The sequence below is a fragment of the Luteimicrobium sp. NPDC057192 genome (assembly GCF_042670205.1).
Classification (GTDB): domain Bacteria; phylum Actinomycetota; class Actinomycetes; order Actinomycetales; family Cellulomonadaceae; genus Luteimicrobium.
This window is the reverse complement of record NZ_JBHUWD010000031.1, coordinates 1-57033: the sequence shown is the minus strand read 5'-3', so window position 1 is coordinate 57033 and position 57033 is coordinate 1. Positions and strand designations below refer to the sequence as shown.

General features: G+C 73.6%; 53 protein-coding genes (1 of these 53 only partly in view). 15 read left to right on the top strand and 38 right to left on the bottom strand.

What is annotated here, in order from left to right; genetic code table 11:
• Both ACFT5B_RS14600 and ACFT5B_RS14595 read left to right on the top strand, forming a co-directional pair.
• Positions 1-1047, top strand: partial view of an ABC transporter ATP-binding protein gene (locus ACFT5B_RS14600; RefSeq protein WP_386799430.1) — the 3' portion only. Its footprint begins 84 nt before the window's first position; 1047 of the gene's 1131 nt are visible here — the last part of the coding sequence; the start codon falls outside the window, past its left edge; it ends in the stop codon at positions 1045-1047.
• A gap of 121 nt (positions 1048-1168) precedes the next feature.
• On the top strand, positions 1169-2389 hold the full coding sequence (locus ACFT5B_RS14595; RefSeq protein ID WP_386799428.1) for a DUF4032 domain-containing protein: 1221 nt from the start codon (positions 1169-1171) through the stop codon (positions 2387-2389).
• Positions 2390-2501: 112 nt separating this feature from the next.
• Here the strand turns inward: ACFT5B_RS14595 and rlmB are convergent, their stop codons facing one another.
• The 7 genes from rlmB to ACFT5B_RS14560 all read right to left on the bottom strand — a co-directional run bounded on the left by rlmB (position 2502) and on the right by ACFT5B_RS14560 (position 7953).
• Positions 2502-3512: a 23S rRNA (guanosine(2251)-2'-O)-methyltransferase RlmB gene (gene rlmB, locus ACFT5B_RS14590; RefSeq protein WP_386799426.1), complete on the bottom strand. Its 1011-nt coding sequence runs from the start codon at positions 3510-3512 to the stop codon at positions 2502-2504.
• Between the two features lie 52 nt (positions 3513-3564).
• Positions 3565-5052, bottom strand: a complete 1488-nt coding sequence (cysS, locus tag ACFT5B_RS14585) for a cysteine--tRNA ligase (RefSeq protein WP_386799424.1) — start codon at positions 5050-5052, stop codon at positions 3565-3567.
• A 43-nt stretch (positions 5053-5095) separates the two neighbouring features.
• Positions 5096-5509 carry a PPOX class F420-dependent oxidoreductase gene (locus tag ACFT5B_RS14580; RefSeq protein WP_386799422.1) on the bottom strand — a complete coding sequence of 138 codons (414 nt, stop codon included), beginning with the start codon at positions 5507-5509 and terminating at the stop codon, positions 5096-5098.
• 71 nt (positions 5510-5580) lie between these two features.
• Complete coding sequence (locus ACFT5B_RS14575) at positions 5581-6183, bottom strand: TetR/AcrR family transcriptional regulator (RefSeq protein ID WP_386799420.1); 603 nt, start codon at positions 6181-6183, stop codon at positions 5581-5583.
• A complete protein-coding gene (gene ispF / locus ACFT5B_RS14570; protein WP_386799418.1) occupies positions 6180-6692 on the bottom strand; it encodes a 2-C-methyl-D-erythritol 2,4-cyclodiphosphate synthase in 513 nt (170 codons plus the stop codon). Before ispF ends, ACFT5B_RS14575 begins: the two co-directional genes overlap by 4 nt.
• A complete protein-coding gene (locus ACFT5B_RS14565; protein ID WP_386799416.1) occupies positions 6689-7351 on the bottom strand; it encodes a 2-C-methyl-D-erythritol 4-phosphate cytidylyltransferase in 663 nt (220 codons plus the stop codon). The genes ispF and ACFT5B_RS14565 overlap by 4 nt, the downstream gene beginning before the upstream one ends.
• A gap of 119 nt (positions 7352-7470) precedes the next feature.
• Positions 7471-7953, bottom strand: coding sequence for a CarD family transcriptional regulator (locus ACFT5B_RS14560; protein WP_386799414.1), 483 nt, complete (start codon positions 7951-7953; stop codon positions 7471-7473).
• Positions 7954-8154: 201 nt separating this feature from the next.
• On the opposite strand from ACFT5B_RS14560, the gene ACFT5B_RS14555 reads away from it, so the two are divergent.
• Together ACFT5B_RS14555 and ACFT5B_RS14550 are read left to right on the top strand one after the other, a co-directional pair.
• Positions 8155-8637 carry a hypothetical protein gene (locus ACFT5B_RS14555; RefSeq protein WP_386799412.1) on the top strand — a complete coding sequence of 161 codons (483 nt, stop codon included), beginning with the start codon at positions 8155-8157 and terminating at the stop codon, positions 8635-8637.
• 34 nt (positions 8638-8671) lie between these two features.
• The gene (locus ACFT5B_RS14550; RefSeq protein WP_386799410.1) at positions 8672-9271 is read left to right on the top strand and encodes a septum formation family protein; all 600 of its coding nucleotides are present in this window, start codon (positions 8672-8674) and stop codon (positions 9269-9271) included.
• Between the two features lie 415 nt (positions 9272-9686).
• Here ACFT5B_RS14550 and pstB read toward each other — a convergent pair whose 3' ends face one another.
• The 4 genes from pstB to pstS form a co-directional block, all read right to left on the bottom strand.
• Positions 9687-10466 carry a phosphate ABC transporter ATP-binding protein PstB gene (pstB, locus tag ACFT5B_RS14545; protein ID WP_386799450.1) on the bottom strand — a complete coding sequence of 260 codons (780 nt, stop codon included), beginning with the start codon at positions 10464-10466 and terminating at the stop codon, positions 9687-9689.
• A 110-nt stretch (positions 10467-10576) separates the two neighbouring features.
• A complete protein-coding gene (gene pstA, locus ACFT5B_RS14540; RefSeq protein WP_386799448.1) occupies positions 10577-11542 on the bottom strand; it encodes a phosphate ABC transporter permease PstA in 966 nt (321 codons plus the stop codon).
• A gap of 10 nt (positions 11543-11552) precedes the next feature.
• A complete protein-coding gene (gene pstC / locus ACFT5B_RS14535; RefSeq protein ID WP_386799408.1) occupies positions 11553-12572 on the bottom strand; it encodes a phosphate ABC transporter permease subunit PstC in 1020 nt (339 codons plus the stop codon).
• 118 nt (positions 12573-12690) lie between these two features.
• Complete coding sequence (pstS, locus tag ACFT5B_RS14530) at positions 12691-13815, bottom strand: phosphate ABC transporter substrate-binding protein PstS (RefSeq protein WP_386799406.1); 1125 nt, start codon at positions 13813-13815, stop codon at positions 12691-12693.
• Positions 13816-14018: 203 nt separating this feature from the next.
• Here pstS and ACFT5B_RS14525 point away from each other — a divergent pair, with 203 nt between their 5' ends.
• Both ACFT5B_RS14525 and ACFT5B_RS14520 read left to right on the top strand, forming a co-directional pair.
• Positions 14019-14513: an RNA polymerase sigma factor gene (locus ACFT5B_RS14525; protein WP_386799404.1), complete on the top strand. Its 495-nt coding sequence runs from the start codon at positions 14019-14021 to the stop codon at positions 14511-14513.
• Positions 14500-15141, top strand: a complete 642-nt coding sequence (locus tag ACFT5B_RS14520; protein WP_386799402.1) for a hypothetical protein — start codon at positions 14500-14502, stop codon at positions 15139-15141. Before ACFT5B_RS14525 ends, ACFT5B_RS14520 begins: the two co-directional genes overlap by 14 nt.
• Here ACFT5B_RS14520 and ACFT5B_RS14515 read toward each other — a convergent pair.
• Entirely contained in the window at positions 15114-15854 is a 741-nt protein-coding gene (locus ACFT5B_RS14515) for a response regulator transcription factor (RefSeq protein ID WP_386799400.1), read from the bottom strand. The genes ACFT5B_RS14520 and ACFT5B_RS14515 overlap by 28 nt on opposite strands.
• On the bottom strand, positions 15851-17095 hold the full coding sequence (locus ACFT5B_RS14510) for a sensor histidine kinase (RefSeq protein ID WP_386799398.1): 1245 nt from the start codon (positions 17093-17095) through the stop codon (positions 15851-15853). Before ACFT5B_RS14510 ends, ACFT5B_RS14515 begins: the two co-directional genes overlap by 4 nt.
• 143 nt (positions 17096-17238) lie before the next feature.
• On the opposite strand from ACFT5B_RS14510, the gene phoU reads away from it, so the two are divergent.
• Positions 17239-17889, top strand: coding sequence for a phosphate signaling complex protein PhoU (gene phoU / locus ACFT5B_RS14505; RefSeq protein ID WP_386799396.1), 651 nt, complete (start codon positions 17239-17241; stop codon positions 17887-17889).
• Positions 17890-18093: 204 nt separating this feature from the next.
• Here the strand turns inward: phoU and ACFT5B_RS14500 are convergent, their stop codons facing one another.
• Positions 18094-18831, bottom strand: a complete 738-nt coding sequence (locus tag ACFT5B_RS14500; protein ID WP_386799394.1) for a phosphoglyceromutase — start codon at positions 18829-18831, stop codon at positions 18094-18096.
• A 55-nt stretch (positions 18832-18886) separates the two neighbouring features.
• On the opposite strand from ACFT5B_RS14500, the gene ACFT5B_RS14495 reads away from it, so the two are divergent.
• On the top strand, positions 18887-19321 hold the full coding sequence (locus ACFT5B_RS14495) for a nitroreductase family deazaflavin-dependent oxidoreductase (protein WP_386799392.1): 435 nt from the start codon (positions 18887-18889) through the stop codon (positions 19319-19321).
• Here the strand turns inward: ACFT5B_RS14495 and mshA are convergent.
• The 21 genes from mshA to dacB form a co-directional block, all read right to left on the bottom strand.
• Positions 19290-20576, bottom strand: a complete 1287-nt coding sequence (gene mshA / locus ACFT5B_RS14490) for a D-inositol-3-phosphate glycosyltransferase (RefSeq protein WP_386799444.1) — start codon at positions 20574-20576, stop codon at positions 19290-19292. The genes ACFT5B_RS14495 and mshA overlap by 32 nt on opposite strands.
• A 29-nt stretch (positions 20577-20605) precedes the next feature.
• Positions 20606-21739: a lactonase family protein gene (locus tag ACFT5B_RS14485; RefSeq protein WP_386799390.1), complete on the bottom strand. Its 1134-nt coding sequence runs from the start codon at positions 21737-21739 to the stop codon at positions 20606-20608.
• Between the two features lie 63 nt (positions 21740-21802).
• Entirely contained in the window at positions 21803-22132 is a 330-nt protein-coding gene (locus tag ACFT5B_RS14480; protein ID WP_386799388.1) for an Lsr2 family protein, read from the bottom strand.
• 126 nt (positions 22133-22258) lie between these two features.
• Positions 22259-22468: a hypothetical protein gene (locus ACFT5B_RS14475; protein WP_386799442.1), complete on the bottom strand. Its 210-nt coding sequence runs from the start codon at positions 22466-22468 to the stop codon at positions 22259-22261.
• Positions 22469-22511: 43 nt separating this feature from the next.
• A complete protein-coding gene (gene lysS / locus ACFT5B_RS14470; protein WP_386799386.1) occupies positions 22512-24065 on the bottom strand; it encodes a lysine--tRNA ligase in 1554 nt (517 codons plus the stop codon).
• 60 nt (positions 24066-24125) lie between these two features.
• A complete protein-coding gene (gene nadC / locus ACFT5B_RS14465; protein ID WP_386799440.1) occupies positions 24126-25016 on the bottom strand; it encodes a carboxylating nicotinate-nucleotide diphosphorylase in 891 nt (296 codons plus the stop codon).
• A 371-nt stretch (positions 25017-25387) separates the two neighbouring features.
• Positions 25388-27070: an L-aspartate oxidase gene (locus ACFT5B_RS14460; protein ID WP_386799438.1), complete on the bottom strand. Its 1683-nt coding sequence runs from the start codon at positions 27068-27070 to the stop codon at positions 25388-25390.
• Positions 27064-27549 (bottom strand): aspartate 1-decarboxylase, encoded by a 486-nt coding sequence (gene panD, locus ACFT5B_RS14455; protein ID WP_386799436.1) that lies wholly within the window; start codon positions 27547-27549, stop codon positions 27064-27066. The genes ACFT5B_RS14460 and panD overlap by 7 nt, the downstream gene beginning before the upstream one ends.
• A 98-nt stretch (positions 27550-27647) precedes the next feature.
• Positions 27648-28550 carry a pantoate--beta-alanine ligase gene (gene panC, locus ACFT5B_RS14450; RefSeq protein ID WP_386799384.1) on the bottom strand — a complete coding sequence of 301 codons (903 nt, stop codon included), beginning with the start codon at positions 28548-28550 and terminating at the stop codon, positions 27648-27650.
• Positions 28547-29584, bottom strand: a complete 1038-nt coding sequence (locus ACFT5B_RS14445; RefSeq protein ID WP_386799382.1) for a Rossmann-like and DUF2520 domain-containing protein — start codon at positions 29582-29584, stop codon at positions 28547-28549. Before ACFT5B_RS14445 ends, panC begins: the two co-directional genes overlap by 4 nt.
• Positions 29581-31158 carry a PH domain-containing protein gene (locus ACFT5B_RS14440; protein WP_386799380.1) on the bottom strand — a complete coding sequence of 526 codons (1578 nt, stop codon included), beginning with the start codon at positions 31156-31158 and terminating at the stop codon, positions 29581-29583. Before ACFT5B_RS14440 ends, ACFT5B_RS14445 begins: the two co-directional genes overlap by 4 nt.
• Positions 31159-31166: 8 nt before the next feature.
• On the bottom strand, positions 31167-31682 hold the full coding sequence (locus ACFT5B_RS14435) for a PH domain-containing protein (protein WP_386799378.1): 516 nt from the start codon (positions 31680-31682) through the stop codon (positions 31167-31169).
• Between the two features lie 49 nt (positions 31683-31731).
• On the bottom strand, positions 31732-32235 hold the full coding sequence (locus ACFT5B_RS14430; RefSeq protein WP_386799376.1) for a DUF3180 domain-containing protein: 504 nt from the start codon (positions 32233-32235) through the stop codon (positions 31732-31734).
• Positions 32232-34835, bottom strand: a complete 2604-nt coding sequence (folK, locus tag ACFT5B_RS14425; protein ID WP_386799374.1) for a 2-amino-4-hydroxy-6-hydroxymethyldihydropteridine diphosphokinase — start codon at positions 34833-34835, stop codon at positions 32232-32234. Before folK ends, ACFT5B_RS14430 begins: the two co-directional genes overlap by 4 nt.
• Positions 34832-35770, bottom strand: coding sequence for a dihydropteroate synthase (gene folP / locus ACFT5B_RS14420; protein WP_386799372.1), 939 nt, complete (start codon positions 35768-35770; stop codon positions 34832-34834). Before folP ends, folK begins: the two co-directional genes overlap by 4 nt.
• Positions 35770-36345, bottom strand: coding sequence for a GTP cyclohydrolase I FolE (folE, locus tag ACFT5B_RS14415; RefSeq protein WP_386799370.1), 576 nt, complete (start codon positions 36343-36345; stop codon positions 35770-35772). Before folE ends, folP begins: the two co-directional genes overlap by 1 nt.
• Positions 36346-36347: 2 nt before the next feature.
• On the bottom strand, positions 36348-38444 hold the full coding sequence (ftsH, locus tag ACFT5B_RS14410; protein ID WP_386799367.1) for an ATP-dependent zinc metalloprotease FtsH: 2097 nt from the start codon (positions 38442-38444) through the stop codon (positions 36348-36350).
• Between the two features lie 170 nt (positions 38445-38614).
• Positions 38615-39169, bottom strand: a complete 555-nt coding sequence (gene hpt, locus ACFT5B_RS14405) for a hypoxanthine phosphoribosyltransferase (protein ID WP_386799365.1) — start codon at positions 39167-39169, stop codon at positions 38615-38617.
• 34 nt (positions 39170-39203) lie between these two features.
• A complete protein-coding gene (tilS, locus tag ACFT5B_RS14400) occupies positions 39204-40448 on the bottom strand; it encodes a tRNA lysidine(34) synthetase TilS (RefSeq protein WP_386799364.1) in 1245 nt (414 codons plus the stop codon).
• A gap of 13 nt (positions 40449-40461) precedes the next feature.
• Positions 40462-41538: a zinc-dependent metalloprotease gene (locus ACFT5B_RS14395; RefSeq protein ID WP_386799362.1), complete on the bottom strand. Its 1077-nt coding sequence runs from the start codon at positions 41536-41538 to the stop codon at positions 40462-40464.
• 548 nt (positions 41539-42086) lie between these two features.
• On the bottom strand, positions 42087-43493 hold the full coding sequence (dacB, locus tag ACFT5B_RS14390) for a D-alanyl-D-alanine carboxypeptidase/D-alanyl-D-alanine-endopeptidase (protein WP_386799360.1): 1407 nt from the start codon (positions 43491-43493) through the stop codon (positions 42087-42089).
• Between the two features lie 167 nt (positions 43494-43660).
• Here dacB and ACFT5B_RS14385 point away from each other — a divergent pair, with 167 nt between their 5' ends.
• A complete protein-coding gene (locus ACFT5B_RS14385) occupies positions 43661-44188 on the top strand; it encodes an inorganic diphosphatase (protein WP_386799358.1) in 528 nt (175 codons plus the stop codon).
• 168 nt (positions 44189-44356) lie between these two features.
• Here the strand turns inward: ACFT5B_RS14385 and ACFT5B_RS14380 are convergent, their stop codons facing one another.
• The gene (locus ACFT5B_RS14380) at positions 44357-46492 is read right to left on the bottom strand and encodes an endonuclease/exonuclease/phosphatase family protein (RefSeq protein ID WP_386799356.1); all 2136 of its coding nucleotides are present in this window, start codon (positions 46490-46492) and stop codon (positions 44357-44359) included.
• A 546-nt stretch (positions 46493-47038) separates the two neighbouring features.
• Here ACFT5B_RS14380 and ACFT5B_RS14375 point away from each other — a divergent pair.
• The 4 genes from ACFT5B_RS14375 (at position 47039) to ACFT5B_RS14360 (ending at position 51785) form a co-directional block, all read left to right on the top strand.
• Positions 47039-48409: a bifunctional o-acetylhomoserine/o-acetylserine sulfhydrylase gene (locus ACFT5B_RS14375; RefSeq protein WP_386799354.1), complete on the top strand. Its 1371-nt coding sequence runs from the start codon at positions 47039-47041 to the stop codon at positions 48407-48409.
• Positions 48410-48473: 64 nt separating this feature from the next.
• Entirely contained in the window at positions 48474-49703 is a 1230-nt protein-coding gene (locus ACFT5B_RS14370; protein WP_386799352.1) for a homoserine O-acetyltransferase, read from the top strand.
• Between the two features lie 2 nt (positions 49704-49705).
• Positions 49706-50965, top strand: coding sequence for an MFS transporter (locus ACFT5B_RS14365; RefSeq protein WP_386799350.1), 1260 nt, complete (start codon positions 49706-49708; stop codon positions 50963-50965).
• A gap of 31 nt (positions 50966-50996) precedes the next feature.
• Complete coding sequence (locus ACFT5B_RS14360; RefSeq protein WP_386799348.1) at positions 50997-51785, top strand: SDR family oxidoreductase; 789 nt, start codon at positions 50997-50999, stop codon at positions 51783-51785.
• On the opposite strand, the gene ACFT5B_RS14355 is transcribed toward ACFT5B_RS14360, so the two are convergent.
• Entirely contained in the window at positions 51767-52558 is a 792-nt protein-coding gene (locus ACFT5B_RS14355) for a helix-turn-helix domain-containing protein (RefSeq protein ID WP_386799346.1), read from the bottom strand. The two genes, ACFT5B_RS14360 and ACFT5B_RS14355, sit on opposite strands and share 19 nt — an antisense overlap.
• An 87-nt stretch (positions 52559-52645) precedes the next feature.
• On the opposite strand from ACFT5B_RS14355, the gene ACFT5B_RS14350 reads away from it, so the two are divergent.
• Together ACFT5B_RS14350 and ACFT5B_RS14345 are read left to right on the top strand one after the other, a co-directional pair.
• On the top strand, positions 52646-53050 hold the full coding sequence (locus tag ACFT5B_RS14350; protein ID WP_386799344.1) for a nuclear transport factor 2 family protein: 405 nt from the start codon (positions 52646-52648) through the stop codon (positions 53048-53050).
• Positions 53051-53086: 36 nt separating this feature from the next.
• The gene (locus ACFT5B_RS14345) at positions 53087-54064 is read left to right on the top strand and encodes a zinc-binding dehydrogenase (RefSeq protein WP_386799342.1); all 978 of its coding nucleotides are present in this window, start codon (positions 53087-53089) and stop codon (positions 54062-54064) included.
• A gap of 223 nt (positions 54065-54287) precedes the next feature.
• Here ACFT5B_RS14345 and ACFT5B_RS14340 read toward each other — a convergent pair whose 3' ends face one another.
• Positions 54288-56966, bottom strand: a complete 2679-nt coding sequence (locus ACFT5B_RS14340) for a sugar-binding domain-containing protein (protein ID WP_386799341.1) — start codon at positions 56964-56966, stop codon at positions 54288-54290.
• Positions 56967-57033 lie beyond the last annotated feature (67 nt).

Here is a 57033-nt window from a genome sequence, read left to right as displayed (position 1 = left end):
GAGGACGGCGAGTTCCTCGTCCTCGTCGGCCCCTCGGGCTGCGGCAAGTCGACCTCCCTGCGCATGCTCGCAGGCCTCGAGGACGTCAACCAGGGCCGCATCTTCATCGGCGACCGCGACGTCACGGACGTCCAGCCGAAGGACCGCGACATCGCGATGGTCTTCCAGAACTACGCGCTGTACCCGCACATGACCGTGGCCGACAACATGGGCTTCGCGCTCAAGATCGCCGGCACGCCGAAGGCCGAGATCCGCCAGCGCGTCGAGGAGGCCGCCAAGATCCTCGACCTCACCGAGTACCTCGACCGCAAGCCGAAGGCGCTTTCCGGTGGTCAGCGTCAGCGCGTCGCCATGGGCCGCGCGATCGTCCGCCAGCCGCAGGTCTTCCTCATGGACGAGCCGCTGTCGAACCTCGACGCCAAGCTCCGCGTCCAGACCCGCACGCAGATCGCGTCGCTCCAGCGCCGCCTCGGCGTCACCACGGTCTACGTCACGCACGACCAGACCGAGGCGCTCACCATGGGCGACCGCATCGCGGTCCTCAAGGACGGCCTCCTGCAGCAGGTCGGCACGCCCCGCGAGATGTACGACACGCCGCAGAACGTGTTCGTCGCGGGCTTCATCGGCTCGCCGGCCATGAACATCGGCACGTTCGACGTCAACGGCGGGAACATCGAGGTCGGGCCGGCCCGCCTCGCCCTGCCCCGCGACGTCGCCGGCAAGCTGACGTCGGAGGACAACGGCAAGGTGACCCTCGGCTTCCGCCCCGAGGCGCTGGACGTCACGACCGACAGCAACGCGTCGGCGTTCCCGGTCGAGGTCAACATCGTCGAGGAGCTCGGCTCCGACGCGTTCGTCTACGGCACGCTCCGTGGCCCGGCCGCGCAGCAGGGCGAGACGGTCATCACCTCGGGCGCCGGTGACAACCAGGTCATCGTCCGCGTCGACCCGCGCAACGTCCCGATGAAGGGCGAGCGCGTGTACGTCACGATCCGCCCGGGCGAGGAGCACGTCTTCTCCGCCGCGACGGGCCAGCGCCTGTCCTGACGCACGCCACCACCACCGCGGGGCGGGTCCGGTTCGCCGGGCCCGCCCCGCGGTGCGTCCACCGTTGCCGCACCGAATCGGGCGGGCCTGACGGCGTCGGGCCTGGGAAGATGGCGTGACCATGAGCCACAACCTGCAGATCACCGCGTCCGCACCGGACCCGGCGCTCCTCGACCTGCCGTGGGACGTCCCCCTCGAGGACTGGCCGTCCGACCGGATCGCCGCGCTCCCCCGCGGTATCTCGCGGCACACCGTGCGGTTCGTGCGGCTGTCCGGGCGCGTCATCGCGCTCAAGGAGATCGGCGAGACCGTCGCGTACCGCGAGTACGCGCTGCTGCGCCAGCTCAAGCGGCTCGAGGTCCCGAGCGTCGAGCCCGTGGGCGTCGTCACCGGGCGTCTCGACCCCGACGGCGAGCCGCTCGAGGCGGTGCTCGTGACCGAGCACCTCCAGTACTCGCTGCCCTACCGCGCGCTGTTCAGCCAGGCGCTGCGCCCCGACACGCTGACACGCCTCATCGACGCGCTCGCCGTCCTCCTGGTGCGGCTCCACGTCGTCGGGTTCTACTGGGGTGACGTGTCGCTGTCGAACACCCTGTTCCGGCGTGACGCCGAGGCGTTCGCCGCGTACCTCGTGGACGCCGAGACCGGCGACCTGCACCGCAAGCTCACCGACGGCCAGCGGAACTACGACGTCGACCTCGCCCGGACGAACATCATCGGCGAGCTCATGGACCTCGCCGCGGGCGAGCTCCTCGACGAGGACGTCGACGAGCTCGCGATCGGCGACCTCCTCGTCGAGCGGTACCAGGAGCTCTGGGCCGCGCTGACGACGGCGGAGAGCTTCGACTCGGCCGACCGGTGGCGCGTCGCCGCCCGCATCGACCGCCTCAACGATCTGGGCTTCGACGTCGACGAGCTCGCGATGACGACGGACATCGACGGCACGACCGTCCGCATCCAGCCCAAGGTCGTCGACGCCGGGCACCACTCGCGGCGCCTCATGCGGCTCACCGGTCTCGACGTCCAGGAGAACCAGGCGCGTCGGCTCCTCAACGACCTCGACTCGTTCCGGGCCGCGACCGAGCGGCAGAACGACGACGAGTCGTTCGTCGCGCACGACTGGCTGACCGAGGTCTTCGAGCCCAGCGTCCGCGCGGTACCCCGCGACCTGCGGGGCAAGCTCGAGCCCGCCCAGCTCTTCCACGAGATGCTCGACCACCGCTGGTTCCTGTCCGAGCAGCAGAAGAGGGACGTGCCGATGCCGGAGGTCGTGCGGTCGTACGTCGACACCGTCCTGCGGCACCGGCGGGACGAGCAGTCGCTCCTGGGCGAGGACAGCTAGCCGCCGGGCGACGGTCGCCGCGAGGTAGCGCACTTCGCCTGAGGTAGCGCGGACTCCGTTCTACCTGAGACGAAGAGCGCTACCTCGCCAACCGCGCGGGCGCCGCCGAGCGCTACTCGACCTCGGCCTGGGAGCGCAGGCGGGCGACCTCGTAGAGCGCGATGCCGCCTGCGACGGACGCGTTGAGGGACTCGACGGCCGACGTGATCGGGATGGACGCGACGACGTCGCACGCCTCGCGCACGAGCCGGGACAGGCCCTTGCCCTCCGACCCGACGACGACGACCAGCGGGTCGGTCGCGAAGGCGACGTCCCCGATCGCCGTCGGTCCCTCGCCGTCCAGCCCGACGACGAAGCAGCCGGCCTGCTTGAGCTCGCCGAGCGCGCGGGCGAGGTTGGTGACCCGCGCGACGGGCACGCGGGCCGCCGCACCGGCGGACGTCTTCCAGGCGGAGGCGGTGACGCCCGCGGCGCGGCGTTCGGGCACGATCACGCCCTGGCCCCCGAACGCCCCCGCGGACCGCATGACCGCGCCGAGGTTGCGCGGGTCGGTGACGCCGTCGAGCGCGACGAGCAGCGGCGCGGTGGTGCTGCGTTCGGCCGCGTCGAGGAGGTCGTCGAGGTCCGCGTACTCGTACGGCGGGACCTGGACGGCGACGCCCTGGTGGATCGAGCCGTCGGTGAGACGGTCGAGCTCGGGCTTGGTGACCTCGAGGAGGTTGTACCCGCGCCCGGACGCGATCTGGAGGATCTCGCGCGTGCGGTCGTCGGCCTCGAGGCGCGACGCGACGTAGAGGGTCGTCACGGGGACGCCCGCGCGCAGCGCCTCGAGGACGGCGTTGCGCCCGGTGACGACCTCGGTGGTCGCGCCGCGGCCCGGGCCACGGCTCGAGCCGCTGCGGCCTCCACGTGTCCGCTCCCCGCCGCGGCCGGACGACCCGGAAGCCTTCTTCTCGGCCTCGACCTTGCGCTTGTGGGCGACGTGGTAGGTCCGGTCCTCGGCCTTGGGGGTCGGGCCGCGACCTTCGAGGCCCTTGCGCCGCTGCCCGCCCGAGCCGACCGTGGCGCCCTTCTTGGAGCCGGGCTTGCGGACGGCGCCGCGTCGCTTCGAGTTGCCTGCCATGTCAGTCCTGCCGTCGGTGGTGCTGCGAGTGTGGTCGGGGTGCGGGCGGGTGTCAGTCCGCGCGCGGTGCGGGTGCCGCGAGGCTCCACCGGGCTCCGGTGGGCTGGTCCTCGACGAGGATGCCCGACGCCGCGAGCCGGCCGCGGATGGCGTCCGCGGTCGCGAAGTCGCGCGCGGCCCGGGCCTCGGCACGCGCGTCGAGCTCGGCCTGCACGACGGCGCCCAGCGCCTCCGCGTAGCGCGAGTCGCCGCCCGTGGCCCAGTGGGGGTCGCCGGGGTCGAGGCCGAGGACGTCGAGCATCGCGCGGACCGCGACGAGCTCGGCCCGGGTGTCGCGGCGCGCCGCGTCGGCGTCGGGACCGTGGGCTCCTGCGGCCGACGCCGCGGCGAGCGCCGTGTTGCCGAGGCGCAGGTGCTCGTGGACGACGGCGAGCGCCGCGGGGACGTTGAGGTCGTCGTCCATCGCGGCGACGAACGCCTCGGGGAGCGCGGCGGACCGGACCTCGGCGTCGTCGACCGCGCCCACCCGCTCGGAGGCGCGGGCGACGAAACCGGCGAACCGGTCCCACGTGGCCTCGGCCTCGGCGAGGGTGTCGGGGGTCCACTCGAGCATCGACCGGTACTGCACGGCCGTGAGGGCGTAGCGGAGGGCCGACGCCGGGGACTGCGCGAGGACCTCGCGGACGAGCAGCCCGTTGCCGAGCGACTTGCTCATCTTGGCGCCGCCCTGCGTGACCCAGGCGCTGTGCAGCCAGTAGCGCGCGAAGCCGTACCCGGCGGCGCGCGACTGGGCCTGCTCGTTCTCGTGGTGCGGGAAGCGCAGGTCGAGGCCGCCGCCGTGGATGTCGAACGTCTCGCCCAGGTACCGCTGCGCCATCGCGGAGCACTCGAGGTGCCAGCCGGGCCGGCCGCGGCCGAAGGGGGTGGGCCAGGCGGCCGTCGGTGGCTCGCCGTCCTTGGGCGCCTTCCAGAGCGCGAAGTCGTGCGGGTCGCGCTTGAGGCCCGCGTTCACGGGCTCGTCCGCGCCGAGGTCCTCGGGGGCGATCGTGAGGTCCTCGAGCCGCTGGTTGGTCAGCGAGCCGTAGTCCGGCCACGAGCGCACGTCGAAGTAGACGTCGCCCTCGGCGGCCACGTACGCGTGCCCGCGCTCGACGAGGCGGGACATGAGCTCGACCATGTCGACCACGTGCCCGGTGGCCCGCGGCTCGTACGTGGGCGGCAGGACGCCGACCGCGTCGTAGGCCGCGGTGAACTCGCGCTCGTAGATCGCGGCGCGCTCCCACCAGCGCTGACCCGCCGCGGCGGCCTTCGCGAGGATCTTGTCGTCGATGTCCGTCACGTTGCGCACCAGCGTGACCGCGAGCCGGGAGCGCCGCAGCCAGCGGACCAGGACGTCGAACGCGACCTGGGTGCGCAGGTGCCCGATGTGGGGCTCGCTCTGGACGGTGGCCCCGCACACGTAGATCCCGACCTCACCGGGCACAGCGGGCACGAAGTCCCGCACGTCGCGCGTGGCGGTGTCGAACAGGCGAAGGGTCACCCGGCAAGGGTACCGGGGCGCTCCCCACCGGGCAGAACGCGCCTCAGACGCGCCAGACGACGCGACGCGGGGTGAGGCGGACGACGACGCGCACGTTGTCGGTCCCCTCGTCGCCGGTGTACCGCTCGGCGCCCGTGTAGGTGCGCACGAGGTCGTGGATGAGCTGGGAGCCCGGGTCCTCGACGAGCGTCACGTCGCCGCGGATCTCGAGGTAGCGGTGCGGCTCGTCGCGCGGGTAGACGAGCACGGTGGCCCGCGGGTCGCGCTCGAGGTTGTCGGCCTTGCGGCGGCCGCGGACCGTGGACACGAGCACGTCGTCGCCGTCGCGCGCGACCCACACGACCGAGAGCTGCGGGCGGCCGTCGGGGTCGATCGTCGCGATGACCGCGTGCTCGGGGGCGTCCAGGAGCGCCTTCGCGTCGTCGGGGAGCGTAGGTGCCGTCGTCGTCTGCGTCATGCCCGGTCCAAGGCGCGGCCGACCCTCCCGATTCCCGCCGTCCACCAGATGGACGTCCGTGACAGGAGCCCCTATTCGAGCGGCCGGACGGTCCCGAGGATCGCGTCCGCGATGGCGTGGAACGAAGCGATCGCCGCCGCGTCGTCGTGCTCGACCATCCACGCGATCTGGATGCCGTCGATCTCGGCGGACACCATGCGCGCGAGCAGCGCGATGTCCATCGAGTACTGCACGCCCGCGAGCCGCGCCGCGGCGCCGAGGTACTGCTCGGAGGCGGCCCACTGCTCGCGGAGCTGCTCGAGGACGATCGCCCGCATCCGGTCGTCGCGTGCGCCCAGGGTCGCGATCTCGATGGTGAGCAGCTGGTGGTGCGAGCGCGCCTCGATGCCCTTCCACATCCCGTCCGCGAGCGCGTGCATCATCGTCGTGATGTCGCCGCCCGCGGTCAGCGCGTCGTCGAGGAACGTCGAGGCGACCGCCGCGACCCGTCGGCTCAGCGCGGCGAGCATCTCGTGCTTGTCGCGGAAGACGTAGTGGATGATGCCGGGCCTGACGCCGGCCTCGCGGGCGACCGAACGGATCGTCACCGCCTCGACGCCCTCCCGGAGCGCGACGGCCAACGCGGCCTCGACCAGCTGCTCCCGGCGCTCCTCGTGGCTGAGCCGCTCGTTCACTCGCCCGTTCCCCCTCGCACGGGCACGACGAGCGCCGTCGCGAGCGCGGCGAGCCCCTCGCCGCGGCCGGTGAGCCCGAGGCCGTCGGTCGTGGTCGCGGTGAGGGTGACGACGGCGCCGGCGGCCTCGCTGAGGACCTGCTGCGCCTCGGCCCGGCGGGGGCCGAGCCGCGGACGGTTGCCGATCACCTGGACGGCGACGTTCCCGATCTCGAACCCCGCGGCGCGCACGCGACGGGCGGCCTCCGCGAGGAGGGCGGTGCCCCGCGCGCCTGCCCACTCGGGCTCGCTCGTGCCGAAGTTCGAGCCGAGGTCGCCCAGGCCCGACGCCGAGAACAGGGCGTCGGCGGCCGCGTGCGCCGCGACGTCGCCGTCGGAGTGCCCGGCGAGCCCGGTCTCCCCCGGCCAGCGCAGCCCGCCGACCCACAGCTCGCGGGCCGGGTCGGTGTCGAACGCGTGGACGTCGGTGCCGATGCCGGTGCGGGGAAGCACCCCGGGCGCTTCGCTCACGCGCGTTCCTCGATCAGCAGGGTCGCGACGGCGAGGTCGTGCGCGGTCGTGATCTTCAGGGCGCGCGCGTCGCCCTCGACGAGGACCACCTCGTGGCCGAGCTCGGCCACCAGCCCGGCGTCGTCGGTCGCGGCCGTGGCCTCGTCGCCCGCGGCGGCCGCACCGGCGGCGTGCGCGCGCTCGAGGACGTCACGACGGAAGCCTTGCGGGGTCTGCACGGCCCGGAGCGTCCGGCGGTCGACGGTCCCGGCCGACCGGGCGGGACCGTCCGAGGTCGTGACGACACGGACGACGGTGTCGGTCACGGGCAAGGCGGGCACAACGGCATCGTGACCCTCCGCGACCGTCCGCGCGACCCGAACGAGGAGCGACACCGGGGCGAGCGCTCGCGCGGCGTCGTGCACAAGCACGACGGGCCCCGCCGCGGGCGGGAGCGCTGCGAGCCCCGCGGCCACGCTGGCCTGGCGCGTCGGGCCCCCGGGCACGACGACGACGCGCGGATCGCCGAGACCGTCCCCGGCGTCCAGGGCGGCGCGGACCTGGGAGACGTGGTCCGCCGGCGCGGTCACGACGACCGCCGTCGCACCGGCGTCGACGAGGTGCCGTGCGGCGTGCACGACGAGCGGAACGCCCCCGAGCGGGACGAGCGCCTTCGGCATCGCGGCACCGAGCCGCGTGCCGGAGCCCGCCGCCGTGAGGACGGCGACGAAGGCCGGCCCGCTCGTCGCGGACCGGCCTTCGCGTGGTGATGCCGTGGAATCCTCGGCTGCTGACGTGCTCAGCTCGCGAGAACCTCGTCGAGGATGGCCTCGGCCTTCTCCTCCTCCGTGTGCTCGGCGAGCGCGAGCTCCGAGACCAGGATCTGGCGGGCCTTGGCCAGCATGCGCTTCTCGCCGGCGGAGAGACCACGGTCGGCGTCCCGACGCGAGAGGTCGCGTACGACCTCGGCGACCTTGATCACGTCGCCCGACGCCAGCTTCTCGAGGTTCGCCTTGTACCGGCGCGACCAGTTGGTCGGCTCCTCGGTGTAAGGCGCACGCAGGACCTCGAACACCCGGTCGAGACCTTCCTGACCGACGACGTCGCGCACTCCGACGAGGTCGACGTTCTCTGCGGGGACCTCGATCGTCAGGTCACCCTGGGCGACCCGGAGCTTGAGGTAGAGCTTGTCCTCCCCGCGGATGGTCCGCGTCTTGATCTCCTCGATGAGGGCTGCGCCGTGGTGCGGGTAGACAACCGTCTCCCCTACAGTGAAAGTCATCTTCAGATGTCCCCTTTCGCGGGGGTCCATCTTACCACGCGACCCATTCCCGGCCGCTGGGCGAGAAGGCCTCGCTGCGCCGAGCACGGCTTCCCACCGGCCGGAGGACGTGGTCCACCGCACGTCGCGGGACGCGCGAGCACCGCGCGCGGAACGCTAGTCTGAGGGGTGGCCGCACCCGACAAGACCTGGAGATCGCACGTGAACCGCAGCACCGCCCGCATGAGCAAGTTCCTCGCGGTCCCGGTGGCCCTCGCGAGCGCCGTCGCGCTCTCCGCCTGCGCCCCCACGCAGACCGACCAGCCCTACCAGCCGTCCGACGGCATCGACGTCGTCGTGGGCGACGTGAAGGGCATCAACCTCATGGTGATCTCCGGCGCGCAGGGCGACCCCGGCCGTCTGCTCGGCTCGTTCTACAACGGGGGCTCCGACGCGGCGACCGTGAACGTGAGCTCCGGCAGCGCCTCGCCGTCGACCGTCTCGGTCGACCCGTCCTCGACCGCGCAGCTGGGCGCCGAGGGCGGCGACGACGTCGTCTTCGACTCGACCGACGCCGCTCCGGGTGCGCTGGTCCCCGTCCAGATCACGGTCGGCGACGCCACCGAGACCGTCAAGGTGCCGGTGCTCGACGGGACGCTCCCCGAGTACGCCACGCTCGTCCCGACGGTCTCGGCCGCCGGCTGAGTACCGCTCGCCGCACCCCTCCCCGGACGGACCGATGACGTCGTCGTCCGCGCGGGCACGCCTGTTCGCGCTCTCTCTTGCTGCCACGGCCGCCTACGGCGCGCTCGCTGGCTGCGGCCTCGTCACCGCGGGGCCGCCCGACGCTGCCCGCGACCACCCGCAGGGCGCGATCACGGCCGCGGGCGACGCGGACGTCTACTCGCTGCACGTCGGCGACTGCCTGCTGTCCGAGCCCGGTGACTTCGACTCGACGGCCACCGCGGCCACCGAGGTCGACTCGGTGCCGGTCACACCGTGCGCCGACCCGCACGACGAGGAGATCTACGCCGAGACGATGCTGCCCGAGGGCGAGTACCCGGGGGACGACGCCGTCGGCGAGAAGGCCGACGACTTCTGCGACGCCCGGTTCACGGAGCTCACGGGCCTCGAGTACGAGGACGCGACCTCCCTCGACTACACCGAGTACACGCCCACCGAGGACGGCTGGAACATGGACGGCGACCGGCTCGTCCAGTGCGTCCTCGTGCTGCCGACGAAGGTCGACGGGTCCTACGTGGACCGGCTCCACCGCTCGGCGTCCACGGGCGGACCCTCGACGCCCACCGGACGCCCGACGGCCGTCGCCACCGCCTGACCGGCTCGTCGGAGACCGTCGGCGGGGACACGGCGCCGAACCCCCCAGATGACGTTCAGTTCGCCGACGGTGACGGTTGCGTGGGGGGGTGTGCTCGCCGAGCATGCACTCCGTCACCCCGTCGGCCGCCGCCAGCGTGTGAGCCACCGGTTCGCCGCGAAGGGGTGCAACGTCATGGTGGGCGACGCCCGGGTGGGTGATCGCATGGTCGACTCGCAGCGCGGCGTCACCATCGACGAACCCAGCGCCACCGTCGGCGAACCCAGCGTCACCATCGGCGAACCCAGCGTCACCGTCGGCGAACCCAGCGTCACCGTCGGCGGGCCCGGCGTCACCATCGGCGAACGACACAGGCCCCCGGGACGTCGTCCCGGGGGCCCGCGATGCGTCTCTCCGACCGACCGGCCGGATCGGCTCACCCGAAGCGGCCGGAGATGTAGTCCTCGGTGGCCTTCTCCTTGGGGGTCGAGAAGATCGTGCCGGTGTCGTCCATCTCGATGAGCTTGCCCGGCTTGCCGGTGCCCGCGATGTTGAAGAACGCGGTCCGGTCGCTCACGCGCGCGGCCTGCTGCATGTTGTGCGTGACGATGACGATCGTGTAGTCCTTCTTCAGCTCGGTCACGAGGTCCTCGATCGCGAGCGTGGAGATCGGGTCGAGCGCGGAGCACGGCTCGTCCATGAGGAGCACCTGCGGCTTCACCGCGATCGCGCGGGCGATGCACAGGCGCTGCTGCTGACCGCCCGAGAGGCCCGCGCCCGGCTTCTGGAGCCGGTCCTTGACCTCGTTCCAGAGGTTCGCGCTGGTGAGCGACTGCTCGACGAGGTCCGCGGCGTCCGACTTCGAGATCTTCTTGTTCAGGAGCCGGACGCCAGCGAGCACGTTCTCCGCGATGGACATCGTCGGGAACGGGTTGGGGCGCTGGAACACCATGCCGATCTGCCGGCGCACCGCGACGGGGTCGATGTCGGCGCCGTAGAGGTCGACGCCCTCCATCTCGACGCTGCCGTGCACCGAGGCACCCGGGATGACCTCGTGCATGCGGTTGAGCGTGCGCAGGAACGTCGACTTCCCGCAGCCGGACGGGCCGATGAACGCGGTGACCGAGCGCGGCTCGATCGTCATCGTGACGCCCTCGACCGCCAGGAAGTCGCCGTAGTAGATGTTGAGGTCCTTGACGTCGATGCGCTGTGCCATCGCGGGGTCGTCCTTCTTCGGGGTGTCGTGCTGCGGGCTGGTGGGGCGAGCGGGGGCGACGCCGGTCCGGCCGGCTGCCGCCGCGTCGTCGCGCGGTGTCGTGGGGCTGCTCATGACCGCAGCTTCGGGGCGAAGAGTCGGGAGACGAGCCGCGCGACCAGGTTGAGGATCATGACGATGAGGATCAGCGTCAGCGCGGCCGCCCAGGCGCGGTCGTAGTTGATCGTCGGGATGCAGGTGACGTTCGGGTTGTTGCACGGCACGACGCCCGCGGTGAACTGCTGGTACACGTAGACCGGCAGGGTCATCATGCGGCCCTGGAACGGGTTGAAGTTGATCGAGTCGATCACGCCCACCGTGAGGAGCAGGGGCGCGGTCTCGCCGACCACGCGCGACACCGCGAGCATGACGCCCGTCGTCATGCCGGCTACCGCGGTGCGGAGCACGACCTTGATGACCGTCAACCACTTCGGGACGCCGAGCGCGTAGGCGGCCTCGCGCAGCTCGTTCGGGACGAGCTTGAGCATCTCCTCGGTCGAGCGGACGACGACCGGGATCATCAGCACGCTCAGCGCGACCGCGCCCATCGCGCCGAAGTGCGCGCTCGGGCCGAGGAACAGCGAGAACAGGGCGTAGGCGAACAGACCCGCGACGATCGACGGGATGCCCGTCATCACGTCGACGAAGAACGTCACCGCGCGGGCCAGCCGACCTCCCGACCCGTACTCCACGAGGTAGATGGCGGTCAGGATCCCGATCGGCACGGAGATGATCGCCGCGCCCAGCGTCACCCAGATCGTGCCGACGATCGCGTGATAGATGCCTCCTGCGTCCATGCCGCCGAACACGCCACGCATGGAGTGCAGCAGGAAGTACGGGTCGAGCCGACCGATCCCGCGGGCGACCACGGTCCAGAGCAGCCAGACGAGCGGGACGAGCGCGATGCCGAACGCGGTGCTCACGAGCACCGTCATCAGCCGGTCCTTGCGGCGACGGCGCGCGTCGGAGCTGCGCAGGAGGGCACGCACGTCGTCGCCGCGCGGGGGGCGCGGGGCGCCGTCGAGGGTGGTGGGGATCACGGCCATCTCAGTTCGCTCCCGAGAATTCCTTGCGGCGGCCGACGACCCAGCGCGACGCCATGTTGACGACCATCGTGATGACGAACAGCGCGAGGCCCGTGACCATGAGCGTGCTCATGCCGAGCGAGTTCGCCTCCGGGTACTTGAGCGCGATGTTCGCGGCGATCGTCTGCTGCTTGCCTGCGAGGAGCAGGGCGAACGAGTAGGTGAGCCCGGGCGACAGGATCATGACGACGGCCATCGTCTCGCCGAGCGCGCGGCCCAGGCCGAGCATGGCCGCGGAGACGACACCCGAACGGCCGAACGGCAGGACGGCCGTGCGGATCATCTCCCAGCGTGTCGCGCCGAGGGCGAGCGCCGCCTCCTCGTGGAGCTTCGGCGTCTGCAGGAACACCTCGCGCGAGACGGCCGTGATGATCGGCAGGATCATCACGGCGAGCACCAGCGAGACGGTCATGAGCACGCGGGCGGGGTCCGCCGCCGGGCCCTGGAACAGCGGGATCCAGCCGAGGACGTCGGAGATCCACTGCCAGACGGGCTGGATCGCGGGCGCCAGGACCAGCGCACCCCAGAGGCCGTAGACCACGGACGGGATCGCCGCCAGCAGGTCGATCATCCAGCCGAGCAACGACGCCAGGCGGCGGGGCGCATAGTGCGACGTGAAGAGCGCGATCCCGATCGCGAGAGGCATCGCGACCGCCAGCGCCACCGCGGCCGCCAGCAGCGTGCCGAAGATCAGCGGCCCGAGGTAGGACACCAGGGAGCCCTGCCCCTGGACGAAGCTCACCTTCGACGCGATCTCGGAGCTGCCCGCCGTCAGGGCCGGCCACGACTGCCAGATCAGGAAGCCCGCGACCGCGGCGAGCGCGACGAGGATCAGCGTCCCCGCGCTCGTCGCCAGGTAACGGAACGCGCGGTTGAGCCCGCGGTCGGCGGCGCGCGTGGGCCGGCGCGGCGGTCGGCCGCGCCCGGGGCCGTTCGTCGACGCCGGGCTGGTCTCCCGCGTGTCGGCGGCTGTGGTGGTCACACCGTCTCCTTCTTCATCGTGGGCCGCATCTCAAGGACCTGGGATGCGAGGCGGTGCCGGCGGGCGGAGCGCGTCACGCCCCCGCCCACCGGCACCGGTCACCACGTCGTCCGACCGGTCAGCCGGCCTTGATCGCGTCCACCGCGGCCTGGGCCTTGGTGTACAGGTCCTTCGAGATCGGCGCCGAGCCTGCCGCGGAGGCGGCGGACTGCTGGCCCGCGTCGCTGATCACGTAGTTGAGGAAGCCCTTCACGAGAGCGGCCTGGTTGGCGTCCGCGTAGCTGGTGCACGCGATGTCGTACGAGACGAGCACCAGCGGGTACGTCGACGCGTCCGTCAGGGTGCGGTCGATGTCGATCGCGATGTCCGACGCGGCACGGCCCGACACGATCTTCGACTGGCCCACGGCCGCCGCAGCGCCCTCGGCCGAGTGCGCGACGAACGAGTCGCCGACCTTGATCTTCGCCGTACCGAGGTTGCCGACCTGCGACGAGTCGATGTAGCCGATCGTGCCGTCGCCGCCCGTGATCGTCTGGACGACGCCCGACGTCTTGGCACCCGACTGGCCGCCCTTGACCGGGAACGTCTGCGAGGCCTCGTACGGCCAGTCGGCGCCGGCGTTGGCCTTGACCCACTCGGTGAAGTTCTGGGTCGTGCCCGAGTCGTCCGAGCGGTGCACGGGAGTGATGGCCGTGCTGGGAAGCTTGACGCCGTCGTTCAGCTTGGCGATCGCCGGGTCGTCCCACTTCGTGATCTTGCCGTTGAAGATCTTCGCGACGGTCGGGCCGTCGAGGTTCAGCGAGTCGACGCCCTTGAGGTTGAAGGCGATCGCGATCGGGCTGATGTAGACAGGGAGCTCGACGACGTCGCCGTTCTGGCAGGTGGTCTTCGCCTGCGCGATCTCGTCGTCGGTCATGTAGGCGTCCGAGCCGGCGTACTGGACGGCGCCGCTCAGGAACTGCTTCCGCCCGTCGCCCGACCCGATCGGGTCGTAGTTGACGGTGACACCGGTGTTGGCGGACTGGAAGCCCGAACGCCAGGCGTCCATCGCGCTGCCCTGGGCGGACGAGCCGGCGCCGTTCAGCTCTCCGCTCAGGTTGCCCCCGGCGTTCGCGCCGTCGGTGCTGGTACCGGAGCCGGTGCCGTTCCCCGTGGCGTCGTCGGAACCGCACGCGGCAAGGCTGAGGGCGAGCGCGCCGATCGCGACGGCAGAGCCCACGCGGGTGAGTCGGCTGAGGTTCACGTGTCGTTCCATCCTGTTCGCACGTTGATGCGTCGTCGGCGAGCGCCGGCGACGACCCTGACGGTAGGCAGGACGGATGACTGGGCAGCACAGCGAGAGTGAACGGGGGGTGAACACTGAGGGCCGACCCAACCCGGTCGGCTGCCCAGGCCGTACAACTCGTGACGGAACCACCGTCGACCGCACCGAGAGGGAGGACCTGCGTGAGAAGCGCGGCTCACACCGACGCCGACGTCGCCGCGGCCCTCGCGGAGCACCGTGCCGCTATGCGACGCCTCGCGTACGTGCTCGTCGGTCCGCACGACGCCGACGACGTCGTCCAGGACGCCGCCGAGCGCGCCTGGGCGAAGCGGCACACGTTCGACCCGGCGCGTGGCAGCGTCCGTCCGTGGCTGCTCGCGATCGTGGCCGACCGGGCGCGGCAGCGGTGGCGGCGACCCGCACCCGTCTGGGACGAGCTCCACCCCGACGCCCTCGTGGTCGCCGGGACCGGCCCGGTGTCCGCGGACCTGGGTCGCGCCGTCGCCCGGCTGGCACCGCGGCAGCGCGCGGCGGTCGTCCTGCACTACTACGTGGACCTGCCGGTCACCGAGGTCGCCGCGCTCCTCGAGTGCGCGGAGGGCACCGTGAAGTCGACGCTCCACGACGCGCGCGCCGCGCTCGAACGCACCCTCGGAGGCAGCTATGTCCACGACTGACGAGAAGCTTCGAGAAGCAGGCGCCGCCTGGCGCGACCACGTCGACACCGAGCCTCGGCCCGCCCTGTCGCACGCCCGGCCGCCCGCGTCTGACCGCGGTGGACGACGGCGCCTCGTGCGCCGCCGCCTGCTGGGCGCCGCCCTGCCCGTCGCGGCGGTGGCGGTGATCGTCGGTGCTCTGGTCGCGCTCGACAACCCGCTCGACGGAGGGTGGACCCGCGGTTCGAACGCGTCGTGCGTCGGGCCGATGATCGCCGTCGACGGGAAACCGGTCGACAGCAGTCTCGCCGACCCGGCGCCACAGGCGAAGGTCGTGCGGCAGGGGCAGAGCCTGCGTGTGACCGGAGCGTATTTCGTCACCGACTGCTACGACACGGGGCAGCGTGGCGACCCGCCGCCGTACGGGACGGTGACACTCACGCTCACTGCGGGCGCGCACGCGACCAGGCTCGCCGCGGTCCACCCCGACCACGACGGCAGCTTCACGACGACGGTCCGCATCCCGGCCGACTTCCCGACGGGACCCGCGATGCTCAGTACCGACGCCTCTGCCACCCGGGACGTCGACCTCGTCGTCACCCGGGTGGCGGTGCCGGGACCTCAGTCCTCGTCGTCGACGAACCGGTAGCCGAGCCCACGAACCGTCAGCAGGTGCTGCGGGTTCCCCGGGTCGGGCTCGACCTTGGCGCGCACCCGCTTGACGTGCACGTCGAGGGTCTTGGTGTCGCCCACGTAGTCGGAGCCCCACACGCGGTCGATGAGCTGACCGCGCGTGAGGACCCGGCCGGCGTTGCGCAGCAGCAGCTCGAGCAGCTCGAACTCCTTGAGCGGGAACGACACGGGCTCACCGCCGACCGTCACGGTGTGGCGGTCGACGTCCATGCGGACGGGCCCGGCCTCGAGCACGTCGTCGTCGTCGAGCTCGTCGGTCCCTGCGCCTGCGGCAGCCCCGCCGCCGGGCTGCGCGGCCGAGCGTCGCCGGAGGACGGCGCGCATGCGGGCCAGCAGCTCGCGGAACGAGTACGGCTTGGTGACGTAGTCGTCCGCGCCGAGCTCCAGCCCGACGACCTTGTCGATCTCGGTGTCCTTGGCGGTCAGCATGATGACCGGCACGTCGCCGCGGCGCCGCAGCTCGCGGCAGACCTCGGTCCCGTCGAGGCCCGGCAGCATGAGGTCGAGCAGCACGAGGTCGACACCGCCCTGGGACTCCATGGCGTCGTACGTCGTGAGCGCCTCGGGGCCGGTCGCGGCGGCAGCCACGTCGAAGCCCTCGCGCTCGAGCTGGTAGGTCAGCGGGTCGCGGTAGGACTCCTCGTCCTCCACCACGAGGATGCGCGTCACGCATCCACCTCCTTGTCGTCGGTTCGTGCATCAGGTCGGTCGAGGTCGTCGGCCAGGTCGGGCCTGGCTCGCGGGACGTCGTCGGGCGCGGCGGGGATCCGCAGCGTGAAGGTCGCACCGTGCCCGGGCTCGGACCACACCGTGACGTCGCCGCCGTGGTCGGCCGCGACGTGCTTGACGATGCTGAGCCCGAGCCCGGTACCGCCCGTCGCGCGCGAGCGCGCCGGGTCGACGCGGAAGAAGCGCTCGAACACGCGGTCCTGGTCCTCGGGCGCGATCCCGATGCCCTCGTCGACGACGGCGATCTCGACCAGATCGTCGACCTGTCGCACGCCGACGGCCACCTGGGAGTGCTCGCCCGAGTAGGCGACCGCGTTGTCGAGGAGGTTGCGGACCGCCGTCACGAGGAGCGCGTGGTCGCCGTAGAGCCGCGCGTCGAGGTCGCCGCCGACGGCGATCCGGATCCCCTTGGACTGCGCGTTCGTGCGAGCGCGGGCAGCGGCCTCCTCGACGACGTCGCTCGCCGGGACGACCGTCACCTGTTGCGCTGCGCTCTCGGCCTGGAGCCGGGAGAGCTCGATGATCTCGTGGACGAGCGCGGACAGCCGCTCGGACTCGGTCACGATGCGGCCGGCGAACCGGCGCACGGCCTCGGGGTCGTCCGCGGCGTCCTGCACGGTCTCGGCGAGCAGCGCGAGCGCTCCCACGGGCGTCTTGAGCTCGTGCGACACGTTCACGACGAAGTCGCGGCGGATCGCCTCGGTCCGGCGAGCCTCGGTGCGGTCCTCCGCGAGGACGAGCAGGAGGTGCGGCGTCACCTGCGCGACACGCACCTGCAGCACGACGGTCCCCCGCCCGACAGGTCCGCGGGGCAGCTCGAGCTCCTCGTCGCGGATCACGCCGTCGCGCCGGACGGCGGCCACGAGATCCCGGATCACCGCGTGCGCGACCTCCGACGACCGCACCACGCCCAGCGCGTATGCGGGCGGGCTGGCACGCACGACGCGGTCCTCGTCGTCGAGCACGACGGCCGCCGACCGGAGCACCGCGAGCACGCGGACCAGCCCCTCGTCGAGCTCTGCGCCCGAGCCTGCAGCGTCCGGGCTGGAACCCGACGCGCGCTGCGCGGACCGCGAGCGCGGTCGCTCGCTCAGCCGGAAGGCGAGCACGGAAGACACGCCGACCAGTAGGCCGACGAGCCCGGCTGCGAGCGCGCTCCAGCCCCCGTTGAAGAAGTCCACGCCACCAGCCTACGGACGCCCGGCGTCCGACCGGACGGGAGGACCGTCACGCGGTCACCCGCCCTGAACTGTTCACCACCAGTCGACCCCCCGTTCACCCGGACGCCGGACGGAGGGCGTTCGCGCATGGGACCGTGGCGCGCATGAGAGAGATCTTCGAGGCCGAGCTGCGTCAGCTGGGCGACGACCTCAGCGCCATGAGCGGACTGGTCGAGCGCGCCATCACGAACGCGGGCCAGGCCGTCCTGACCGCCGACCTCAGCCTCGCGCAGGAGGTCATCGCCTCCGACCGCGAGATCGACGAGCGCGAGCGTGAGCTCGACGAGCAGTGCGTCCGCCTGCTCGCGCAGCAGGCGCCCGTGGCGACCGACCTGCGCGTCGTCGTGACCGCGCTGCGCATCAGCTCCAGCCTGGAGCGCATGGGCGACCTCGCGCGGCACCTCGCGCAGCTGGCCCGCCGCAGCTACCCCGCGCACGCGCTGCCGCCCACCGTCACCGACACGTTCACCCAGATGCACGACGCCGCCACGCGCGTCGCCCGCCGGACCACGTCGCTCCTCGAGACCCGCGACCTCGCGCTCGCGACCACCGTCGAGCGGGACGACGACCTGCTCGACGTGCTCCACGAGCAGACGTTCGGCGCGCTCCTCTCCGCGGACTGGATCGGGTCGGTCCAGGAGACCATCGACGTCACCCTGGCGTCGCGCTACTACGAGCGGTTCGGCGACCACGCCGTGTCCGTCGCCCGCCGCATCGCGTACCTCGTCACGGGCGAGCCGGCCGAGCTCGGCTGACCTACCGCGAGGTACCCCGGCACCCCGCGTACCTCGCGAAGTACCCCGGCATCCCGCCTACCTCGCGAAGTAGTACGGCCGCCGATCTACCTCGCGAAGTAGTACGGCCGCCGGTCTACCTCGCGAAGACTGAAGCAGCACGAAGGCCCGGCACCCCACGAGGGTGCCGGGCCTTTCGCGCGTCGGGTCAGCGAGCCGAGGGGCTCACCGTCCCTGGTTCGCCACGGCCGCGATCGCGTCCTTCGCGGCCTCCGGGTCGAGGTACGTGCCGCCCTTGGTGACGGGCTTGAGGTCCTCGTCGAGCTCGTAGAGCAGCGGGATGCCGGTCGGGATGTTGAGGCCCGCGATGTCCTCGTCGGAGATGCCGTCGAGGTGCTTGACCAGCGCACGCAGCGAGTTGCCGTGCGCGGCGACGAGCACCGTCTTGCCGGCCTTGAGGTCGGGGACGATCTCGCCCTCCCAGTACGGCAGCGCGCGCTCGAGGACGTCCTTGAGGCACTCGGTGAGCACCTGCGGGGCGTCCGCGTAGCGCGGGTCGGCGTCCTGGGAGAACTCCGAGCCGACCTCGATCGCGGGCGGCGGGACGTCGTACGAGCGGCGCCAGAGCATGAACTGCTCCTCGCCGAACTGCTCGAGCGTCTGCTTCTTGTCCTTGCCCTGGAGCGCGCCGTAGTGGCGCTCGTTGAGGCGCCAGCTGCGCTTCACGGGGATCCAGTGGCGGTCGGCGGCGTCGAGGGCGAGGTTCGCCGTCGTGATCGCGCGGCGCAGCAGCGAGGTGTGCACGACGTCGGGCAGCACGCCCGCCTCGGTCAGGAGGGTGCCGCCGCGCTTCGCCTCCTCGGTGCCCTTCTCGGAGAGGGCGACGTCCACCCAGCCGGTGAACAGGTTCTTCGCGTTCCACTCGCTCTCGCCGTGGCGGAGCAGCACGAGGGTGTAGGTCATGCCCCTAGTTTGCCGCACCCGGAATGCGTGCGTGCGGCGACGACGTTCCGTGGACATGCCATTGACCGGAGAGTACGTCCCCAGCCCGTCCGCCCACACCGCCGGCCAGGTCGCCCTGTACGAGTCGTCGGGCGGCACGAAGGGCACCACGATGCGCGGGATGCCCGTGGTCGTCCTCACGACGAGGGGCGCCCGCTCGGGCAAGCTCCGCAAGCACGCGCTCATGCGCGTCGAGCACGACGGCGCCTACGCCGTCGTCGCGTCCCTGGGCGGCGCACCCGACCACCCGCAGTGGTACCACAACGTCGTCGCGCACCCGGAGGTCGAGCTGCAGGACGGCCCCGAGCGGCACGACTACGTCGCGCACGAGGCGCACGGCGCCGAGCGCGACCTGTGGTGGGAGCGCGCCGTCGCGGCCTACCCCGACTACGCGGACTATCAGACGCGCACGGACCGGGTCATCCCCGTGCTCGTGCTCGAGCGCTCCTGACGGCGCGCGCGTCGGCGTAGACGGCGAGCATCTCCTTCGCGGCCCGGTCCCAGCCGAACCGAGGGCTCGCCGCCAGCGCCGCCTCGCGCAGCGCCGCGCGACGCTCCGGGTCGTCGAGCAGGTCCCCCAGCGCCTCCGCCCACGTCCACGACGAGTGGTCGTGCACGAGGACGCCCGTGGCGCCGTCGTCGAGCACGGTGGGCAGGCCCCCGACGGCGGCCGCGACCACGGGCGTGCCCGCGGCCTGGGCCTCGGCCGCGACCAGCCCGAACGACTCGGAGTGCGAGGGCACCGCGACGACGTCCGCGGCGCGCATGTACGCGGCCAGCTCGTCCGCGGGGACGGGCGGCCGCACCACGAGGCGGTCCTCGACGCCGAGCTGCATCGCGAGCGCCTGGAGCTCCCGCACGGCGGTCGGGCGGCCGCTCGCGCCCCCGAGGACGAGGAGCGTCGGGACCAGGCGGTCGTGGTCGCGAAGGACGCCGAGGGCCCGCACGAGCACGTCGGGCGCCTTGAGGAGCTGGACGCGGCCGGCGAAGAGCACGAGCGGCCGGTCGGGCGGGAGGTCGAGCTGGGCACGCCGCGCCCGCCGGTCCGCGTCGACGAGCGCCGCCGCGGCCGAGCGGTCCAGGCCCTCCGTCGAGACGAGCGCCGGGCGGAACACGTCGAGGTCGACACCCGGCTCGACGACGTGGACGTGGGCCGGGTCCGCGCCGTACAGGTCCGTGAGCTCGTGGGCTTCCTGCGCCGTGCTCGCGACGAGGGCGTCGGCGGCGTCCGCGACCTGCTCCTCGCCGATCGCGCGGCCCGCCGGCTCGGGGGTGTCACCGGGCGCGAGCGCGGCGTTCTTCACGCGCGCGAGCGTGTGCATGGTCGCGACGAGCGGGACGTCCCAGCGGTCGGCCGCGAGCCAGCCCGCCTGCCCCGACAGCCAGTAGTGCGCGTGCACGACGTCGTACCAGCCGGCCTCGCGCCAGGCCTCCGTGCGCAGGACGCCCGCGGTGAACGCGCAGAGCTGTCCCGGGAGGTCGTTCTTGTCGAGGCCCTCGAACGGGCCCGCCGTCACGTGCCGCACGCAGACCCCCTCGGCCAGGGGGACCACGTCCGGCTGGGCGCCCGACGTCCGCCGCGTGAAGATCTCGACCGTCGCACCTTCGCGGGCGAGCGCCCGCGCGAGCCCCGTCACGTACACGTTCATGCCGCCCGCGTCACCCGTCCCGGGCTGGTCGAGGGGGGACGTGTGGACGCTGAGCATCGCGACGTGCAGCGGTCGGCGGGGGTCGGTCACCCCTCCAGTATCCGCCGCTCGACGACGCACGCCGGGCTCGGCAGCGTCAGCGACGCCACGGGCTCCGCGCCGGCGTCGCCCGGCAGGACCCGCAGCGCCTCGAGCGTCGACGAGTTCTGCCCCGCGACGACGAGGACGTCGCCGTCGGCGGTGTCGAGGACCGCGAAGTGGCGCGGCCACACGCCCTCGAGCGGGGCGTCGGCCCGGTGCGCGAGGCGTACGGCGTGCCCGTCGGGCTCGAGGTCGTGGACCGCCACCACGTCCGGGCCGCGGACCGCGACGTACAGGCGCGTGCCGTCGGAGCTGAGCGCGACGTGCGAGGGGAAGGCACCGACGCCCTCCGGCCCCGGCGTCGTGCACGCCGGGACCGCGGCCACGGCGTCCGCGGCGAGGAGGCCGTCGTCGTCGGTGTGGAGGGCGAGCACGTGGACCCGGTCGTCGAGCTCCCCGACGACGAACGCGAAGCCCTCCCCCGCGGTGCCCGCGGCGCCGAACACCAGGTGGCGGGGGCCGGCGCCGGCAGGGAGCGTCACGGCCGTGCCGGCCGCCTCCACGCCCGTGCCGTCCGCGGTGACGCGGTACCGGCGGACGCGGTCGGCGCCCAGGTCCACGACCCACGCGGCCGAGCCGTCCGGCGTCGGGACCGCGTAGTGCGCGTGCGGACCCTCCTGGCGGTCGGTGTCGGGGCCGGTGCCCTCCCCCGCGTAGGCCTCGGGCTCGCCGGCGAACCCACCGGAGCCGTCGACGGCGACCGTCGTGAACGTGCCGCTCGAGTAGTTCGCGACCCACACCGCGGCAGGCGTCGCCACCACGTGGCACGGGTCCGCGCCGCCGCTCGGGACCGTCGCGAGGAGCTCGAGGCCGTCACCGTCGGGCGCCTCCACGCGGAACGCCGACAGCCCGCCGTCGGTGTTCTCGTCCACCGCGTACAGCGTGCGCTCGTCGGGCGCGAGCGCCACGAACGACGGGGACGGCGTCGACACCACCTGGCGGGCGTCGTCGAACCGGCCTGCGGAGAGATCCAGGTCGACGCGCCACACGCCCTCGCCGCTGCCCGACGCCGTCCCCGGGGCCGGATAGGTGCCGAGCCAGAGCCGGCGGACGTCAGGACGGGAGGGTGGGACGGTCATGCGAGAAGCGTAGCCACGCACGACGAAGGCCCGGCACCAGCGGTGCCGGGCCTTCGGGCGTCATCAGTGCGCGGCGTCGAACTTGGCCTTGACGTCCGCGGGGATGCGGCCGCGGTCCGAGACGGTGAAGCCGTTGGCGCGGGCCCACTCGCGGACCTGGGTCGCCTCCGAGCCGCTGCCGCGCGAGGACCGGCGGCCCGGGCGCGCCGCGGCGCGACCCGTCACCTTGCGGGCGTGGCCGATCCACGTGGCGAACGCCTCACGCAGCTCGGCGGCGTGCTTGTCGTTGAGGTCGATCTCGTACGAGACGCCGTCCAGCGCGAACGTCACCGTCTGCTCGGCCGCACCACCGTCGAGGTCGTCGACGAGGAGGACCTGAACCTTCTGAGCCACAGGGGCACCTCACGATTCATGCATTGTCGGAATACTGCTCGAGGAACATCACGAGGATCCCACCGAGAACACGCACCGTCAAAGCAGACGCGCCCGCCGTTCGCCTTTTTCTAGCGACAGAATGCGCTAGACATTCTGCGAGGGTTCTGCGCCCTCGTGCGAAGCCGCCGCGGGACGGGCCGCCTCGCGCTGCGCGCGTTCCTCGTCCTCACGCGCCTCGAGCGCCGCCATCGCATTCCGCTCGTTGCGGTCCGCGCGCACGACGAAACGCATCGCGAGCCAGAAGATCAAGCCCACCGCGATCGACGGGACGACCGCCTCGAGAACACCGACCATCGTCGTCACGCCACCTTTCGAACGAGCCGCTCGTCCATCGTTCTCACTGCGCCGGCTTCACGAGCGGGAAGAGGATCGTCTCGCGGATCCCCTGGCCCGTGAGCGCCATGAGCAGCCGGTCGATCCCCATGCCCATGCCGCCCGACGGCGGCATCGCGTACTCCATCGCGGTGAGGAAGTCCTCGTCGAGGCGCATCGCCTCGTCGTCGCCGGCCGCCGCCAGCAGCGCCTGCGCCTCGAAGCGCTCGCGCTGGATCACCGGGTCGACGAGCTCCGAGTACGCCGTCGCCAGCTCGAAACCGCGCACGTACAGGTCCCACTTCTCGACGACGCCGCGGATCGTGCGGTGGTCGCGGGTCAGCGGGGACGTCTCGACCGGGAAGTCGCGCACGAACGTCGGCGCCACCAGGTGGTCGCCCACCAGGTGCTCCCAGATCACCTCGACGAGCTTGCCGTGGCTCGCGCGCTTCGGGTCGTGCACGACCTCGAGGCGCTCCGCGAGCTTCGACAGGTGCTCGACCGACGTCTCGGGCGTGACCTCCTCGCCCAGCGCCTCCGACAGCGACCCGTACATCGTGAGGGTCGTCCACTCGCCGCCGAGCTCGTACTCCTCGCCGTCCGGCAGGGTGACCGTCGTGGTCCCGAGCGCGTCCTGCGCGGCCGTCTGCACGAGGTTCTGCGTGAGCGCGGCCATCGTGTCGTAGTCGCCATAGGCCTCGTACGCCTCGAGCATCGCGAACTCCGGCGAGTGCGACGAGTCCGCGCCCTCGTTACGGAAGTTCCGGTTGATCTCGAAGACGCGCTCCACACCGCCCACGACGGCCTTCTTGAGGAAGATCTCCGGCGCGATTCTCAGGAACAGGTCGATGTCGTACGCGTTCATGTGCGTCTCGAACGGGCGCGCCGCCGCTCCGGACGCCACCGTCTGCAGCATCGGGGTCTCGATCTCGAGAAAGTCGCGGCGGTGGAAGTTCTCGCGCAGAGAACGCACGACGGCGGCACGGAAACGCACCATGTCGCGTGCCGCCGGGCGCGCGATCAGGTCGACATAACGCTGCCGCACGCGCGATTCCTCGGAGAGGTCCTTGTGCAGCACCGGAAGGGGGCGCAGCGCCTTCGCGGCGATCGTCCACTCGTCGGCGAACACCGACAGCTCACCGCGGCGCGAGCTGATCACGCGGCCGTGCAGGAACAGGTGGTCGCCGAGGTCCACGTCGCCCTTGAAGCGCGCGAGCGACTCCTCGCCGACGACGGCCTGGCTGAGCATGCCCTGCAGGCGGTTGCCCTCGCCGTCCTGCAGGGTCACGAAGCAGAGCTTGCCCGTGTTGCGGAGGAACACGACGCGGCCGGCGACGCCCACGACGTCGTCGGTCTCCTGGCCCGCCTCGAGGTGCCCGTAGCCTGCGACGACCTGCGCGATGGTGTGCGTCCGCGGTACCGAGACCGGGTAGGCCTGCGCACCCTCCTCGAGGAGCCGGTCGCGCTTGGCGCGGCGGATCCGGAGCTGCTCGGGCAGGTCGTCGGCCACGGCCTCGGGAGAGGTTGCGGCGGACTGGCTGGTGGGCTCGGCGGGACGCGCGGGGTCGGGGGAGGTCACCCCGCGATTCTACGGGCGGCGCCTGCGAGCACTCGAAGGACGGACCATTCGGGCGTCGGGTCAGGACGCGCGGAGGTCCAGGGCGAGGTCGAGGATCGGCGACGAGTGGGTGAGCGCGCCCACCGACAGGTAGTCGACACCCGTGCTCGCGACCTCGGTGGCCCGGTCGAGCGTGAGGTTGCCCGTCGCCTCGAGCTCGACGTGCTCGGGCACCGTCGCCCCCGGGACGCCCGACGCCGCGGTCCCCTGGCGGGCGCGGACCGCGGCGACCGTGGCTGCGAGGACCGGGGTCGGCATGTTGTCGAGGAGCAGGAAGTCGGCGCCCGCGTCGACGGCCTCGACCGCCTGGTCGGTGGTGTCCGCCTCGACCTGCACGGCGACGTCCGGGAACCGCTCGCGGACCGCGGCGACCGCGGCCGCCACCGAACCCGCGGCGACGACGTGGTTGTCCTTGACCATCGCGACGTCGTACAGGCCCATGCGCTTGTTCGTCCCGCCGCCTGCGCGGACCGCGTACTTCTCGAGCGCGCGCAGGCCGGGCGTCGTCTTGCGGGTGTCGAGGACGAGCGCCCCCGTGCCCTCGAGCGCGTCGGCCCAGCGGCGCGTGTGGGTCGCGACGCCGCTCGCCCGGCTCGCGAGGTTGAGCAGCGTCCGCTCGGCGACGAGGAGCGCCTGGGTCGGGCCCTCGACCGCGGCCAGCACCTGGCCCCGGGTCACCGGGTCGCCGTCGCGCGCGACGAACGTCACCGTCGGTTCCTCCAGCCCGAACCGGCGCGCGACCTGCGCGAGCACCTCCGGGACCACGACGAGCCCGGCGACGACGCCCTCCTCGCGCGCCACGAGGTCGGCGGTCCCCCGCGCGGCCGCGTCGACGGTCGCCTGCGTGGTGACGTCGCGCCCGGGCTCGGGTCCGAGGTCCTCGTCGAGCGCCGTCCGCACGACGCCGGACACCCACGCGGGGTCGAGCGCGTCGTCGAACGCGGGCGAACGGTTGGCGTGCGAGGTGGTCGCGGGCTGCGTCGAGGCGGAGGGCGTCGAGGTGTCGGTCACGGCCTCACGGTAACCGCTCCGCGAGGTGGACCGACCGCCGGTCACCTCGCGAAGCAGGCCTCCGCGCCGGTTGCTTCGCGAAGTACCCCGCGCGGAGGGATACGTCGGCGAGGGACGTCGTCGAACGGGCGACGGCGGATCGGTCCGTCTCGCGCGTCACCGTCGGCGAACCCAGCGTCACCCTCGGCGAACCCAGCGTCACCCTCGGCGAACGCGACGTCACCGTCGGCGGAGGTGACTCGGTCCACCGCGAGCCCCGCCGAAGGACGAGATCAGAGAACGACGAGCTCCCCGTCGGCGCCGAGCCGCACGACGACCCGCCTCTCCCACGCGGGGTCGACCGCCGGGAAGTCGGACCGGAAGTGCCCGCCGCGGCTCTCGGTGCGGCGCAGCGCGGCCTCGGTCAGTGCGGACGCGACCTGGTGGACGTTGGTGGTCTCCCACTCGGCGAGCTGCGGCTCGGCGACGACGTCGCCTTCGTCGGCGGCGTCGAGGACGGCCGCGAGGTGGGTGCGCGCGCCGAGGAGCCCGCGCTCGTCGCGGATGACGCCGGGCCCGGCGGTGGCGATGGCCTGGACGCGCGAGCGCGCGGCGGCGGGGACGAGCCCGGGCGCGCCGGCGCGCTCGACGGGGTCGTGCTGCGCGAGGTCGCCGGCGGCGAGGCGCGCGGCGACGTCGCGGGCCGCGCGGTGCGCGAACACGAGCCCTTCGAGCAGCGAGTTGGAGGCGAGCCGGTTGGCGCCGTGGACACCGGTGCAGGCGACCTCCCCGACCGCGTAGAGGCCGGGCACGTCGGAGCGCCCGTCGAGGTCGGTGACGACGCCGCCCGAGTGGTAGTGCTGGGCGGGCGCGACGGGCACGGGCTCCTCGGTCCAGTCGATTCCGGCGTCCTGCAGGCGCGCGGTGATGGTCGGGAACCGGCGCGCGAGGAACCCCCTCCCGTGCTCGGCGGCAAGGCCGCGGGCGTCGAGCAGGACGTGGTCGGAGCCGGTCGCGGCCATCTGCCGGACGATCGCGTGGGCCACGACGTCGCGCGGCGCGAGCTCGGCCATGGGGTGGATGGCGGGCATGAACCGGGTGCCGAGCTCGTCGAGGAGCACGGCGCCCTCGCCGCGGACGGCTTCCGAGATGAGCGGGAGCTGGCCCTTCGCGCCGGACCCGAGCCAGAGGACGGTCGGGTGGAACTGGACGAACTCGAGGTCGCCGATGCTGGCGCCGGCGCGGAGGGCCGCGGCGATGCCGTCGCCGGTGGCGGCGGGCGGGTTGGTGGACGAGCGGAAGACCTGGCCGATGCCGCCGGTCGCGAGGACGACGGCGGGCGCGAGCGCGGCGCCGACCCCGTCGCGCGAGCCCGCACCGCGGACGTGGAGCGTGACGCCGCAGGCGGGGGCCCGGCCGTCGGGCCCGGGGGTGCCGGTGAGGACGTCGAGGACGAGCGCGTTCTCGATCACCTCGATGCCGGGGTCGTTCCGGACGGCGTCGAGCTGCGCGACGAGCGCGCGCGAGATCTCGGCCCCGGTCGCGTCACCGCCCGCGTGGGCGATCCGGTCGGCGTGGTGCCCGCCCTCGCGGCCGAGCGCGATGCCGCCGTCGCCGTCCGTGTCGAACACGGCGCCGCGCGCGACGAGCTCGCGGACGCGCTCGGGGCCGTCCGTGACGAGCACCTCGACGGCGCGCGGGTCGCACAGCCCCCCGCCGGCCGAGAGGGTGTCGGCGAGGTGCGCCTCGGGCGAGTCCGTCGGGTCGAGGGCCGCGGCGATGCCGCCCTGTGCCCATACCGTCGACCCCGACGACAGCTCGCCCTTGGTGACGAGCAGGACCCGCGGCACCCGCGCGCGCAGCTCGAGCGCGGCGGTCAGTCCGGCGATCCCGCTCCCGACGACGACGACGTCCGCCGACGTCGTCCAGCCCGGCTGCGGCGCGCGCAGCCGCCGGTGGAGGCGGGCCACTACCAGGCGGCCAGGGCGTCGTCGCCGGCGAGGGGGTGGTCCTGCGAGCGGGTGCCGAGGACCGCGACCGACCCCTGGACCTGCTCGAACGGGACCCCGCTGGGCTCGAGCCCGTAGCCGCCGGGCACCTGGCCCGGGTCGTCGCCGATCTCGACGATCTTGTTGTGCTCGTCCACGAAGACGACGTTCGGCACGAAGGTCCGCGCCTCGTCGTCGGCGAGCGTTCCGTACGCGATGACGATGACGAGGTCGCCGGGCTTGATGAGGTGCGCCGCCGCGCCGTTGATGCACATCTCGCCGCTCCCCCGCTCGCCGGGGATCACGTACGTGGTGAGCCGGTTGCCGTTGGCGACGTCGACCACGTCGACCTGCTGGCCGGGGAGCAGGTCCGCGGCGTCGAGCAGGTCGGAGTCGACGGTGAGCGAGCCCACGTAGTGCAGGTCCGCCTGGGTCACGGTCGCCCGGTGGATCTTGGCGATCATCATCGGACGCCGGAGCGTGGTCGCACGCTCGTGCGGGCGTCGGGTCACGGCGGGTTGCCTCCGAGGTAGTGGCCGTCGGGCGTGGGGCGCGCGGGTGCGCGCTACGCGAGCCGGACCGTGGTGTTGTCGATCAGCCGGGTCGTACCGACACGCGCCGCCACCAGCACCAACGCCGGACCGGGCTCGACGCTTCCGGCGAGGGTCAGGTCCTCCACGGTAGTCGGGTCGACCAGGGCGAGGTAATCGACGACGACGCCCTCGGCGTCGTTGAGGACGCCCGCCGCGGCCGCGACGACGTCGGACGGCGTTCCCCCGGCGTCGGCGGCCGCGGCGGACGCACGGAGGGCGGCGCTCAGCGCGAGGGCGCGGGGGCGCTCGTCGGCGGTGAGGTACGCGTTGCGGGACGACCGCGCGAGGCCGTCGGGCTCGCGGACGATCGGGACCCCGACGATCTCGGTGCGAACGTCCAGGTCACGCACCATGCGCCGCACGAGGAGGAGCTGCTGGGCGTCCTTCTCGCCGAACAGCGCGACGTCGGGCCGGACGAGGTGGAGCAGCTTGAGGACGACGGTGAGCATGCCGTCGAAGTGCCCCGGGCGGGCGGCGCCCTCGAGGATCGTGCCGAGCTGCCCGGCGCTCACGCGGACGAGCGCGTCGCCGTCGGGGTACATCTCCTCGAGGTGGGGCGCGAAGACCACGTCCACGCCCTCGGGGGTGAGCAACCTCACGTCGCCGTCGAGGTCGCGCGGGTAGCGGTCGAAGTCCTCGCCCGGCCCGAACTGGAGGGGGTTCACGAAGTCGGTCACGACGACCTGCCCGGCCGGCCCGACGAGCTCGCGGGCTCGCCGGACGAGCGTCAGGTGCCCCTCGTGGAGCGCTCCCATCGTCATGACGACCGCACGACGCGGCCGGTCGGCGCCCACCCCGGGTCCGCGGGCCGCGTCGAAGGGTGCGAGGGCGTCGTCGAGGTCGGCGACGGTCTGGACGACGAGCGGACCGGTCATGCGTCACTCTCCGTTCCGGGTGCTGGTGGGGCCGCCGGCGGTTCGCCGGGGGCGGTCGGCTCCGCGAGCGCATCGAGCAGCTCGGCGGCCCGGTGGTCACCGATGCGTCCCGCGGCGAGTGCTCGCACCGTGGCGGCGCGCGCCAGCGCCCGGTACGACGGCGGCAGGTCGGGGGCGTCGAGACCCGGCTCCCCCAGGACGGCGAGGTGCGCGCGGACGGTGCCGACGTCGCCGCGGGACACGGGACCGGTGAGCGCGCCGATGGCCGCGGCTCCCGGGGCACCGAGGCCCAGCGGGTTGCCGGGCGGGCGGTCGGCGTCCAGAGGGCCGTCGCCGGGGGCGTCGACGTCCGCGTAGCGCAGCGCGCCGTCGAGCGCCGCGCCCAGGAGCGGCCCGAGTGCTCGCCCGGGCCGCTCGACGCCCGCCGCCGCGAGGGCCTGCGCCGCCTGCGCCACGAGGACGACGAGGTGGTTCGACCCGTGCGCGAGGGCCGCGTGGTAGAGCGGCCGGGCGTCCTCGGCGACGACGGCCGGCTCGCCGCCCAGCTCGACGACGAGCGCCTGCGCGATCGGGAGGACGGGGGCCGCCGCGGTCACGGCGAAGGTCGTGCCCTCGAGGCGCGACAGGTCGAGGGACGTGCCCGTGAACGTCATCGCGGGGTGGATGGCGAGGGGGATCGCCCCCGCCGCGCGCGCCGGCTCGAGCACGCGCACACCCTGGCTCCCCGCCGTGTGCACCACGAGCTGCCCCGCCTGCCAGGCCCCCACGTCCGCGAGGCCCTGGACGAGGGGCGCGAGCTCGTCGTCGGGCACGGTGAGCAGGACGAGCTCTGCCCGCCTGACGACCTCGGGGACGTCGAGCACGGGCACGCCGGGCAGCATCACGTCGATGCGCTCACGGCTGGCCTCGGAGACACCGCTCGCCCCCACGACCGCGTGCCCGACCGACCGGAGGGCGCTGCCCAGCACCGCGCCGACGCGCCCGGCTCCGACGACCCCGACCCCGAGCCGCGCGGGCGCGGCAGCCGGGCTCATGCGGGCGACCCCGGCTGCTCGAGCCAGCGCTCCGGCAGCGCCTGCGACCGGGCCTCACGGGCGCGCACCGACTGCTCGTCGAGGAGCACCCGCGCGTCGCGGGCGTCCAGGTGCGGCACCTCGGGGTGCACCGAGCCGGGCGTCGAGTGGAGCACGAACGACGCGAGCCCGAGCCGCCGCTGCAGCGGCCCCTGCTCGAGCCCGAGCGACTGGCTCCGCTCGTGCGGCACGACCACCAGGCGACGACGCACCCGGCCGCTGCGTGCGAGCACGGCCCGCGCCGTCACCGCGTAGCCGTTCCGCTTCCACCCGACCGGGTCGAGCCAGCGCGACCGGCGGGGCGCCGCCGTGAAGACGTCGCTCGGCCCGGAGCCGTCGAGGGACTCCGCGAGCAGGTCGAGCGGGTCGGCGGTGCCGAGGTCCGGGAGGACGAGCCAGAGCGCCGTCGTGGCCTCGGCACGCGAGCCCACGGGCAGCAGGACGGTCGTGGGGGCCTTCGCGTTGGCGTCGCGCCCGTAGCCGGCGACGTTGACGTGAACGCGCCACCAGTCGAACCGACGCCAGAGGAACGGCTGCACCAGCTCGACGGCCTGCACGCGACCCGGCGGGATCGTCTGAGCGCGGGTCTCGGTGAGCCCGTGCCGCAGCCGGATGCCGTCGGGCGACGTCGCCGCCCGGAACGCGAACGACCGGTTGAACCGCCCGAACAGCGCCGAGCCGAAGCCGATCACCACGGGCAGGAAGCTGAACAGGACCGCCGGCGTCCGCGCGGCGAAGGCCGCGACGACCGCGCCCACGACGACGAGCACCAGCACCCACGCCTCGACCGTCAGGAACGACGAACCCACGAGCCGGCCCGACGGCACCTCGAACAGCGGCTGCTCCGGCGCCTCGAGCGCGTGCAGCACGGGAGCGGGGGCAGCAGCGGGCGCCGGGCGGACCTCTCCGGAGATCGCGTCCGTCGTGCCGGGCCGCGGCGCGGCGCCCGTCGGGGCAGGATCCGCGGCGGGGGCGGGCTCCGCGGCGCTCGGGGGCGCCACCGCGCCCGACGCCGGAGCGCCCAGCCCGGCGGCCCGGGCCAGGAGGTCCGCGCGCAGCTCCTGCGCCGTCCGCTCCGTCAGGTAGCCGATCGCGACGCCCGAGCCGTCGCCCCCCGCGACCTCGACCTTGACCTCGGCGAGCCCGAAGATCCGGGCCGCGAGCGGCTGGCGCACCTCGATCGCCTGGATCCGGTCGAGCCGGGCCTTGCGGTGCTGCTTGAAGAGGATCCCCGACCGCATGTGCACGGCGTCCGGGTCGATCGCGTACGCGGTCACGCGCCAGGCGAGCCACGAGTACGCGCCGGCGACGAGCGCGACGACCACGACGCCCAGCACGATCCACGCGAGGTGCCGCAGCGCGAACTGCGCGCCGTCGCCCCCGCCCTGCTCCGCCGTCGAGCGGAGGAGCCCCACGACCACGACGACGAGGACCAGCCAGCCCTTCACCAGCGGGGTCACGGGGTGGACGCGCTGCCAGGCGAGGGTCGAGGGGGCGCTCAGGTCGCCCGACGTGCCCGGGGCGCCGCCGGTCATGCCGCCCGTCACAACCCGGCCAGCCGCGCCTCGCCGCGCGCGGCGAGCTGGTCGCGCAGCCGCTCGGCGACCTCGGCGGGCAGCCCGTCGATGCTGGCGTCCGTGCCGGCCGACGCCGTGTGGAGCTGCAGGGACGCGAGCCCCAGCGCCCGGGTCAGGGGGCCACGCTCGACGTCGAGGTACTGCATGCGTCCGTACGGCACGACGACGAGCGTGCGGAACATGATCCCCTTGCGGATCAGCAGGTCGTCGGCGCGCTCCGCGTAGCCGATCGCGTGGACCTGGCGCGGCACGAGCCACAGCAGCCACAGCGCGAGCAGCACGAAGAAGGCGGGAAAGGCCCAGACCCAGGCGGCGCCCGTCGCGAGCGCGACCACGGCGCCGGCCACCGCGAACAGCCCCACCGTGCCCAGCGAGACCACCAGGCGGGCCGTCACCAGCTTCCCGGACACGCGGGACCACTCGAGCCCCGGCGGATCGAACGGGTCGGCGGGGGCGCGAACGGCAGAGGCGTCGTCGGTCACGGGATCATCCTCCCATCCCCGTCGGACGCGGCAGGGAGCACGCGACCCTTCAGGCGCGAGCGTCCATCTCCGGTGAGCCGGGCGGGTTGCGTCGCTCGCGCTCCTTGCCGTCGTCGTCCGACGGCGGGAGCTGGCAGAACCGCTCGACCAGGACCCCGACGACGCACAGCACCGCGGCCGCGCCCACCGCCCACGCGGCAGCCAGGCCGTGCGCGCGCCGCGAGTCGATGTCGAGGTCGCCGAGAACGACGAGGACCTGCGCCAGGTACCACCCGACCAGCAGGGCACCGGTCACCGCAGCAGCCTTGCCCAGCACGTACGTGCGCGCCGCCCGCAAGGCGTCCAGGTCCGGACGACGGCCGCGCTGGTACGCGCGGACCGTCCAGCCCGCCCAGAACACCGCGCCGGCGAGGAGCAGCAGCGCGACGTCGACGACCCAGGGCACGTCCGAGAGGTACGTGCCGCGCGACTCCAGGAGCCAGAGCACGAGCCACCCGACGAGCGCCGCGCCAACCGCGAGCTCGACGAGCCACCGGATCGGGGTGCGCCTCATCGTGTCGGCGGCTCCTCCGTCGTCGGCGGGAACAGCGGGGCGACGGGACGCGCGGCGTCGGCGGGGGCGACGAAGGCGTCGCTCGCCGCGGGCACGCCGGGCTCCGGGAAGCTCGGAGCGGGAGCCGTGAAGTCGGGCACGGGCGCCGCGAGGTCCGGGCCCGCCGTCGGCCCGCCGTGCGTCGCGAAGCCCGACGTGCGGTGCGGCACGGCCTGCGGGGCGGTCTGCACCGGCTCGGGGCCGCCGAACGTCTGCGAGGCCGGCGAGGCGACCACCTGTGTCGGGGCGACCACCTGGGTCCCTCCGCTCACCGGCGGGAACGACAGCGGCACCCCCGTGAGCAGCCCGCCCGCGGGCTCCGGCGGCGCCGTCGGCTGCGTCGGGGCCTGGGCGGGCGGTGCGACGGGCGCAGCGGCCGGCGCCGGGACGATCATCGCGGTGGGCGCGGCCGACGAGAACGGCGCCTGCCCGACCGGTTCGGCGGACGACGGCTGGAACGCGCTCGGCGCGACCGGCCGCGGGTCCGAGATCCGCTCGGCCAGGACCGCCGTCGGAGCGACCACCTGACCGACGACGGGCGCGCCCGCGGCGAAGCGCGGTGCCTCGACCCGGACGTCGTCACGCGGGGGCGGGAAGCCGACCGTGCCGCCCTCCGCCGGCGACGCGACGGAGAACGGGTCGCCGAACGCGGTCGACGTCGCCGCGTCGGTCGGGCCGTCGCCGCGGTGGTCCTCGTGGGGCGTCGGCTCGGGGTGGTGCGGCTCGTGCTGCGCCGGCTGCGGGCTCGCGGGCTCGGCCGGAGCCGGCGGGCCGTCGGGCGCCGCGACCAGGCCGGGCTGGACCGGGGGCAGCTGGACCGGGGGCAGCTGGGCCGGCTGGACCGGGGCGGGCTGCGTCGGCGCGGTCTCGGCCGGTGCCAGGAGCGAGTCGAACGCGTCGGGGGCGCCGGCGGCCGGGGCGACCGGCTCCTGAACGGGCGGTGCCGGGAGCTGCTCGACGGGCTGCTGCTCGGCCGCCGGCCGCGCCGGCGACGACTGCGTGGGCGCCGAGGACGGCTCGGGGAGAGTCTGCGCTGCCGGCGCCTGCGGCTCGACGGGGATCGCGGGAGCGGCGACCGGGATCACCGGTGAGGCGGACACCGCGCCCGACGGGACGGCCGTCGGCTCGGCCGCCCCCGGCGGGATCGCGGGCGGCGCGACGGGCGCCGGGGCGACGGGAGCCGGAGCGACGGGTGCGACGGCAGGCTCCACCGGGCCGGGCTCGGGCGTCGCGGCTGCGACGGGGGCCGGCGCGACGGGCGCCGGCGGCTCCGTGACGGGCGGCACGGGCGCGAGGTGGGCGGCCGCGTGCGCCTCGGGCTGCGCGGGCGCGGGCTCCGGCTCGTGGTCCCCCAGCCAGTCGAGGGCGAGCCACCGGATCCCGGCCCGGTCGGGCGCGGTCGCGGCGAGCTGCGCGACGGGCCCGCCGCCGAGACCCGGCAGGACGGCCTCGGGCTGGACCTGCGACCACGGCTCGAGCACGAACGCGCGCTCGTGGGCCCGCGGGTGCGGGAGCTCGAGGTCCTCCGACACGTCGGTCAGGGTCCCGTAGACGATGATGTCGACGTCCAGCGTGCGCGGCCCCCAGCGCTGCTCGCGCACCCGGCCGAAGCTGTGCTCCACGTCCTGGCACGCGTGCAGCAGCTCGCGCGCCGACATCGAGGTGCGCGCGACGACGACCGCGTTGAGGAAGTCGTCCTGGTCCACGCCGCCGACGGGCGCGGTGCGCGCCAGGGGCGACACGTCGAGGACCTCGATGCCCCCGATCGCGTCGAGCGCGCTGATCGCGTCGCGGAGGGTCTGCTGCGGGTCGCCCTGGTTGGACCCGAGCGACAGCACGACGTCGACCGGCGATGCCGGGATCTCGTCCATCCGGTCGTGGTCGCGCAGCGCGGCGACGAGCGAGGCGTCGTCCTCGGCGTCCTGCTCGTCGTCCGTCACGGGCTCCGCCTCGGCCGACGCGGTGTCGACCGGCTCGTCGAAGGTGTCCGGCAGCGTCACGGGCGGGATGACCGCCGCGGCGACGACGGGCGCGACCGTCGGCAGCTCGGCGGGCGCGACCACCGCGACCGGCTCGGGCTCGACGACGGGCGCCGGCGCCGGCTCGGGCGACCCGAGCGTCAGCAGGTCGACCGGCACCGGCACGACGGCCGGGCGAGTCCGCGACCGGCGGACCGCGACCACGACGTCGTCGAACGGGACCGTGATCGGCGCCTCGGGCTTGTGCAGCGCGACGTCGACGGCGACGGCCGCGGGCTCGTCGAGGACGACCGCGGCGATGCGCTCGGCGACGGTCTCGATGAGGTCGGCCGGGGACGAGCTCAGCACGGCCGTCACACGCTCGGCGAGCTCGCCGTAGTGCACGGTGCGGGCGAGCGCGTCACCCGCGGCCGCGGGGCGCGTGTCCAGGTGGACGACGACGTCGGCCACGAACTCCTGGCCGTTCACGCGCTCGTGCTCGAACACCCCGTGGTGGCCGGTGGCGCGCAGTCCGACGAGCCGGATCTGGTCCAGCACCTCGCCGTCGTCGTCGTGGACGGGTCCGGTCCCTGGCAGCGTCACGATCGTGGTCCTTCCTGCTGTGCCCCTGGCAGCGCTCCCCCTTGCGGCCGGGAGAAGGCCGCACGGGATGCTCTCACGTCGAGCCATCGCGAGACCACCCGCACGGCGTCGGCGGACGGCCTGACGTCGTGCACGCGGACCGCCCAGGCGCCCTGCGCCGCGCACAGCGTCGTGATGGCCGCGGTCGCCGCGTCGCGCTCCGCGGGCGGCACCGGGTCGACGCCCGGGCGGGCCAGGAGGTGACCGAGGAAGCGCTTGCGGCTCGCCCCCACGAGGACCGGCCGGCCCAGCGCCTGGAGCACGTCGAGGTGCGCGAGGAGCGGCCAGTTGTCGACGCCCGGCTTCGCGAAGCCCAGGCCCGGGTCGAGCACCACCTGGTGGGGGTCGACCCCCGCGCCCACGAGCGCGTCCAGCCGGGCGGCAAGCTCGTCGCGGACGTCCCGGACGACGTCGTCGTAGCGGGCGTTGGCGTCCATGACGTCGGCGTGGCCGCGCCAGTGCATCGCGACGTAGACCGCGCCCGAATCGGCGACGACGTGCGCCATGTCGGGGTCGGCGAGGCCGCCCGAGACGTCGTTGACGACCCGCGCACCCGCCTCGAGCGCGCGCGCCGCGACCCGGGCGCGCGTCGTGTCGACGCTCACGGTCGCCCCCGCCGTCGACAGCGCCTCGATCACGGGCAGCACCCGCCGCAGCTCTTCGGCCTCGTCGACCCGCTCGGCTCCCGGACGGGTCGACTCGCCGCCCACGTCGAGCAGGTCCGCGCCGGCCGCCAGGAGCTCGTGCCCGTGCGCGATCGCCGCCTCCGGCTCGAACCACTCGCCGCCGTCGGAGAACGAGTCCGGCGTCACGTTGACCACGCCGAGGACGAGCGTGCGGTCCAGCGCCGTCAGCGAGGCCGGCAGCGGAAGACGCGCGGAGGTCGGGTGGAGCACTAGCGCCCCAGGATGAGGCTCATCGCCTCCGCGCGGGTCGCCCCGTCACGCATCTGGCCGCGCACCGCGGACGTGACCGTACGCGCACCCGGTTTGCGCACCCCGCGCATCGACATGCACAGGTGCTCGCACTCGACGACGACGATCGCACCGAGCGGGTCGAGGTGCTTGACGAGCGCGTCCGCGACCTGCGACGTGAGGCGTTCCTGCACCTGGGGCCGCTTCGCGTACACGTCCACGAGACGCGCGAGCTTGCTCAGCCCGGTGACCTTGCCGTCGCGCGGGATGTACCCGACGTGCGCGACGCCGTGGAACGGCACGAGGTGGTGCTCGCAGGTCGAGTACACCTCGATGTCCTTGACCAGGACCATCTCCTCGTGACCGATGTCGAAGGTCGTGGAGAGCACGTCGGCGGGCTCCTGCCGCAGGCCCGCGAAGATCTCCCGGTAGGCCCGGGCCACGCGCGCCGGCGTGTCCTGGAGCCCGTCCCGCTCGGGGTCCTCGCCGACCGCCAGCAGCAGCTCGCGCACGGCAGCCTCCGCGCGCGCGAAGTCGAACGCGCCGTCGTGCGTCACGCTCAGCCCTCCGTGGGGTGCGACGGGCCGGGCTGGTCGGTCGGCGGGACAGGCGGGACGAAGCCCGCGGTGTCGCCGACGCGCTGTCCCTCGGGGACCTCGCCGATCGGCTCCGCCGGGTGCTCGGGCTGGGCGCCCGCCGCCTCGTCCTCGGGGATCACCTTGCCGTCGCCGAGCGCGCGCTTCTCGGCGTCCGTCAGCACGGGTCCGTCCGGCGAGACGGCACGCTGCTCGCTGGAGAGCCAGACCTCGCGCGGCGACCGCTTGACCACCGGCGAGAACACCTCCGCGAGCTCGCCCTGGTTGAGCGTCTCCTTGTCGAGGAGCCGCAGCACCAGGTCGTCGAGGACCCCGCGGTACTGGACGAGAACCTCCCAGGCCTCGTCGTGCGCCTGCTCGACGAGCTTGCGCACCTCCTCGTCGATGACCCCGGCGACCTCTTCCGAGTAGTCGCGCTGGTGGCCCATGTCGCGGCCCAGGAACGGCTCGCCCTGACCCTGGCCCAGCTTGATCGCGCCGACGCGCTCGCTCATGCCGTACTCGGTGACCATCTTGCGGGCGATCGCCGTCGCCTTCTCGATGTCGTTGCTCGCGCCGGTCGTCGGGTCGTGGAAGACGATCTCCTCTGCGACGCGGCCGCCCATCGCGTAGGCGAGCTGGTCGAGCAGCTCGTTGCGCGTCGTGGAGTACTTGTCCTCCATCGGCATGACCATCGTGTAGCCGAGCGCACGGCCGCGCGGGAGGATCGTGACCTTCGTGACCGGGTCCGTGTAGCGCATCGCCGCGGCGACGAGGGCGTGGCCGCCCTCGTGGTACGCCGTGATCTTCTGCTCCTTGACGTTCATGACGCGGGTGCGCTTCTGCGGGCCGGCGACCACACGGTCGATGGCCTCGTCGAGGGCACGGTCGTCGATGAGCTGGGCGCCGGAGCGCGCCGTGAGCAGCGCGGCCTCGTTGAGGACGTTCGCGAGGTCGGCGCCCGTGAAGCCGGGCGTCCGCCGCGCGACGACGGCGAGGTCGATCTCCGGGACCATCGGCTTGCCCTGGGCGTGCACGCGCAGGATCGCCTCGCGCCCCTTGAGGTCGGGCGCCTCGACGGCCACCTGGCGGTCGAAGCGGCCCGGGCGCAGCAACGCCGGGTCGAGGATGTCGGGCCGGTTGGTCGCGGCGATGAGGATGACGTTCGTCTTGACGTCGAAGCCGTCCATCTCGACGAGCAGCTGGTTCAGCGTCTGCTCGCGCTCGTCGTGACCGCCGCCCATGCCCGCGCCGCGGTGGCGGCCGACGGCGTCGATCTCGTCGACGAAGATGATCGCCGGCGCGTTCTGCTTGGCCTGGTCGAACAGGTCGCGGACACGGCTCGCGCCGACGCCCACGAACATCTCGACGAAGTCCGAGCCGGAGATCGAGTAGAACGGGACGCCCGCCTCGCCGGCGACGGCGCGCGCGAGCAGGGTCTTGCCGGTGCCGGGAGGACCGTAGAGCAGGACGCCCTTGGGGATCTTCGCGCCCACGGCCTGGAACTTGGCCGGGTCCTCCAGGAACTCCTTGATCTCCTGGAGCTCCTCGACCGCCTCGTCCTCGCCCGCGACGTCCGCGAACGTCACCTGCGGCATGTCCTTGGTGATGAGCTTCGCGCGGGACTTGCCGAAGCCCATGACCCGGTTGCCGCCGCCCTGCATGCGGGACAGCAGGAACCAGAAGATCAGGCCGATGATCACGAACGGGATCACGAGCGAGAGCAGCGACGACCAGAACGAGGCCTGCGCGATCTGCGAGTCGTAGCCCTTCGGCGGGTCGGCCTTCACGACGTCGTCCACGATCTGCGTGCCCTGCGGCTCCACGTAGTAGAACTGCACGCTCTTGCCGTAGTTCTTGCCGTCGGCCTCGAAGTCGGACTTGAGGTCCAGCTGGACCCGCTGGTCGCCGTCGACGATCAGGGCCTTGTCGACCTTGCCCTCGTTGAGCAGCTCGATGCCCTGGTAGGTGTCGATCCGCTCGACCTTGGGCCGTGCCAGGACGCTGAACGCCGCCCAGAGCACGATCAGGGCCACGACCACCCAGATGATCGGGCCGCTGAGGATTCGCTTCATGTTCATAGGTGCCGGGGCTTGGCCCCCGTCCCTCCGCTCGCACTCGTCTGCAGCGAAACTACACGTTCGCGCTGAGAGGACCCCGGGCTGTTCGCCCAGGGCACAGCGCACCGACGACGCGCGGCCCTACCTGCCCGGCACGGTCACGTGCCGGGCCCGGGACGCGCACCGCTCGCTCACCCTCCGTACACGTGCGGGGCGAGCGTCCCGACGAACGGAAGGTTGCGGTACTTCTCGGCATAGTCCAGCCCGTACCCGACGACGAACTCGGTCGGGATGTCGAAGCCGACGTAGCGGACCTCGACGTCGACCTTCGCGGCCTCGGGCTTGCGCAGCATGGCGGCGATCTCGACCGACTTGGGGCCGCGGCTGCGGAGGTTCGACTTGAGCCACGACAGCGTCAGACCCGAGTCGATGATGTCCTCGACGATGAGGACGTTGCGGCCCGTGAGGTCGGAGTCGAGGTCCTTGAGGATCCGGACGACACCGGACGACTTGGTGCCCGACCCGTACGACGACACCGCCATCCAGTCCATCTCGACGCTGTGGTGCAGCCGGCGCGCGAGGTCCGCCATCACCATGACGGCACCCTTGAGCACCCCGACGAGCAGGAGGTCCTGACCGCGGTAGTCCTCGTCGATCTGGGCCGCCAGCTCGTCGAGCCGGGTCTGGAGCTGCTCCTCGGACAGCAGCACGCTCGACAGGTCGGCCGCGACGTCGGATCGGTCCACGACAGCTCCTCAGGGTCTCGGGATAGGGCGCAGGTCAGAGGTGGGGCACCGGCTCGGTCCCGGGGTCGGGGGTCCGCGGGGCGCCCACCGCGCGCAGCACAAGCCTGCCACACTCGCGCGCGCCGAGGACGGGCCCCGGCAGGTGGACGGCTCGCTGCCCGTGCCACCGGACGACGAGCGCGTCGAGCGCCTCGACGTGCGCGGCCGTCAGCGCGCCGCCGGGCGAGCCTGCCCGCGTCGCGGCCAGCCGCAGGGCGCGGGTCCGCAGCGCGCGCGGTGCGTCTTCGAGCACTCGCACGTCCAGGTCCACCGACGGCGACGTTCCGCTCGCCGACGGTGACGTTGGGTTCCCCGACGGCGACGTTGGGTTCGCCGACGGTGACGTTGGGTTCGCTGACGGTGACGTTGGGTTCGCCGACGGTGACGCACCTGACCGCGGAGGCTGCGCCGTCGTGGCGGCGGCGTCGGCGCGGACGAGGAGGTCGGTGGCGAGGGCGTCGAGGACGTCGGCGTCGTCGCGCAGCTGCGCTGCGGTCCGCGCGAGCGCGGCGGGCACGCCGGGCCCCAGGACCCGCGTCAGCTCGGGCAGCACCTCGGTCCGCACGCGCGACCGCAGCGGCAACGCGTCGAACCGACGCGGATCGTCGTCCCGAGCACCACCGGACGACGATGCGCGTCGGTTCGGCGACGCGCCGTCGCCCGGAGGGCCGTTGGTCGGGTCGTCCCACCACGTCAGCCCGACGGCGTGGCACACGGCCTCGGTGTCGGCGCGGCGCAGCCCGAGGAACGGCCGCCGCAGCACGCCCCGCACGGGCGGCATCCCCGCGAGCGACCGCGCGCCCGACCCCCGCGCGAGCCCGAGGAGCACGGTCTCGGCTTGGTCGTCGAGGGTGTGCGCGAGCAGAACGGCATCCGCCCCGTGCTCGCGGGCGGCGTCATCGAGCGCCGCGTACCGCGCCTCGCGCGCCGCCGCCTCCGGTCCACCGCTTCCCGCGACGACGACGCCGCGCACCTCGACGGGGTCGAGCCCCAGCCCGCGGCAGGCGCGGGCGGCGGTGGCGGCGACGTCGTCGGACCCGGGCTGGAGCCCGTGGTCGACGACGACGGCCCCGGCCCTCAACCCGGCGCGCGGCGCGACGAACGCGGCCGTGGCGGCGAGGGCCAGCGAGTCCGCGCCGCCCGAGCACGCGACCAGGACGAGGGCTCCCCGCGGCAGGTCCGCGAGGGCCCCGCGCAGGGCGACGCGCGCGGCGGCCTCGGACGGCGTCGGGCCAGCCATCCGTCGTCCGCCGTCAGCCGTGCACGCGCCGCACCCAGGCGCGCGGGTCGGCGATCTCGCGGGCGGTGGGCAGCGTGTCCGGGGACGTCCACACCGCGTTGAAGCCGTCCTGGCCGACGCGCTCGGTGACGGCGCGGACGAACGCGGCGCCGTCGCGGTACTGGGCGATCTTGGCGTCCATGCCGAGGAGGCGCCGCAGGACCTGGTCGGCACGCGTGCCGCCCGCGTCACGACGGGCCTCGAAGCGCGCCCGGATGTGGGCGACGCTGGGGACGAGCGCGGGACCGACGGCGTCCATCGCGACGTCGGCGTGCCCCTCGAGGAGCGCCATGACCGCGGTGACGTCGGCGAGGCGTTCCTGCTGCTCGGCGTCGATCATGCCCGTGAGGAGCGACTGCCCCTCGCCCCGCACGGCCGCGAGGACCGCGCGGCCCACCGTGCTGAGCTTGTCGCGGACCCGGGCCTCGGAGAAGTCCTTGGAGGTGCGCGCGAGGTCCGCGATGAGCTCCCGGGCGCGGCCCGCGAGGTGCGGCGCGAGCCACGGCGACGCCGCGAACTGCAGCGCGTGCGTCTGCTCGTGGAGGCACACCCAGAGGCGGAAGTCGGCGGGGTCGACGCCGAGCTGGCGCTCGACGCCGAGCACGTTGGGGGCGACCAGGAGGAGGCGGCCCTTGCCGCCGGGCCGGCTGTACGGGTCGAACTGGCCGAGCACGCGGCTCGACAGGAGGGCGAGCGTCGCCCCGACCTGCGCGCCCCCGACGAGCGCGGTCACGGGCTGGGCGTCGTCGAGGAGGTCGTCGAGCGCGCCGCGCGTCATGTGGTCCATGACCTCGGTGTTGGCGCGGGCCCACCGGACCCGGTCGACGACGTAGACGTCGCTCAGCGCCGACGCCCGGTCCGCCGGGACGAGGCCGGTCACTTCCTCGACCGGGCCGACGGCGCGATCCGCCGCCGCGCGCAGCCCCGCGACGAGGAGGTCCAGGTCGGCGCGCGGCGCGACCGGTCCGGGGCGGGCGAGCCGCCCGGCGACCGCCGCAGCCGCGTTCCAGTCGACGATGCTCACGGCACCGGAGGTCGCGTCGGGGCTCATCGCCCCACCCTAACGACGGCCCCTCGATCGCCGCGCAGGCTTCACGATCGGCGAACCCACGCTCGCCGACCATGCGGCCGAGCACCGCGCTCCCCGCCGACCATGCGGCTGCCCACCCGTTCGGCGCCGACAAGGTGGACAACCGCATGGCCGACAACAGCCGGAGTGGACGATCGCATGCTCGCGGGAGGTCACACCTGGTGAGCGGCGGCTCCGGTGTGCACGTCTCGACGAATCGAACGTCACCCTCGGCGAACCCAGCGTCACCCTCGGCAGACGCAGCGTCACCCTCGGCGGACCCAGCGTCACCCTCGGCGAACCCAGCGTCACCCTCGGCGGACGCGGCGTCACCCTCGGCGAACCGGACGTCGCAATCGGTGGGCGAGCGCCTGTGGAGGTGACGTCACCGCCGAGGGTGGGGCGGGTGGGGTGCGCGCGGTCGTGACTGGGTGGGCGCGAAGCCGAGCGAGGAACGAGCGAGGCGGATGGAAGACCGCGCGCACCCCACCCGCCCCACCCGCCGCAACCGGGTCAGGGTCACCGACGGATCACGAGCACCCGCAGGACGCCAGCTTCGACACGAACGCGTCGAGCGCGGCGCGCGGCCCCCACTGGCCGGCGGCCCCGGTCTTGTCGGCCATGACGACGAACAGCAGCTCGCGCCGGTCGTGCGTGACGAGCGTCCCGGCGAGCGAGGTGACGCCGTTGAGGCTGCCGGTCTTGGCGCGCACCATGCCGCGCGCGTCGCCGCTGAGGAAGCGGTCGTCGAGGGTGCCGCGCAGGCCGGAGATCGGGAGCATCGAGACGATGCCCGTGAGCTCGGGGTGGTCGTCGGAGGTGATGAGGCCGAGCAGCGCGGCGAGCTGGCGGGGGCTGAGGCGTGAGCCCTTCCCGAGCCCGGAGCAGTCGGCGAGCCGCGCGCCGTCGAGGTCGACGCCGAGCCGCGCCACGGACGCGAGCACGGCCTTCGTGGCGCCGTCGAAGCTCGCGGGCAGCCCGCCGGCGTCGGCGACGAGCCGCCCGAGGCCTTCGGTGATCGTGTTGTCGGACATCTCGAGGGCGTAGCCGACGACGTCGCGCACGGGGGCCGACTCGACCCGCCCGAGCTCGGCTCCGTTCGCGGGCGCGTCTCCCCGCGCGACGCCCGTGACCGTGATGCCCTGCTTCTTGAGCGCGGCGGCGAGCACGTCGGCGGCGTTCATGGCCGGGTCGTCGTACCGCTGGGCGTACTCGTCGTCGGTCCTGCGCCCCTCGTCGACGGCGACCGCGCTGATGTGGGCGACGTAGCCCTCGGAGAGGAAGCCGGGGTCCCACGTGGGGCTCGCGGACGGCCCGGTGAACAGCGTGTCGTCGAGCAGCAGCCGGACGCTGGTGCGGCCCTGGAGCTCGAGGGCGTCGGCGACCTGGGCGGCGAGGTCTCCGATCCCGGCGCGCCCGTCGACCTTCGACGCGGACCCCTTGCCCGCGGCGAGGAGCTGGTCGCCGCCCCCGACGAGCACGATGGTGCTGCCCGAGCCCTGGACGACGGTCGTGGGGAGCGTCGACGACGGGTCGAGCTCGGTGAGCGCCGCGACGCCCGTGAGGAGCTTCTGCGTCGACGCGGGCACGTACGTGTCCGTGGCGCCGGACGCGGCGAGCACGTCGCCCGTGAGCCGGTCGACGACCTGCACCCCGACGTGCGAGCCCATCTGCCCGCCGTGGACGAGCGCGGAGGTGGCGGCAGCCACGCTCGCCGACGACGCCGCGGGCGCGTCCTGGGAGAGCCCGGGCGCTGCTGCGGGCCGGGCGAGCGCCGAGGCCCCGGGCGCCGTCGGGAAGGGAGGCGGCGGCGTCGGCTCGGGGGCGGTCGTGAGGACGCCGGGAACGACGTCGTTCGCGTCCGCGACGGCGTACCCGCCCGCGAGCACGACCGCCGCCGCGACGACGATCGACGTGACGCGGAGCGTCCGACCCATGCGTTTCTCCTGGCCTTTCGTTCGCCGGCCCACCCGCGGCGGGGCCGGCCTGTGACATGTCGCACACGTCCGTACCCGTTTTGGCCCGGTGCGAGAAGCGTCCCAGGCCTGATGAGCGTACGTGCGCATGACACACTAGAGCCCGACTCACGGCACGGAGGAGAACAGTGGAGTTCGACGTCACGATCGAGATCCCCAAGGGTCAGCGCAACAAGTACGAGGTGGACCACGAGACCGGTCGCATCCGCCTCGACCGCATGCTCTTCACGTCGACGCGCTACCCGGACGACTACGGCTTCATCGAGGGCACCCTCGGCGAGGACGGGGACCCGTTGGACGCGCTCGTGCTCCTCGAGGAGCCGACGTTCCCGGGCTGCCTCATCCGCTGCCGCGCGCTCGGCATGTTCCGCATGCGCGACGAGGCGGGTGGCGACGACAAGGTCTTGTGCGTCCCGACGGGCGACCAGCGCGCCTCGTGGCGCCAGGACATCGACGACGTGTCGGACTACCACCGTCTCGAGATCCAGCACTTCTTCGAGGTCTACAAGGACCTGGAGCCCGGCAAGTCCGTCGAGGGCGCGCACTGGGTCAACCGGGCCGAGGCCGAGGCCGAGGTCGAGCGCTCGTTCCAGCGCGCCAAGGACCAGGGCTACTACGACCACAACGCGAAGACGCAGGGCCTCCCCGGCCACTGACGGTCCGCCGCAACACACGAAGGCCGCCGCTCCTGCAAGGGGGCGGCGGCCTTCGTCGTCCCCGACTCGCCCGGCGAGGTAGCACTATTCGCTCGAGGTAGCGCGGAGTCCGTACGACCTCGGACGAAGAGCGCTACCTCGCGAGGAGAGCGGTCGGCGCGGCGCGGATCAGTGCGACCGGTGGACCTCGACGCGCGCGCTCACCTCGTAGTGGTCGGACGGCGCCTTCCTGCTGTTCGTGACGTGCACGCGGTACGACGTGGCGACGACCTTGTCGTTCATGATCACGTGGTCGATGGGCTCGCCGTTGGCGCGCGCGCCGGTGAAGTCGTGGAACGAGCCGTAGTCGCCGTCGGTGTTGCTGCGCGCGGTCAGGTCGGCGCTCGTGAAGCCGTGCGCGGCGAGGACGTCGAGCGGCGTGGTCGCGGCGCGGCCCGGGTAGGAGTTGTAGTCGCCCGTAAGCACGACGGGCTCGCCCGAGTGCCGGTGCTTCCGGACGAGCTTGACCAGCCGCGCGGCCTCGAGCGCGCGTGCCCGCTGCGCCACGGCCGAGCCTGCCGTGTGCTTGCTCGTGTACGCCGTGAGGTGCGCGTTCACGACGAGCACCGCCTGGTGGCTGCGCTTGTCCTTGAGCTCGACCCAGGTGGCGTAGCGCGCGTCGATGCCCTTCGAGCCGGACGACGAGATCTTCGAGTAGCCGCAGTGCAGCACGCTGAACTTCCCGGGGGCGTACAGGACGGGCTGGTTCTTCGTGGTGCACGGCTTCGAGCTGTGCGGGTGCTTCGCGACCCGGAGGTGCGCCGCCTTCGCGACCACGCTGACGGGGCGCTTGCCGCCGACCTTGCCCCACCCGGTCTCCTGCAGCCCGGCGATCCCGACCCCGCGCAGCTGGCGGCCGGACAACGTGAACCGCTTCGCCCAGGACCGCCCGGCGTCGTCGTCGAACTGGGTGCGCAGCAGGTTGTAGGTGGCGACGGTGGTGGTGAACGCGACGGGGGTGCGCGCGTTCCCGGCGAGCACCGTCGCGGTGCGCGGCTTCGACGCGTGCCGGACGAGGCCCCACCGGTCCGCGACGACCCGCACGTAGAAGATGGGGCGCAGGTGCATCGCCTTGGGCCGGACGCCGTCGAGGGTGATGCTCGTGTGCGTCGTCCGCACGACCGTGCGCTGCTTCGCCGACCTCGTGGCGGCGAACGTCACCGTGTAGCGCGTCGCGTTCTTCACGGGCTTCCACGACACCTTGACCGTCGAGGCCGTGAGCGGCCGGACCGTCGGGGCGACGGGCACGCCGAGGGGCTTGAGCGGGGTCGAGAACCCCCTGACCCGGCTGTCGGGGCCGCGCACGACCTGCTCGTCGCCGTCCTCGGTCGCGTGCGCGGGGCCGCGGACCGTGCGCAGCAGCACGTAGTAGCGGGCGCCGTCGCGCAGGTTCACGCGGTACGACGTCCGGTGCACCACGGCGGACCGGTGGAGGACCTTCGTCATGGCGGGGTCGCTCGCGACGACGACCTGGTATCCGGTCGCGCGTGCTGCCGCACCCCAGCGGAGCGTGACGCCCGAGGTGTCCGGCTTCGTCGTGACGTCGGTGACGGGCGACGGCGGGCGGAGCGGGGTGTGCACGGCGAGCGGCTGCGTCGTCGAGCCGGCGACACCGTGCCAGGTCGACGTGACGGCGACGTAGAGCTGCTGGTCCTCGGTGATGCCGCGCCCGCCGACGTGGACGTGCGGGTCGGCAGCGTCGACCGTCCGGGTCCACACGACGTGGCGCAGCGCGGGGTCGGTCGCGACCCGGACGAGGTAAGCCGTCGCACGGTCGCTCGTGGGCTCCCAGCTCACGTCCGCGCCGTCGAAGGTGATGTTGGCGGCCGTCAGCGCCGCCGGCGCCGGCGCCGGCGCGATGCCGTCCCCACGAGACACGACGAGCACGCCCACGGCGACGAGGGTCGCGAGGACGACGAGCAGCAGGGTGCGGAGGCGGGGGTGCGCGTGCGGCCGCGCGGGCTCGCGGGGTTCGTCGCCCGTCGACGACGGCGGCGGTGGCACGGGCGGACGACCCGGGCTCCCGGCCGGGTGCGCGGGGGAAGGCGGGGCGGGCGGGCGCGGCGACGCACCGACGGGCGGCGCGGTGGGCGCCTCGACGAACGGCAGGTCCGCGGGGGGCAGGGTGACCGGTGCGAGGAGGACGGTCGTCTCGATGCTCGTCTCGACGAGGACCGCGACACCGGAGTCACCGCCGACCGAGGCCGCGACGGCGACGGCGCTCGTGCTCTCGGTCCGTGCGGGGATCCCGGCGATGCGGCGCATGACGGGCGTCAGCTCGGCCCGCGGGGCCGGCTCCCGATCTCGGGGCACCCACACCCGGCGGGGCACGACGGGCCGACGCGGCGGCCGGCCGGACGACGTGGTCCCGGGCCGTGACCGCGACTCCGCCCCGACAGACGGAGCGGGAGTGACGACGACCACCGGACGAGCCTACGAGACGGGCCGCCGGGGGTCGGCCGCGGACGCGTCCGTGCTGGCCGTGCGGCGTGTCCGCACGTGCCTCCGGCGGGGGCGCTGCCGCAGTGCCGTCTCACATCGTGGTCTCACGATACGAGATGGGGTGGACGGCCCGTGGACGGGGCCCGTAGCGTCGCCGTCATGTCCCGTCGAATGTGTCGCTGAGAACTCACCCGCGCAGCCGCCAGCCGGCCGCACCGGTGATCCGTTCCAGCACCCGTTCGTCGCCCCGGGCCCGCCCGGACCTCCGCGGTCCCCGGCCCACGGACGCTCCGGACGCAGGGCACCCCGGCCCGACGGATCGCCGCAGCTCCCCCGCCGCACCGTCCAACCACCCCGCCAGGAGCAGACATGTCGAACGCCGCCGAGACCACGCCGCAGTGGTCCTTCGAGACCCGCCAGATCCACGCCGGCCAGCAGCCCGACCCCGTCACCGGGGCCCGCGCGCTCCCCATCTTCCAGACGACGTCGTACGTCTTCCCGTCCGCCGAGACCGCCGCCGCGCGCTTCGCGCTCCAGGAGCTCGGCCCCATCTACACGCGCATCAACAACCCGACCCAGGAGGTCGTCGAGAACCGCATCGCTGACCTCGAGGGCGGCGTCGGCGCGCTGCTCGTGTCCTCGGGCCAGTCCGCGACCACCCTCGCGATCCTCAACGTCGCCGAGGCCGGCGACCACGTCGTGGCGAGCTCGAGCCTGTACGGCGGCACGTACAACCTGCTGCACTACACGCTCGCGAAGCTCGGCATCGAGACGACGTTCGTCGAGGACCCGCACGACCTGCAGCAGTGGCGCGACGCGGTCCGCCCCCACACCAAGCTGTTCTACGGCGAGACCATCCCCAACCCGAAGACGGACGTCCTGGACATTGAAGGAGTAGCGGGCGTCGCCCATTCGACCGGGGTGCCGCTGATCGTCGACAACACGGTCGCGACCCCCTACCTGATCCGTCCCCTCGAGTGGGGCGCGGACGTCGTCGTGCACTCCGCGACCAAGTACCTCGGCGGGCACGGCACGGCCGTGGGCGGCGTGATCGTCGACGGCGGCTCGTTCGACTACGCGCAGCACCCCGAGCGCTTCCCGAACTACAACACCCCGGACCCCTCGTACAACGGGCTCGTGTTCGCGCGCGACCTGGGCGTCGGCGGGATCTTCGGCGTCAACCTCGCGTTCGTCCTCAAGGCGCGCGTCCAGCTCCTGCGCGACCTCGGCACCGCGATCGCCCCGTTCAACGCGTTCCTCATCGAGCAGGGCATCGAGACCCTGTCGCTGCGCGTCGAGCGGCACGTCGAGAACGCCCAGAAGGTCGCCGAGTGGCTCGACGCGCGCGACGACGTCGTGCGCGTCCACTACGCCGGCCTGCCCTCCTCGCCGTGGCACGCGAACGCGCAGAAGTACGCGCCCCGCGGGCCGGGCGCCGTCCTCGCCTTCGAGCTCGACGGCGGCGCGGACGCCGGGAAGGCGTTCGTCTCCGCCCTGCAGCTCCACTCGAACGTCGCGAACATCGGCGACGTGCGCTCGCTCGTCATCCACCCGGCCTCGACGACGCACAGCCAGCTCACCCCGGAGGAGCAGGCGCTCTCCGGCGTGACGCCCGGCCTGGTGCGCCTCGCCGTCGGCATCGAGAACGTCGAGGACATCCTCGCGGACCTCGAGCTCGGGTTCACGGCCGCGAAGGCCGCCCTCGGGGCGAACGCGGCTGCGTCGGGCACGCAGGCCTGAGGCCGGGGTTCGATCCGTGGACGCCCGCACCCCCTCCGACTGTCCGACCGTAGGCTGGACACCAGTGACCTCCCCCGACCTGTCTCCCCTCGCTCCCGCGCGCCCGCCCGTGGCGCGCGGACGCTCGGCCGCGACCCGGCGCACCTCGCGCGACGCGGTCCCGGTGACGAGCGCCTGGCGCGTGGGCGACCCGGTCGGACGGCGGCAGTTCGCCGACCTGGCGACGCTGGACCTGGAGGGGGGCGGGCGCCTGCCCGTCACGCTCGCGTACGAGACGTGGGGCGAGCTCAACGAGGCCCGCGACAACGCGGTCCTCGTGCTGCACGCGCTCACCGCCGACTCGCACGTGCTCGGCGACGCCGGCGACGGCCACCCGACCGCCGGCTGGTGGTCCGAGATGGTCGGCCCCGGCCGCCCGATCGACACGGACCGCTGGTTCGTCGTCGCCCCGAACGTCCTGGGCGGCTGCCAGGGCTCGACGGGCCCGGCGTCGAACGCGCCCGACGGCCAGCCGTGGGGCTCCCGGTTCCCCGTCGTGACGGTGCGCGACCAGGTCGCGGCCGAGATCGACCTCACGCGCGAGCTCGGGATCGGCTCGTGGGCGCTCGTCGTCGGCGCCTCGATGGGCGGCCTCCGGGTGCTCGAGTGGGCGCTCATGGGCCCCGAGGCGGGCATCGGCGTCGACGCCATCACGGTCATCGCGTCGACCGCACAGACCTCCGCCGACCAGATCGCTTGGGCGCACAGTCAGCTCCTCGCCATCCGCGCCGACCCGAAGTTCCGCGGCGGCGACTACTACGACGCCGAGGACGGCGACGGGCCGCACGTCGGCCTCTCGGTCGCCCGGTCGATCGCGCACACCACCTACCGCAGCGCCCCCGAGCTCAACGAGCGCTTCGGGCGCGTCCCGCAGGGCGGCGAGGACCCGCTGCACGGTGGCCGCTACGCCGTGCAGTCCTACCTGGACCACCACGGCGACAAGCTCTCCCGCCGGTTCGACGCCGGGACCTACGTCCGGCTCACCGAGTCGATGCTCACGCACGACCTCGGCCGCGACCGGGGCGGCGTCGAGACGGCTCTCGGCCAGATCACCGCGCGGGCGCTCGTCGTCGCGGTCGACTCCGACCGCCTCTTCCTCCCCGCCGAGTCCGCGCGCGTCCAGCGCGGGATCCCGGACGCCGAGCCGCTGCACGTCATGCACTCCGACCACGGGCACGACGGGTTCCTCATCGACTTCGACCAGCTCGGACCGATCGTGGCCGAGTTCCTGGGCACGCCCGACCGGGTCGCCTGACGGTGGCGGGGGCCGACGCGCGACGCGCCGTCGCGACCCCCGCACCCCCTGACGGAGCGCCCGGGCCGCCCCGCGCCCTCGGCCTCCCGGTCGCGCCCGCCGCGGCGCTCGCCTGGGGCCTCCAGTTCGCCTTCTTCAACCCGGCCCTCGCGCTCATCCTCGCCGACCGGTTCGGCGCGAGCGACGGGCAGATCGGCCTGGCGCTCGCCCTCTACAACGCGAGCGGGTTCGTGTGCTCGCTCGTGATCCCGATGCTCGCCGACCGGCGCGCCGACTACCTCTCCCCCCTCCTGTGGGCAGGGTTCGCCACGCTCCCGCTCGCGGCGGTGCTCGGCCTGAGCCACGACCTCACCACCGCGGTCGTCGCGCTGGTCGTCCTCGGCGGACCCGCCGGGGTGGGCACGTCGCTGCTCTTCGCCCATCTGCGCGCCGTCGGGATGCCGCCACGCTCGATCATCAACACCCGGGCCGTGTTCTCGTTCGCCTGGGTCGCCGGCCCGCCCCTTGCCACCCTCGCGGCGTCCACCTTCGGTGACGCGGCGGTCCTCGCCTGCATCGCCGTCATCGCCGTGCTCGGGCTCGCCACCACCTGGGCGATGCGGCGTGCGTCGTCGCCGGCGGACGCGGGGTCGGCCGGTCCGGGCGCCGAGGCGCCGACCACCGAGACCCTGCTGCCCGTCGCGCTCGTCGGCGTGGTGGTGGCGTTCGTCGCGCTGCAGGCCACGAACTACATCTCCACGACGACCATGGCCCTGTACGTCACGCACACCCTGCACCTGCCGACCGTGTGGGCGGGCGTCGCGCTCGCCGTCGCCGCGGGCCTCGAGATCCCGGCGCTCGTCCTCGCGGGCCGGCTCACGGCCCGGTACTCGAACCTCACGCTCATCGCGGCGTCGTGCGTGCTGGGAGCCGGCTACTACCTGGCGCTCGCGCTCGCCCAGGGCCCCGTCGAGCTGGTCGCGTCCCAGGTGCTCAACGCGGCGTTCTTCGCGATCGTCGCCGGCATCGGCCTGACGTTCTTCCAGGAGATCATCCCCGCGCCCGGCCTGGCGTCCGGGCTCTACACGAACGTCCGGCGCGTCGGCGCGGTCGCGGCCGGCGGGATCGTCGCACTCGCGGGCGTCCTCGGAGGCTACCGGGACGTGTTCCTCGTGTGCGCCGGACTCAGCGTGCTGGCCCTCGCGCTCGTCGTGCCGATCGGCCTCCTCGGGCCACGCCTCCGCCGCCCCCGCCGAGCGGCGAACGGTCCGTCCCGTCGTTAGCGTCGTCGGGACGAGCTCAGGAGGGCTGACGATGGCAGTGAAGGACTTGGACGGCAAGGTCGCGCTGGTGACGGGGGCGGGATCGGGCATCGGTCGGGCGACGGCGGTGCTCCTCGCGCGCCGGGGTGCGGCGGTGGTCGCGCTCGGCCACAGCCAGGACAGCGCCGACGACGTCGCGGACGAGATCCGTCGGCAAGGCGGGACCGCGCTCCCCGTGGCGGCGGACGTGGCCGACCCCGACGCGGTGCGCGACGTGCTCGCGCGGGTCGGGCAGGAGCTCGGGCGGTTGGACGTCGTCGTCGCGAACGCGGGCGTGAACGGCGTCTGGGCGCCGCTCGACGAGCTGGCGCCCGAGGAGTGGGCCAGCACGATCGCCACGAACCTCACCGGCACGTTCCACACCGTGCGGTTCGCGGTGCCGCTGCTCGTGCGGCAGGGCGGCTCGGTCGTCGTCGTGTCGTCGATCAACGGCACCCGCACGTTCAGCAACTCCGGCGCCTCGGCCTACGCGACCAGCAAGGCGGGGCAGGTGGCGTTCGCACGGATGGCCGCCGTCGAGCTCGGGCCGCGCGGGGTACGCGTCAACGCGGTGTGTCCCGGCGCGATCGACACCGAGATCGACGACAACACCGAGCAGCGGCACACCGACGACCTCGGCGTGCCGGCCGAGTTCCCGGCAGGCCAGATCCCGCTCACGGGCCAGGAGCCCGGGGTGGCCGCGCAGGTGGCCGACGCCATCGCGTACCTCGTGTCCGACGCGGCGAGCCACGTGACGGGCACGGAAGTCTTCGTCGACGGAGGTCAGTCGCTCATCGCGTGACCGCGTGGCTCGCGGACGAAGAGCTCCGCCGTGGCCGCGTCGGCCGGGTAGTAGGCCTCGATCCGGAGCTCGTCGAGCGTGACGTCGAGGGGCGTGGTGAAGGTCGTCATGGTCGAGAACATCCGCAGCTCCCGGCCACCGTGCCGCACGACCATGGGGAGCACCACGCCGCCCTCGTCCGGCCGGGACCGCGCGTCGTCGTCGGGGTGCGGGCCCAGGAGCTCGTCGTAGAGCGCCGTGAGCTCGGCGTCGGGCGCAGCGGCGAGCTGGCGCAGGATGCGCGTCCGGAAGACGCTGCGGACGTCGGCCAGGTTCGCCACGAGCGGCGCGAGGCCTCGCGGGTCGAGCGCGAGCCGGACCAGGTTGGGCGTGGGCCGGAGGAGGTCGGGGGCGACGCCCACGAGGAACGGCTCCATCCCCCGGCCCACGGCCAGGACGTTCCACCGCCGGTCCAGGACGACCGCGGGGTAGGGCTCGTGCGACGCCAGCACGCGGCGCACGGCGTCCTCGGCCGCGGCGAGCGCGTGCGTCCCGAGCGCCCGTTCGGCGAAGCGCGGGGCGAAGCCGGCCGCGAGCAGCAGCCGGTTGCGGTCCCGGAGCGGGACGTCGAGCTGTTCGGCGAGCCGCAGGACCATGTCCGCCGTCGGGCGCGAGCGCCCGGTCTCGACCAGGCTCACGTGCCGCGGCGACACGTCGGCGGCGAGCGCGAGGTCGAGCTGGCTGAGCCCGCGCCTGTGCCGCCACTCGCGCAACAACGCTCCGACGGTCTGCATACCGGCGACCGTATGACGAGTGCTCCCGCGACGCCATGAACTCGCAGTTCATCGACACCGCGCACGTCCGACGCCCATGCTCGGGCCATGTCCACCATCGAGAACCTCGACCAGACCGAAGCGGCCCGGAACAAGGCCACCGTGCAGCGCGCGTTCGCCGCCCTCGTCGCGACCGGCGACGCGGACGTGCTCGCGAGCGCCCTGACCGACGACTTCGTCCACCACCGGCCCGACGCCGACCGTTCGAGGGAGGCCTGGCTCGACGCCGTCCGCCGCGCGATGGTCCCGCTCGCCGGCATGGAGGTCGAGATCGACCACCTGCTGGCCGACGGCGACCACGTCGTCATGCACTCCCGCCGACGGTTCCCGGACCGGGACCGGGCGATCACCGTCGTCGACGTGTGGCGGTTCGAGCAGGGCCGGATCGCCGAGGCGTGGGAGGTCATCGAGCCCGACGCCGAGGGCCCCGTCCACTTCACGTGGTGGGTCTGACCGCGACCCGGCAGACCGCGCACGTAGCGTGGGGGCATGCTCGCCGCCTACGCCGCCCGCTTCTCCCCCGACGACCCGCTGACCGCGCTCGAGGTCGGTGACCGGCCCGAGCCCGCTCCCCCGACGGATGCCGCGCCGTTCTGGACGACGCTCGACCTCCGCGCCGCGAGCCTCAACCAGCACGACCTGTGGTCGCTGCGCGGCGTGGGCCTCCGCGCCGAGCAGCTCCCGATGATCCTCGGCACGGACGCCGTGGGCCGGACGCCCGACGGGCGGGACGTCGTCGTGCACGGGGTGGTGTGGGGGGACGGGCAGGCGACGGGACCGGAGGCGGGCGACCGGCGGACGCTCCTCTCGGAGCGGTTCCCGGGCGCGCTCGCCGAGCGGGTCACGGTGCCCACGGCGAACCTCGTCCCCCTCCCCGAGGGGCTCTCGCCCGAGGAGGCCGCGTGCCTCCCGACGGCGTGGCTCACCGCCTACTCCATGCTGTTCCGCGGCGCGCGGGTGACGCCGGGCGACCGGGTGCTCGTCCAGGGCGCGGGTGGCGGCGTCGCGACGGCGGCGATCGCGCTGGGCGCGGCCGCGGGGCTCGAGGTGTGGGCGACGTCGCGGTCGGAGACGAAGCGCGCGGAGGCGCTCCGGCTCGGCGCTGCGGCCGCGTTCGAGTCGGGCGAACGGCTGCCGGGGCGCGTCGACGCCGTGATCGAGACGGTCGGGAAGGCGACGTGGTCGCACTCGGTGCGGTCGCTGCGCCCGGGCGGCACGCTCGTCACGGCCGGCGCAACGACGGGCGACCCGGACGCCGCCGAGCTGACCCGGATCTTCTTCACCGAGCTGCGCGTCCAGGGCGTGACGATGGGCTCGCGCGCGGACCTGGAGTCGCTGCTCGCGTTCGTCACGCGGACCGGCGTGCGGCCGCGCATCGACTCGACGCACACGCTCGCGCGCGTCGCCGACGGGTTCGCGCGGCTGGCGTCCGGCGAGCACGTGGGCAAGGTCGTCGTGACGGTCTGAGCCGTGGCTCGCGCCGCCCGACGACCGCGAGGTAGCACCTTTCGCCCGAGGTAGCGCGGAGTCCGTGCTATCTCGGGCGAAAGGCGCTACCTCGCGGTCGTGCCAGGGGTCCAGCCGACGACGCTCGCTCGCGCCCGGCCGCAGCGCTCGGACGACGAGAGCCCCGCCGCCGCCCGACCCACCGGGTCGGGCGACGACGGGGCGCTTTCGTCACCGCGTCCGATCAACCCGCCGAATGCTGCGAGCCCGCAGCGATGACGGCCTGGTTCACCGCGCGCACCCGCGTGTCGTCCATCTTCGCGAAGGCCCGGTCGTAGGTGTAGAACCCGTTGGTCTCGCCCTCGATGTCCGTGAACTGGGTGTAGACCGAGCCGGACAGCCGGTCGCGGGCGAGGCCGACGAGGCTCTCCGTGTTCTGGACGTACGCGTCCGTCAGCGCGTCCTTCGAGCCGAACGCCTGGTACGGGCTGTTCGACGTCGACCAGATGTGGCCGAGCACCGTCATCGAGAGCCCGCCGTGCTCGCCGTCGATCGCGGCCCGGGTCGCGTCCGGCGTCGGCGTGGCCGGACCGGCGTACGTGTGCCAGTCGATGATGTCGCCCGAGCCGTTGTCGCCCGGCATGTCGCAGCAGTTCTGGCCGCTGCGCGTGTCCACGAGGCGCGTCGGGTCCTGCGCCTTGATCGACGCCGCGACGTCCGCTGCGCCGTCCTGGCTCCACTCGCCCCAACCCTCGTTGAAGGGGATCCAGCCGATGATCGCCGTGTCGGACGCGTGCTGGTCGATCATCCGGCGCAGCTCGGACTTCCATTCGTCCTGCTGGGCGGCGTCGCGGTTGCTCGACGACGGCATGTCCTGCCAGACCATCACGCCGTCCTTGGCCGCGTCGTAGTACCACCGCTGGGGCTCGACCTTGATGTGCTTGCGGATCGTGTTGAAGCCCAGGTCCTTGGTCGTCTGGATGTCCCAGTTCAGGGCTTCCTCGGTGGGCGCGGTGTACACGCCGTCGGGCCAGAAGCCCTGGTCCAGCGTCGCGAGCAGGAACGTCTGCTTGCCGTTGAGGACGATCCGGTTGGTCCCGTCGATGCTCTTGATGCCGATCGACCGCAACCCGACGTAGCTTCCGACGGTGTCCTTGGACGCCCCGTCGTGCAACGTCGCCCTCACCGTGTACAGGTACGGGTCGTCGGGCGTCCACCGGTGCGAGCTCGCGATCGGCACGGTGAGGGGCTCGTTCGCACGGCCGCTCGCGGTGCCGGCCTTCTTGCCGTCCGCGTCGTAGACGGTGACGACGACGCTCGCGTGGTTCGACGCACCGGACGCGGCCGCGGTCACCTGGAGGGCGTCGCCCGCGCCGTCGGCGTCCGACGACAGCTGCGGCGTGAGCTGGAGCGAGTCCACGTGGACCTGCTGCACCGGCTCCATCCACACCGTCTGCCAGATGCCCGACGACGCCGTGTAGGACAGGCCGGTCGGGTGCGGGTTCTGCTTGCCGATCGGCTGCTCGCCGGTGGTGTCCGTGACCCGGACGACGACGTCGTTCCGGCCCTTCTTCACTGCATCCGTGATGTCGGCGGTGAACGCGTCGTAGCCGCCCGTGTGCTCGGCGACGATCTTGCCGTTGACGTAGACGGTCGCCTGGTAGTCGACGGCGCCGAAGTTCAGCTCGAGCCGCTGCTGGTTCGGCTTGTCACCCACGTTCCAGGACGACGGCACCGTGAACGTCCGGTGGTACGCGAAGTGGTCGTAGTGGTCCTGGATGCCGGACAGCTGCGACTCGGTCGGGTACGGGACGACAGCGGTCTTCGCGTCCGACCAGGTCGAGGGCGGTGCGGTGTCCGCGGCCGCCAGCGGGGTGAAGTCCCACTTCCCGTTGAGGTTCTGCCACGCGGTCCGCGTCAGCTGCGGGCGCGGGTACTCGGGGAGCGGATGGTTCGGGTCCACGTCCTTGGCCCACGTGGTGGTGATCAGGAACGTCGAGTCGTTCGTCACGCGGGTCGCGAACGCAGGGATCGCATCGCCGGCGGCGCGGGCGCCACCGGCGCCGTCGTACGTCACGAGAGCGGCCACGCCCCGCGGGACCTGCGCACCGAGGGTCACCCGGACCGACGACGGCGTCGGGCCGGCGGTGACGCCCGTCACCGGGTAGTCGGTGTCGCCCACCGCCAACCGCACGTGCCCCGCCATCCCCTCGGCGCCTGTGACGGCACCCGGGAACGTCAGGTCGACGCTGGTACCCGCAGCGGGAATGGTCGCCGCCGCGGCATACGGCGTGAAGTCCTCGGGCAGTGTGAACGCGGACGCGGGCACGGCCTCCTTGGCGATCCCGGCGTCCGTCGAGGCCCAGCGCAGGTGGACGTTCGCGCCACCCGTCGCCTGGAACTGCTCGAACGTGAACGGCACGGGCTGGCCCGCCTCGAGGTGCACCGTGCGGGTCGCCGTCTGCTCCAGGTCCCACTGGTTGACCCAGAAGTCGATCAGCTCGTCGGAGGAGCTGTTGCCACCGACCCACAGGCGGAAGCCGTTGTCGCCGATGGCCGAGAACGTGTAGTCGCCCGTCTTGGGCGCGGTGACGAACCCGGACCACCGCACCCCGACCTCGTCAGGCTGGCCGAGGATCGCCTTGTACGTCGGGATCATGTCGTCGACGTCGACGTCCGGGTCGACGACGGACGCCTTGAGGTTGGCCGGGTCGAGCGCGAACGTGTCCGTGTCCGTGATCGTGTAGTAGTCCGCGCGCAGCCCGCTGCGCCCGTCGTCGGACGCCGTCGCCGTGCCGGACGTCGCTGCGGCCGCCGTCGAGACAAGGGCAACGGCTGCGGTGAACGCCAGGCTGCCGGCAACGGAGGCGCGGAGCCAACGGACCCGGCCGCTCGCTCGTCTGTGTGGGAAGTCGTGACGCATCGGGGAACCTCGTTCTTTCGTTGCGATCTCGGGCTGTGCTCACAGACGGCGAGCGTCGCCCCCGCTC

Coding starts and splice junctions, on each gene's coding strand:
- ACFT5B_RS14595 (WP_386799428.1), top strand. CDS start 1,169: ATGAGCCACAACCTGCAGATCACCGCGTCCGCACCGGACCCGGCGCTC.
- rlmB (WP_386799426.1), bottom strand. CDS start 3,512: ATGGCAGGCAACTCGAAGCGACGCGGCGCCGTCCGCAAGCCCGGCTCC.
- ACFT5B_RS14580 (WP_386799422.1), bottom strand. CDS start 5,509: ATGACGCAGACGACGACGGCACCTACGCTCCCCGACGACGCGAAGGCG.
- ACFT5B_RS14565 (WP_386799416.1), bottom strand. CDS start 7,351: ATGCCGAAGGCGCTCGTCCCGCTCGGGGGCGTTCCGCTCGTCGTGCAC.
- ACFT5B_RS14560 (WP_386799414.1), bottom strand. CDS start 7,953: ATGACTTTCACTGTAGGGGAGACGGTTGTCTACCCGCACCACGGCGCA.
- ACFT5B_RS14550 (WP_386799410.1), top strand. CDS start 8,672: ATGACGTCGTCGTCCGCGCGGGCACGCCTGTTCGCGCTCTCTCTTGCT.
- pstB (WP_386799450.1), bottom strand. CDS start 10,466: ATGGCACAGCGCATCGACGTCAAGGACCTCAACATCTACTACGGCGAC.
- ACFT5B_RS14520 (WP_386799402.1), top strand. CDS start 14,500: ATGTCCACGACTGACGAGAAGCTTCGAGAAGCAGGCGCCGCCTGGCGC.
- phoU (WP_386799396.1), top strand. CDS start 17,239: ATGAGAGAGATCTTCGAGGCCGAGCTGCGTCAGCTGGGCGACGACCTC.
- ACFT5B_RS14500 (WP_386799394.1), bottom strand. CDS start 18,831: ATGACCTACACCCTCGTGCTGCTCCGCCACGGCGAGAGCGAGTGGAAC.
- ACFT5B_RS14495 (WP_386799392.1), top strand. CDS start 18,887: ATGCCATTGACCGGAGAGTACGTCCCCAGCCCGTCCGCCCACACCGCC.
- mshA (WP_386799444.1), bottom strand. CDS start 20,576: ATGCTCAGCGTCCACACGTCCCCCCTCGACCAGCCCGGGACGGGTGAC.
- ACFT5B_RS14485 (WP_386799390.1), bottom strand. CDS start 21,739: ATGACCGTCCCACCCTCCCGTCCTGACGTCCGCCGGCTCTGGCTCGGC.
- ACFT5B_RS14475 (WP_386799442.1), bottom strand. CDS start 22,468: ATGGTCGGTGTTCTCGAGGCGGTCGTCCCGTCGATCGCGGTGGGCTTG.
- panD (WP_386799436.1), bottom strand. CDS start 27,549: ATGATGATCGCCAAGATCCACCGGGCGACCGTGACCCAGGCGGACCTG.
- panC (WP_386799384.1), bottom strand. CDS start 28,550: ATGACCGGTCCGCTCGTCGTCCAGACCGTCGCCGACCTCGACGACGCC.
- ACFT5B_RS14445 (WP_386799382.1), bottom strand. CDS start 29,584: ATGAGCCCGGCTGCCGCGCCCGCGCGGCTCGGGGTCGGGGTCGTCGGA.
- ACFT5B_RS14440 (WP_386799380.1), bottom strand. CDS start 31,158: ATGACCGGCGGCGCCCCGGGCACGTCGGGCGACCTGAGCGCCCCCTCG.
- ACFT5B_RS14430 (WP_386799376.1), bottom strand. CDS start 32,235: ATGAGGCGCACCCCGATCCGGTGGCTCGTCGAGCTCGCGGTTGGCGCG.
- ftsH (WP_386799367.1), bottom strand. CDS start 38,444: ATGAACATGAAGCGAATCCTCAGCGGCCCGATCATCTGGGTGGTCGTG.
- tilS (WP_386799364.1), bottom strand. CDS start 40,448: ATGGCTGGCCCGACGCCGTCCGAGGCCGCCGCGCGCGTCGCCCTGCGC.
- ACFT5B_RS14395 (WP_386799362.1), bottom strand. CDS start 41,538: ATGAGCCCCGACGCGACCTCCGGTGCCGTGAGCATCGTCGACTGGAAC.
- dacB (WP_386799360.1), bottom strand. CDS start 43,493: ATGGGTCGGACGCTCCGCGTCACGTCGATCGTCGTCGCGGCGGCGGTC.
- ACFT5B_RS14380 (WP_386799356.1), bottom strand. CDS start 46,492: ATGCGCCGCATCGCCGGGATCCCCGCACGGACCGAGAGCACGAGCGCC.
- ACFT5B_RS14375 (WP_386799354.1), top strand. CDS start 47,039: ATGTCGAACGCCGCCGAGACCACGCCGCAGTGGTCCTTCGAGACCCGC.
- ACFT5B_RS14360 (WP_386799348.1), top strand. CDS start 50,997: ATGGCAGTGAAGGACTTGGACGGCAAGGTCGCGCTGGTGACGGGGGCG.
- ACFT5B_RS14355 (WP_386799346.1), bottom strand. CDS start 52,558: ATGCAGACCGTCGGAGCGTTGTTGCGCGAGTGGCGGCACAGGCGCGGG.
- ACFT5B_RS14350 (WP_386799344.1), top strand. CDS start 52,646: ATGTCCACCATCGAGAACCTCGACCAGACCGAAGCGGCCCGGAACAAG.
- ACFT5B_RS14345 (WP_386799342.1), top strand. CDS start 53,087: ATGCTCGCCGCCTACGCCGCCCGCTTCTCCCCCGACGACCCGCTGACC.
- ACFT5B_RS14340 (WP_386799341.1), bottom strand. CDS start 56,966: ATGCGTCACGACTTCCCACACAGACGAGCGAGCGGCCGGGTCCGTTGG.